This window comes from Roseateles sp. (assembly GCF_965229315.1).
In the GTDB taxonomy this organism is placed as follows: domain Bacteria; phylum Pseudomonadota; class Gammaproteobacteria; order Burkholderiales; family Burkholderiaceae_C; genus Pelomonas.
The window spans coordinates 338,427-393,657 of sequence record NZ_CBDDJA010000001.1; the positions used below are offsets into that span (position 1 = coordinate 338,427).

General features: G+C 70.2%; 53 protein-coding genes (2 of these 53 only partly in view). 31 read left to right on the forward strand and 22 right to left on the reverse strand.

Annotated features, from left to right (window positions below):
• Both ACO07H_RS01590 and apaG read right to left on the reverse strand, forming a co-directional pair.
• Positions 1 to 1,773, reverse strand: the 5' portion of a protein-coding gene (locus ACO07H_RS01590) for a site-specific recombinase (protein ID WP_422010422.1). 204 nt of this gene lie to the left of the window's left edge; only the first 1,773 of its 1,977 coding nucleotides appear in the window; its start codon is at positions 1,771 to 1,773; its stop codon lies beyond the left edge, outside the window.
• Positions 1,774 to 1,809: 36 nt separating this feature from the next.
• Positions 1,810 to 2,184 (reverse strand): Co2+/Mg2+ efflux protein ApaG, encoded by a 375-nt coding sequence (gene apaG / locus ACO07H_RS01595; RefSeq protein ID WP_422010424.1) that lies wholly within the window; start codon positions 2,182 to 2,184, stop codon positions 1,810 to 1,812.
• 101 nt (positions 2,185 to 2,285) lie between these two features.
• Here apaG and ACO07H_RS01600 point away from each other — a divergent pair, with 101 nt between their 5' ends.
• From ACO07H_RS01600 to ACO07H_RS01615, 4 genes are all read left to right on the forward strand, one after another.
• Positions 2,286 to 3,032 (forward strand): substrate-binding periplasmic protein, encoded by a 747-nt coding sequence (locus tag ACO07H_RS01600; RefSeq protein WP_422010426.1) that lies wholly within the window; start codon positions 2,286 to 2,288, stop codon positions 3,030 to 3,032.
• A gap of 79 nt (positions 3,033 to 3,111) precedes the next feature.
• Positions 3,112 to 3,738, forward strand: coding sequence for a DNA-3-methyladenine glycosylase I (locus ACO07H_RS01605; RefSeq protein ID WP_422010428.1), 627 nt, complete (start codon positions 3,112 to 3,114; stop codon positions 3,736 to 3,738).
• Between the two features lie 25 nt (positions 3,739 to 3,763).
• Positions 3,764 to 4,462, forward strand: coding sequence for a ribulose-phosphate 3-epimerase (gene rpe / locus ACO07H_RS01610; RefSeq protein ID WP_422010430.1), 699 nt, complete (start codon positions 3,764 to 3,766; stop codon positions 4,460 to 4,462).
• Between the two features lies 1 nt (position 4,463).
• A complete protein-coding gene (locus ACO07H_RS01615; RefSeq protein ID WP_422010432.1) occupies positions 4,464 to 4,937 on the forward strand; it encodes a low molecular weight protein-tyrosine-phosphatase in 474 nt (157 codons plus the stop codon).
• 38 nt (positions 4,938 to 4,975) lie between these two features.
• Here the strand turns inward: ACO07H_RS01615 and ACO07H_RS01620 are convergent, their stop codons facing one another.
• From ACO07H_RS01620 to ACO07H_RS01635, 4 genes are all read right to left on the reverse strand, one after another.
• On the reverse strand, positions 4,976 to 8,074 hold the full coding sequence (locus tag ACO07H_RS01620) for an efflux RND transporter permease subunit (RefSeq protein ID WP_422010434.1): 3,099 nt from the start codon (positions 8,072 to 8,074) through the stop codon (positions 4,976 to 4,978).
• A complete protein-coding gene (locus ACO07H_RS01625; RefSeq protein WP_422010436.1) occupies positions 8,071 to 9,312 on the reverse strand; it encodes an efflux RND transporter periplasmic adaptor subunit in 1,242 nt (413 codons plus the stop codon). Before ACO07H_RS01625 ends, ACO07H_RS01620 begins: the two co-directional genes overlap by 4 nt.
• A 76-nt stretch (positions 9,313 to 9,388) precedes the next feature.
• On the reverse strand, positions 9,389 to 10,303 hold the full coding sequence (locus tag ACO07H_RS01630; RefSeq protein WP_422010438.1) for a pseudouridine-5'-phosphate glycosidase: 915 nt from the start codon (positions 10,301 to 10,303) through the stop codon (positions 9,389 to 9,391).
• Positions 10,300 to 11,208, reverse strand: coding sequence for a carbohydrate kinase family protein (locus ACO07H_RS01635; protein WP_422010440.1), 909 nt, complete (start codon positions 11,206 to 11,208; stop codon positions 10,300 to 10,302). The genes ACO07H_RS01630 and ACO07H_RS01635 overlap by 4 nt, the downstream gene beginning before the upstream one ends.
• Positions 11,209 to 11,230: 22 nt before the next feature.
• Here ACO07H_RS01635 and gph point away from each other — a divergent pair, with 22 nt between their 5' ends.
• Positions 11,231 to 11,947: a phosphoglycolate phosphatase gene (gene gph / locus ACO07H_RS01640; protein ID WP_422010442.1), complete on the forward strand. Its 717-nt coding sequence runs from the start codon at positions 11,231 to 11,233 to the stop codon at positions 11,945 to 11,947.
• Here gph and ACO07H_RS01645 read toward each other — a convergent pair.
• Positions 11,928 to 12,527 carry a chalcone isomerase family protein gene (locus ACO07H_RS01645; protein WP_422010444.1) on the reverse strand — a complete coding sequence of 200 codons (600 nt, stop codon included), beginning with the start codon at positions 12,525 to 12,527 and terminating at the stop codon, positions 11,928 to 11,930. The two genes, gph and ACO07H_RS01645, sit on opposite strands and share 20 nt — an antisense overlap.
• Before the next feature lie 274 nt (positions 12,528 to 12,801).
• Here ACO07H_RS01645 and trpE point away from each other — a divergent pair, with 274 nt between their 5' ends.
• The 9 genes from trpE to ACO07H_RS01690 all read left to right on the forward strand — a co-directional run bounded on the left by trpE (position 12,802) and on the right by ACO07H_RS01690 (position 20,209).
• The gene (gene trpE, locus ACO07H_RS01650) at positions 12,802 to 14,289 is read left to right on the forward strand and encodes an anthranilate synthase component I (protein WP_422010446.1); all 1,488 of its coding nucleotides are present in this window, start codon (positions 12,802 to 12,804) and stop codon (positions 14,287 to 14,289) included.
• A 1-nt stretch (position 14,290) separates the two neighbouring features.
• A complete protein-coding gene (locus tag ACO07H_RS01655) occupies positions 14,291 to 14,872 on the forward strand; it encodes an anthranilate synthase component II (protein WP_422010448.1) in 582 nt (193 codons plus the stop codon).
• A 168-nt stretch (positions 14,873 to 15,040) separates the two neighbouring features.
• Complete coding sequence (gene ltaE / locus ACO07H_RS01660) at positions 15,041 to 16,093, forward strand: low-specificity L-threonine aldolase (RefSeq protein ID WP_422010450.1); 1,053 nt, start codon at positions 15,041 to 15,043, stop codon at positions 16,091 to 16,093.
• A gap of 2 nt (positions 16,094 to 16,095) precedes the next feature.
• On the forward strand, positions 16,096 to 16,608 hold the full coding sequence (locus tag ACO07H_RS01665; RefSeq protein ID WP_422010452.1) for a DinB family protein: 513 nt from the start codon (positions 16,096 to 16,098) through the stop codon (positions 16,606 to 16,608).
• Position 16,609: 1 nt separating this feature from the next.
• Positions 16,610 to 17,647, forward strand: coding sequence for an anthranilate phosphoribosyltransferase (gene trpD / locus ACO07H_RS01670; RefSeq protein WP_422010453.1), 1,038 nt, complete (start codon positions 16,610 to 16,612; stop codon positions 17,645 to 17,647).
• A complete protein-coding gene (trpC, locus tag ACO07H_RS01675) occupies positions 17,644 to 18,438 on the forward strand; it encodes an indole-3-glycerol phosphate synthase TrpC (protein ID WP_422010455.1) in 795 nt (264 codons plus the stop codon). The genes trpD and trpC overlap by 4 nt, the downstream gene beginning before the upstream one ends.
• Entirely contained in the window at positions 18,435 to 19,133 is a 699-nt protein-coding gene (locus ACO07H_RS01680) for a uracil-DNA glycosylase (protein WP_422010457.1), read from the forward strand. The genes trpC and ACO07H_RS01680 overlap by 4 nt, the downstream gene beginning before the upstream one ends.
• A gap of 174 nt (positions 19,134 to 19,307) precedes the next feature.
• Positions 19,308 to 19,838 (forward strand): PEP-CTERM sorting domain-containing protein, encoded by a 531-nt coding sequence (locus tag ACO07H_RS01685; protein ID WP_422010459.1) that lies wholly within the window; start codon positions 19,308 to 19,310, stop codon positions 19,836 to 19,838.
• 209 nt (positions 19,839 to 20,047) lie between these two features.
• Positions 20,048 to 20,209 (forward strand): hypothetical protein, encoded by a 162-nt coding sequence (locus tag ACO07H_RS01690; RefSeq protein WP_422010461.1) that lies wholly within the window; start codon positions 20,048 to 20,050, stop codon positions 20,207 to 20,209.
• A gap of 6 nt (positions 20,210 to 20,215) precedes the next feature.
• Here the strand turns inward: ACO07H_RS01690 and ACO07H_RS01695 are convergent, their stop codons facing one another.
• Positions 20,216 to 21,148, reverse strand: a complete 933-nt coding sequence (locus ACO07H_RS01695; protein ID WP_422010463.1) for a LysR substrate-binding domain-containing protein — start codon at positions 21,146 to 21,148, stop codon at positions 20,216 to 20,218.
• A 172-nt stretch (positions 21,149 to 21,320) separates the two neighbouring features.
• Between ACO07H_RS01695 and ACO07H_RS01700 the strand changes: the two genes are divergently transcribed.
• The 4 genes from ACO07H_RS01700 (at position 21,321) to ACO07H_RS01715 (ending at position 28,078) form a co-directional block, all read left to right on the forward strand.
• Positions 21,321 to 22,055, forward strand: coding sequence for an alpha/beta hydrolase (locus ACO07H_RS01700; RefSeq protein ID WP_422010465.1), 735 nt, complete (start codon positions 21,321 to 21,323; stop codon positions 22,053 to 22,055).
• A 22-nt stretch (positions 22,056 to 22,077) separates the two neighbouring features.
• The gene (locus tag ACO07H_RS01705) at positions 22,078 to 23,301 is read left to right on the forward strand and encodes an efflux RND transporter periplasmic adaptor subunit (RefSeq protein ID WP_422010467.1); all 1,224 of its coding nucleotides are present in this window, start codon (positions 22,078 to 22,080) and stop codon (positions 23,299 to 23,301) included.
• Between the two features lie 119 nt (positions 23,302 to 23,420).
• Positions 23,421 to 26,663, forward strand: coding sequence for an efflux RND transporter permease subunit (locus ACO07H_RS01710; RefSeq protein WP_422010469.1), 3,243 nt, complete (start codon positions 23,421 to 23,423; stop codon positions 26,661 to 26,663).
• Between the two features lie 5 nt (positions 26,664 to 26,668).
• The gene (locus ACO07H_RS01715) at positions 26,669 to 28,078 is read left to right on the forward strand and encodes an efflux transporter outer membrane subunit (protein ID WP_422010471.1); all 1,410 of its coding nucleotides are present in this window, start codon (positions 26,669 to 26,671) and stop codon (positions 28,076 to 28,078) included.
• A 12-nt stretch (positions 28,079 to 28,090) separates the two neighbouring features.
• Here the strand turns inward: ACO07H_RS01715 and ACO07H_RS01720 are convergent, their stop codons facing one another.
• Positions 28,091 to 28,324, reverse strand: a complete 234-nt coding sequence (locus ACO07H_RS01720) for a hypothetical protein (RefSeq protein ID WP_422010473.1) — start codon at positions 28,322 to 28,324, stop codon at positions 28,091 to 28,093.
• Positions 28,325 to 28,491: 167 nt separating this feature from the next.
• Between ACO07H_RS01720 and ACO07H_RS01725 the strand changes: the two genes are divergently transcribed.
• Positions 28,492 to 29,052: a thymidine kinase gene (locus tag ACO07H_RS01725; RefSeq protein WP_422010475.1), complete on the forward strand. Its 561-nt coding sequence runs from the start codon at positions 28,492 to 28,494 to the stop codon at positions 29,050 to 29,052.
• 103 nt (positions 29,053 to 29,155) lie between these two features.
• On the opposite strand, the gene ACO07H_RS01730 is transcribed toward ACO07H_RS01725, so the two are convergent.
• The 3 genes from ACO07H_RS01730 to ACO07H_RS01740 form a co-directional block, all read right to left on the reverse strand.
• Positions 29,156 to 29,392, reverse strand: coding sequence for a hypothetical protein (locus ACO07H_RS01730; protein ID WP_056266878.1), 237 nt, complete (start codon positions 29,390 to 29,392; stop codon positions 29,156 to 29,158).
• Positions 29,393 to 29,488: 96 nt separating this feature from the next.
• A complete protein-coding gene (locus ACO07H_RS01735; RefSeq protein WP_422010477.1) occupies positions 29,489 to 30,250 on the reverse strand; it encodes an enoyl-CoA hydratase/isomerase family protein in 762 nt (253 codons plus the stop codon).
• Positions 30,247 to 31,818, reverse strand: a complete 1,572-nt coding sequence (locus ACO07H_RS01740; protein ID WP_422010479.1) for a hypothetical protein — start codon at positions 31,816 to 31,818, stop codon at positions 30,247 to 30,249. The genes ACO07H_RS01735 and ACO07H_RS01740 overlap by 4 nt, the downstream gene beginning before the upstream one ends.
• A gap of 61 nt (positions 31,819 to 31,879) precedes the next feature.
• Between ACO07H_RS01740 and ACO07H_RS01745 the strand changes: the two genes are divergently transcribed.
• Positions 31,880 to 33,568: an alkaline phosphatase family protein gene (locus ACO07H_RS01745; protein ID WP_422010481.1), complete on the forward strand. Its 1,689-nt coding sequence runs from the start codon at positions 31,880 to 31,882 to the stop codon at positions 33,566 to 33,568.
• On the opposite strand, the gene ACO07H_RS01750 is transcribed toward ACO07H_RS01745, so the two are convergent.
• Complete coding sequence (locus tag ACO07H_RS01750) at positions 33,558 to 34,199, reverse strand: hypothetical protein (protein ID WP_422010483.1); 642 nt, start codon at positions 34,197 to 34,199, stop codon at positions 33,558 to 33,560. The genes ACO07H_RS01745 and ACO07H_RS01750 overlap by 11 nt on opposite strands.
• A gap of 66 nt (positions 34,200 to 34,265) precedes the next feature.
• Positions 34,266 to 35,063 (reverse strand): head GIN domain-containing protein, encoded by a 798-nt coding sequence (locus ACO07H_RS01755; protein ID WP_422010485.1) that lies wholly within the window; start codon positions 35,061 to 35,063, stop codon positions 34,266 to 34,268.
• A 128-nt stretch (positions 35,064 to 35,191) separates the two neighbouring features.
• Between ACO07H_RS01755 and ACO07H_RS01760 the strand changes: the two genes are divergently transcribed.
• The 6 genes from ACO07H_RS01760 to pssA all read left to right on the forward strand — a co-directional run bounded on the left by ACO07H_RS01760 (position 35,192) and on the right by pssA (position 39,941).
• Entirely contained in the window at positions 35,192 to 36,067 is an 876-nt protein-coding gene (locus ACO07H_RS01760) for a neutral zinc metallopeptidase (RefSeq protein WP_422010487.1), read from the forward strand.
• A 175-nt stretch (positions 36,068 to 36,242) separates the two neighbouring features.
• Positions 36,243 to 36,947, forward strand: a complete 705-nt coding sequence (locus tag ACO07H_RS01765; RefSeq protein ID WP_422010489.1) for a hypothetical protein — start codon at positions 36,243 to 36,245, stop codon at positions 36,945 to 36,947.
• Positions 36,948 to 37,015: 68 nt separating this feature from the next.
• On the forward strand, positions 37,016 to 37,312 hold the full coding sequence (locus tag ACO07H_RS01770) for an HPr-rel-A system PqqD family peptide chaperone (RefSeq protein WP_422010491.1): 297 nt from the start codon (positions 37,016 to 37,018) through the stop codon (positions 37,310 to 37,312).
• The gene (locus ACO07H_RS01775) at positions 37,309 to 38,220 is read left to right on the forward strand and encodes an HprK-related kinase A (protein WP_422010493.1); all 912 of its coding nucleotides are present in this window, start codon (positions 37,309 to 37,311) and stop codon (positions 38,218 to 38,220) included. Before ACO07H_RS01770 ends, ACO07H_RS01775 begins: the two co-directional genes overlap by 4 nt.
• Before the next feature lie 11 nt (positions 38,221 to 38,231).
• Complete coding sequence (locus ACO07H_RS01780) at positions 38,232 to 39,311, forward strand: nucleotidyltransferase domain-containing protein (protein WP_422010495.1); 1,080 nt, start codon at positions 38,232 to 38,234, stop codon at positions 39,309 to 39,311.
• 12 nt (positions 39,312 to 39,323) lie between these two features.
• The gene (gene pssA / locus ACO07H_RS01785) at positions 39,324 to 39,941 is read left to right on the forward strand and encodes a CDP-diacylglycerol--serine O-phosphatidyltransferase (RefSeq protein ID WP_422010497.1); all 618 of its coding nucleotides are present in this window, start codon (positions 39,324 to 39,326) and stop codon (positions 39,939 to 39,941) included.
• On the opposite strand, the gene ACO07H_RS01790 is transcribed toward pssA, so the two are convergent.
• Positions 39,938 to 40,156: a hypothetical protein gene (locus ACO07H_RS01790; RefSeq protein ID WP_422010499.1), complete on the reverse strand. Its 219-nt coding sequence runs from the start codon at positions 40,154 to 40,156 to the stop codon at positions 39,938 to 39,940. The two genes, pssA and ACO07H_RS01790, sit on opposite strands and share 4 nt — an antisense overlap.
• Positions 40,157 to 40,451: 295 nt before the next feature.
• Between ACO07H_RS01790 and ACO07H_RS01795 the strand changes: the two genes are divergently transcribed.
• On the forward strand, positions 40,452 to 40,628 hold the full coding sequence (locus tag ACO07H_RS01795; protein ID WP_422010501.1) for a hypothetical protein: 177 nt from the start codon (positions 40,452 to 40,454) through the stop codon (positions 40,626 to 40,628).
• Here the strand turns inward: ACO07H_RS01795 and ACO07H_RS01800 are convergent, their stop codons facing one another.
• Positions 40,629 to 41,549, reverse strand: a complete 921-nt coding sequence (locus ACO07H_RS01800; RefSeq protein ID WP_422010503.1) for a LysR family transcriptional regulator ArgP — start codon at positions 41,547 to 41,549, stop codon at positions 40,629 to 40,631.
• A 73-nt stretch (positions 41,550 to 41,622) separates the two neighbouring features.
• Between ACO07H_RS01800 and ACO07H_RS01805 the strand changes: the two genes are divergently transcribed.
• Together ACO07H_RS01805 and ACO07H_RS01810 are read left to right on the forward strand one after the other, a co-directional pair.
• Positions 41,623 to 42,261: a LysE/ArgO family amino acid transporter gene (locus ACO07H_RS01805; RefSeq protein ID WP_422010505.1), complete on the forward strand. Its 639-nt coding sequence runs from the start codon at positions 41,623 to 41,625 to the stop codon at positions 42,259 to 42,261.
• Between the two features lie 18 nt (positions 42,262 to 42,279).
• Positions 42,280 to 43,560, forward strand: a complete 1,281-nt coding sequence (locus ACO07H_RS01810) for a D-amino acid dehydrogenase (RefSeq protein ID WP_422010507.1) — start codon at positions 42,280 to 42,282, stop codon at positions 43,558 to 43,560.
• Here ACO07H_RS01810 and prsT read toward each other — a convergent pair whose 3' ends face one another.
• A complete protein-coding gene (gene prsT, locus ACO07H_RS01815; RefSeq protein ID WP_422010509.1) occupies positions 43,561 to 46,347 on the reverse strand; it encodes an XrtA/PEP-CTERM system TPR-repeat protein PrsT in 2,787 nt (928 codons plus the stop codon).
• Between the two features lie 104 nt (positions 46,348 to 46,451).
• Between prsT and ACO07H_RS01820 the strand changes: the two genes are divergently transcribed.
• Complete coding sequence (locus tag ACO07H_RS01820; RefSeq protein WP_422010511.1) at positions 46,452 to 47,744, forward strand: heat-shock protein; 1,293 nt, start codon at positions 46,452 to 46,454, stop codon at positions 47,742 to 47,744.
• On the opposite strand, the gene ACO07H_RS01825 is transcribed toward ACO07H_RS01820, so the two are convergent.
• The gene (locus ACO07H_RS01825) at positions 47,677 to 48,348 is read right to left on the reverse strand and encodes a YecA family protein (protein ID WP_422010513.1); all 672 of its coding nucleotides are present in this window, start codon (positions 48,346 to 48,348) and stop codon (positions 47,677 to 47,679) included. The two genes, ACO07H_RS01820 and ACO07H_RS01825, sit on opposite strands and share 68 nt — an antisense overlap.
• 222 nt (positions 48,349 to 48,570) lie before the next feature.
• On the opposite strand from ACO07H_RS01825, the gene ACO07H_RS01830 reads away from it, so the two are divergent.
• Positions 48,571 to 50,730, forward strand: a complete 2,160-nt coding sequence (locus ACO07H_RS01830) for a putative bifunctional diguanylate cyclase/phosphodiesterase (RefSeq protein WP_422010515.1) — start codon at positions 48,571 to 48,573, stop codon at positions 50,728 to 50,730.
• Positions 50,731 to 50,758: 28 nt separating this feature from the next.
• On the opposite strand, the gene ACO07H_RS01835 is transcribed toward ACO07H_RS01830, so the two are convergent.
• The 4 genes from ACO07H_RS01835 to ACO07H_RS01850 form a co-directional block, all read right to left on the reverse strand.
• Complete coding sequence (locus tag ACO07H_RS01835; protein WP_422010517.1) at positions 50,759 to 52,258, reverse strand: glutamate--cysteine ligase; 1,500 nt, start codon at positions 52,256 to 52,258, stop codon at positions 50,759 to 50,761.
• Positions 52,259 to 52,303: 45 nt separating this feature from the next.
• Positions 52,304 to 53,971, reverse strand: a complete 1,668-nt coding sequence (locus ACO07H_RS01840; RefSeq protein WP_422010519.1) for a SulP family inorganic anion transporter — start codon at positions 53,969 to 53,971, stop codon at positions 52,304 to 52,306.
• 90 nt (positions 53,972 to 54,061) lie between these two features.
• Positions 54,062 to 55,051 carry a Bug family tripartite tricarboxylate transporter substrate binding protein gene (locus ACO07H_RS01845; protein ID WP_422010521.1) on the reverse strand — a complete coding sequence of 330 codons (990 nt, stop codon included), beginning with the start codon at positions 55,049 to 55,051 and terminating at the stop codon, positions 54,062 to 54,064.
• A gap of 14 nt (positions 55,052 to 55,065) precedes the next feature.
• A protein-coding gene (locus ACO07H_RS01850) for a diguanylate cyclase (protein WP_422010523.1) crosses the window boundary here: on the reverse strand, positions 55,066 to 55,231 show its 3' end. 1,877 nt of this gene lie beyond the right edge of the window; 166 of the gene's 2,043 nt are visible here — the last part of the coding sequence; the start codon falls outside the window, past its right edge; it ends in the stop codon at positions 55,066 to 55,068.

The window sequence follows — 55,231 nt, forward strand, 5'->3', positions numbered from 1 at the left end:
GGTCGCCATGACGCCGAAGCCCAGCGCGCCCACGGCCGCGGCGAGCTGGCCGGTGGACAGCGTCACGTGGCGCACCTCCAGCGGCAGGCCCACGAAGCCCAGCAGCGGCGGCACCAGGCCGAGCATCAGGCCCAGGCTGGTGTTGGCGGCGAGGCCGGAGATGTTGTCGCGCCACCAGCGCGACCAGCGCTGCGCGCGCGACTGGCCCAGCGTCGCGACGATGCGCGGGTTCCAGGCGATGGCGCTGTCCAGGCGGTGGAACACGAACCAGTTCTCCACCCAGCCGGCGATCAGGCTGGACGCGAACAGCAGCGTGCCCGTGAAGGCCGCGAACAGCAGCGACGGGCCGAACAGGCTCAGCGAGTGCAGCACGTGGTGCGCGTCTTGCGCGCCCACCAGCGGCGCGCCGAATGCGGCCCAGCACAGCAGCTGCACCGCCAGCACCAGCGGCGCGGCGAGCGCGAGGTTGCCGATGATGCCGGCGGCCTGGGACCGCACGAGGTTCGCCACCTCGTCGACGAAATCGCGCAGGCCGTCGTCGCGCTCGATGTGGCGCAGCTTCTCGGCCATGGCCGGCGCCGTCATGGCGGGCTGCTTGGTGGCCACCGTCCAGTGCAGCAGGTGGATGAGCACGAAGCTGGCCGCGTAGTTCACGCCGGCCCAGAAGCCGCCCCAGAACGCGGTGAAGCCCACCAGCGCGATCATGAACTTGAGGAACGTGGTGCCCGCGATGACGGCGCCGCCACCGGCTGCGCGGCGCAACATGTCGCGGTATTCCTCGCGACTGCGGGTGATGTAGTGCTCGCCGGTCTCCGCGCTGCGCTCGGCCACCTTGCGCGCCAGCAGCGAGTAGTGGCGCGCGAACAGCGTGCGCAGGCTGCGCCGCTCGTGCACGACGCGCACCAGGCCGGCCACCAGGCGCAGCAGCTCGCGCTGCGGCTCGGGCGACAGCAGGCAGCCCATCAGCGTCTCGATGCGCTTGAGCCGCGCGGTGAGCTGCTCCACCGAGAACATCAGGTCCACCGACACGCCATGCGCCTCCAGGTGGTCGGGCACGGTCTGCGCGGCGGCGCGGCAGCGCTCCAGCAGCGCATGCAGGTACTGCGTGGCCGGCACCAGCGCCGCGCCGTCGCGGGCGGCCAGTGCACGCTCGACGGCCTCCCAGACCGTGGGCAACTGGTGGAAGGGCTTGCCCTGCAGCAGCGACTCGTCCATGCGCACGCGCAGCGGCCCGGCCAGCCCCGCGGCATGCACGCTGCTGACGAGGACGGTGATCGCGGCCTGCATCTCCACGCGCCAGCCCTCGTCGGGTGCCGCGGCGAACAGCAGCCGCAGGCGGCCCAGCAGCTCGTCGTCGATGGCGGCGATCCAGTCCTCGTCGTTCTCGTCGCCGAACAGCAGCTCGAACAGCGCGGCCAAGTCGCGGGTGTCGGCCGTGGCCGGCAGCAGGCGGCGGCGCAGGCGCCCGAGGAACTCATGCCACAGCGCCATGCGCGGCGCAAAGCCCACCTCGGCGAACAGCGCGACCGCATCGACGTCGTTCCACACGCCGGCGATGACGTCCGCGAAGGCGCGCGCATGATCCGGGTGGCGCTCCAGCACGTTGAGCAGGTGCTTGAGGCGCACGACCGGCAGCGGCCGGCTCGACGCCTCGTCGCGCGGCGCGTGGCGCAGCCATTCGAGCAGGCGCACCAGCCAGAGGTTGCGCTCCGCCAGCACCGCCTGCGGATCGGCCGCGTTCAGCAGCGCGGTGAGGTCCCAGCGTCGATTCATCAATTCAGGCGTCCGCCGTGGCTTGGACGAGGGGCTTCAATGCAGACTGGCGCTGTCCGCGAGCAGGAACTCGGCGACCTCGCTGTAGAAGACCTCGCACGCGTCGGTCGCGCACAGGAAGCGCCCGCGCATCGTGCCCTGCGGCGTGCCGATCTGGGCCCAGGAGCTGTACTGGAAGCTCTGGCCGGGCGCCAGCACGGGCTGGTGGCCCACGACGGCCAGGCCGTCCACGACCTGCGTCTGGCCGCGCGCGTCGGTGATCTCCCAGTGCCGGCCGATGAGCTGGGCCAGCACGTCGCCGGTGTTCTCGATGGTGATGGTGTAGCTGTAGGCATACAAGCCCTGCTCGAGGTGGGTCTGCTCGGGCAGGGTCTGCACCACGGCGCTGCAGGTGAAACGTGGGTTGGCCATGCCGCCATTGTCGGGCCAAGCGCCTGCATGACGGCCGGCACTTGCCCGGCGGCCGGCGGCGGCTATGCTGGCCGGATGATCGTCAGGTTGCGGGATTTCAAGTGCTGCGCTGGCTCTGCCTGCTGAGCGCGCTGCTGAGCCCGGCGGCGCCGGCCCAGGAGGTGCAACTGCGGACGGTCCAGCAGAGCGGATCGACGGTGAAGTACGACCCTGACGGCGGCACGCAGCGGCCGGGCCTGTGCATGGAGATCCTGCATGCCGTCGAACGCGCCGACCCGGGCGTGCACTTCACGGGGCTGGCACAGCACGTGCCGCTCAAGCGCGTCGAGCGGCTGCTGGCCGACGGCCTGGCGGACGCCGTCTTCTGCCTGCTGAAGTCGCCTGAACGCGAAAAACAGTGGCGTTATGTGCCGGTGCCGCTGTACCTGATCCGCCATGTCATCGTGCAGCGCGTCGACGACCCGCGCCAGTTCGACAGCCTGGGCGAGCTGACCGCGCTGAGCCGGCAACGCCCCGTGCTCGTCACGCGCGGCACGGCGCTGGCGCGGCAACTGCAGGGAGCGCAGGTGCACATCGCCGAGGTCAGCTCCGAACGCGAGGCGCTGCAGATGCTGGCGCTGGGACGCGCCGACGTGATCTACGGGCAGGACATCAACCTGCAGCGCCACATCACGGACAGCAAGATGGGCGACAAGGTGAAGCTGGGTCGCACCGTCTTCCAGGAGGAGGCGCAATACCTGGCGATACGCGCCGACCTGCCGGTCGCCCAGGAAGAACGCCTCACGCAGGCGCTGCGCAAGCTGGAGCGCGACGGCACGCTGCGCCAGCTGGCCGACAAATACCGCTGAACCCGCCCGCACCCCGCGCCTGCTGACACGACCGGGCGCGGACGCACCGACACTCGCCACCCTCGCACGCATCGCCACCATGTCGACAGGCCCACGACCTCTCTTCCTGCCGCCCGACGGCCGCCCCCGCTGCGCCTGGTGCGCGGCCGCGGCCGGTGACGACGCCTACCTGCGCTACCACGACGAGGAATGGGGCCGGCCAGTGGCCGACGACTTTCGCCTCTTCGAGAAGCTGTGCCTGGAAGGCTTCCAGAGCGGGCTGTCGTGGCGCACCATCCTGAACAAGCGCGAGGCTTTCCGCCAGGCCTTCGCGGGCTTTGACTACCACCAGGTCGCGCGCTTCGGCGAGGCCGACGTGCAGCGACTGCTGGCGGATGCCGGCATCGTGCGCCACCGCGGCAAGATCGAGGCGGCCATCCACAATGCGGGCCGCTGCGTGGAACTGGTGGCCGAGACGGGGTCGCTGGCCGCTTACCTGTGGCGCTTCGAGCCGCCAAAGAACTCGGTGGCGCACAACCTGGCCACGTCGCCGGCCTCCGAGGCGTTGTCCAAGGACCTGAAGCAGCGCGGCTGGAAGTTCGTCGGCCCGACCACGATGCATGCGCTGATCCAGGCCATGGGCCTCATCAACGACCACCAGCCCGGCTGCCACCACTGGGCTGTGGCGCAGCAGGCGCGCGACAGCTTCAAGCGGCCCGGTGGCTGACCCCCGGCTCCTAGAATCCCGGGCCATGGCCGCCCCTCACTACCGCATCGCCCCCAGCCTCCTGTCCGCCGATTTCGCCCGCCTGGGCGACGAGGTGAAGACCGTGCTGGCCGCTGGCGCCGACTGGATCCACTTCGACGTGATGGACAACCATTACGTGCCCAACCTGACCTTCGGGCCCATGGTCTGCGAGGCGCTGCGCAAGCACGCCGTGAAGCCCGACGGCACGCCGGCCGTCATCGACGTGCACCTGATGGTGCAGCCGGTGGATGCGCTGGCGCAGGCCTTCTGCCGCGCGGGCGCCGACCTGGTGAGCTTCCACCCCGAGGCCAGCGCGCACGTGGACCGCACGCTGCAGCTCATCAAGGCCGAGGGCAAGCAGGCCGGGCTGGTCTTCAACCCGGCCACGTCGCTGGACGTGCTGGAATGGGTCATCGACAAGGTGGACCTGGTGCTCGTGATGAGCGTGAACCCCGGCTTCGGCGGCCAGAGCTTCATCCCCAGCGCGCTGAGGAAGCTGCGCCAGGCGCGCGAGATCATCGACAGCCACCAGCGCGAGACGGGCCGCGCCATACGCCTGGAGATCGACGGCGGCGTGAAGGTCGACAACATCCGCCAGATCGCCGACGCGGGTGCGGACACCTTCGTGGCCGGCTCGGCCATCTTCGGCCAGCCCGACTATCGCCAGGTCATCGACGCCATGCGCCAGCAACTGGCGGCCTGACATGGCCGCCCTGCTCCTTGTCTGCACCGCCAACATCTGCCGCTCGCCGATGGCCGAGGCCATCTTCAAGGCCAGGCTCGGCGACGTGTTCAAGACCATCGCCTCCGCCGGCGTGCACGCCGACCCGCGCGGCGGACCGGTGGACGCGCGCGCCGCGGCGGCGCTGGCACGACACAAGTACAGCCTGGACCGCAAGTGGCGCTCGCGCCGCGTGGACCTCGAACAACTGGGGAAGTGGGACCTCGTGCTGGCCATGGAGTCCGAGCACGTGGAGGCGCTGCGCAGGAAGGCGGCGCCCGAACATCACGCGCGCATCCTGATGCTGACCGACTTCGTGCCCGAGCTGGCGGGCCAAGACATCCCCGACCCCTACTTCGGCCCGGCCGCCGGCTTCGACGCCGTCATCGGCATGATCGAGCGCGCCGCGGCCAGCCTACAGATGGCGGCCCGCGAAGGGCGGCTCAAGTTCGCCTGATCCGGGGCCTGTTGCCGCGGGAAGCCGACAGGCCCTAACTAGGCCTTGCTGGAGAACTCCGCCACTTCGCGCACATCCGGCCCCTGGCCGCTGAAGCGGTCCAGCGCCAGGTAGATGACCGGCGTGATGTAGAGCGTCACGGCCTGCGACAGGATCAGGCCACCCACCACGGCCAGGCCCAGTGGCTGGCGCAGTTCGGCGCCGGCGCCCAGGCCCAGCGCGATGGGCAGCGCGCCCATCAGCGCGGCCAGCGTGGTCATCAGGATGGGCCGGAAGCGCAGCTCGCAGGCCGAGCGGATGGCCTCGGCCGGCGTCAGACCCTGGCTGCGCTGCGCGTCCAGCGCGAAGTCGATCATCATGATCGCGTTCTTCTTGACGATGCCGATCAGCATGACGATGCCGATGGTGGCGATGATGGTCAGCTCCATGCCGAACAGCTGCAGCGTGATGAGCGCCCCCACCGCTGCCGACGGCAGGCCGGCCAGGATGGTGATGGGGTGGATGTAGCTCTCGTACAGCACGCCCAGCAGCACGTAGATGACCGCCAGCGCCAGGCCGATCAGCAGCAGCTGGCCGCCCTGCGAATCCTGGAACACCGCCGCGTCGCCGCCGTAGCTGGTGATGATGGTGGACGGCAGCTTGATCTCGCGGGCATAGCCTTCCAGCGCGCCCGTCGCGTCGCCCAGCGGCACGTTGGGGGCGAGGTTGAAGCTGATGGTGATGGCCTGCAGCTGCCCCTGGTGGTTGACCGCCGTGGGGCCCAGCGTGCGCTGCACCGTGGCGAAAGCCGTCAGCGGCACCTGCGTGCCGTTGCGGCCGCGCAGGTAGATGCGGTCGAACGCATCCTCGCTGGCACGGTCGCCATCGCTGGCCTCCATGATGACCTGGTAGGTGTTGCTCTCGGCATAGATGCTGGACACCTGCCGCTCGCCGAAGGCGTTGTACAGCGCGCTGCGCAGGTCCTGCATCTGCACGCCCAGGATGGAGGCGCGCTCGCGGTCGATGATGAGGCTAGCCTGCAGGCCGCGCAGCTGCGAGTCGCTGGTCACGTCGCGGAAGCGCTGGTCGGTGCGCAGCTTGTCCTGCAGCTTGACGGCCCAGGAGTTCAGCTCGCCGGCCGACACCGACTGCAGCGTGTACTGGTAGCGGCTCTTGCTCTGGCGGCCGCCGAGCTGCAGGTTCTGCACCGGGCGCAGGTAGACGGCGATGCCGGGCACCTGGCGGAACTGCTTGCGCAGGTTCTCCAGCACCTTGGCCATCTCGGGCCGTTCGCCGCGCGCCTTCAGGTTGATGAACATGCGGCCGGTGTTGGTCGCGCCGCCGCCACCGCCGCCGCCCACCGCCGAGCTGACGGCCGCGACCGACGGGTCGTTGCGCACGATCTCGGCCACGCGGTTCTGCAGCAGCGTCATCGCGGCGAAGGAGATGTCCTCCGACGCCTCGGTGCTGGCCTGGATCTGGCCGATGTCCTCTTCGGGGAAGAAGCCCTTGGGGATGGTCACGTAGAACCACACGGTGAGCGCGAAGCTGATGACGGCCACGCCCAGCACCCACACGCGGTGGCGCAGCGCGATGTCCAGCGTGCGCATGTACGTGCCCAGCACCGCGTTGAAACCACGCTCGAAGGTGCGGCCCAGCCAGCCTTCCTCGTGCGTGTCGTGGTGCTTGAGCAGGCGGCTGCACAGCATGGGCACCAGCGTCAGCGACACGCCAGCCGACACGAGGATGGACAGCGACACGACGACCGCGAACTCGTGGAACAGCAGGCCGATGACGCCCGGCATGAAGAAGATCGGGATCAGCACCGCGACCAGCGACACCGAGATCGACACGATGGTGAACGCCATCTCGCGCGCGCCGCGTATGGCCGCGTCGAACGGCGCCATGCCGTCCTCGATGTGGCGGTGGATGTTCTCCAGCATGACGATGGCGTCGTCCACCACCAGGCCCACGGCCAGCGTGATGCCCAGCAGCGAGATGTTGTCCAGGCTGTAGCCGAGCGCGAACAAGAGCGTCAGCGCACCGATCAGCGAGATGGGCAGCGACAGCGTCGGGATCAGCGTCGCCACCGCGCGGCGCAGGAACAGGAAGATGACCATCACGACCAGCACCGCCGTCAGCGCCAGCGTGAAGTAGACGTCGTGCAGCGACTCGCGGATGGACAGCGAGCGGTCGTTGAGCATGCGCATCTCTATGGACGCGGGCATCTGCGACGCATAGCGCGGCAGCATGGCCTTGACGGAGTCGACCACCCTGACGGTGTTGGCATCCGGCTGGCGCTGTATGGCCAGCACGATGGACGGCTCGCCCTGGAAGGTCGAGTAGGTCTTGCTCGTCTCGACGCTGTCCTGCACCTCGGCCACGTCGCTCAGGAACACCGGCGCGCCGTTGCGCGAGGCGACGACGACACGGCCGAACTCGGCCGCGGTCTTGAGCTGCTTGTTGGCCTGGATGGTCAGCGTCTGGCGCGCGCCGTCGAGCACGCCCACCGGCGTGTTGGCATTGGCCGCGCGCACGGCCGTCTGCAGCTCTTCCAGCGTGATGTTGCGCTGGTTCAGCAGCTCGTTCTTGACCTTGATGCGCACCGCGAAGCGCTTCTGCCCGAAGATGGACACCTGGGCCACGCCGTCGAGCGTGGACAGGCCCGGCGACAGCAGGTTCTCGGCGTAGTCGTTCAGCTCGGTCAGGTTGATGGAGGGCGACGTCAGCGCCACCAGCAGCACCGGCGCGTCGGCCGGGTTGACCTTGCGGTAGCTGGGCGGCGACGTCATCTCCGTCGGCAGCGCGCGCAAGCTGCGGAACAGCGCGGCCTGCACGTCCACGGCCGCCGCGTCGATGTTGCGGCTGGGGTCGAACTCCAGCGTCAGCGACGTGTTGCCCAGCGTGTTGGTGGACGAGATCGTCACCAGCCCGGCGATGGTGGAGAACTGCTTCTCCAGCGGCAGCGCGACGGACGAGGCCATCGTGTCCGGCGAGGCGCCGGGCAGCGAGGCCTGCACGTTGATGATGGGCGTGTTGTACGAGGGCAGCGCCGCCACGGGAATGCGGCTCCACGCCGCCAGGCCGGCGATGACCAGCGCCAGGTTCAGCAGCACGGTCATGACCGGCCGCCGGATGAACAGCTCCGTCAGCTTCATGGGGCGTTACCGGACGCAGCGGCAGAGGCGGCCGCGGCTGAGGAAGCCGGCGCACCCGCGGCGCGCACGACGGCGGCCTGCAGGCGCAGCGGCGTGCCCGGCCGCAGGTTCTGCTTGCCGTCCACGACGACCTGCTGGCCCGCTTCCAGCCCGTCCACGACGGCCTGCTCGCCCAGGGTCTGGCGCACCTGCACGGTCACCAGCTTGGCGGTGTTGTCCGGCGCGACGACGTAGACCGAGCGCTCCGTGGTGCCGCGCATGATGATGGCGGCCTGCGGCACGACGGTGGCGTCCTTCAGCGTGCGCAGCGTCACGCGCACCCGCACGTACTGGCCGGGCCACATGGTGTGCGCCTTGTTGTCGAACTCGGCCTTGACCTTGATGGTGCCGGTCGTCGAATCGACGAGGTTGTCCACCACCGTCACGCGGCCCTTGACCGGCGCAGCACCGCGAGCGGCGCCGGAGACCGGCAGCGCCTCGGCTTCCAGCGCGCCGCCGCGGGTGGCGGCCAGCAGATGCCCGAGCTGGCTCTCGGGCACGGTGAAGGCGATGCTGATCGGGTCGAGCTGGGCGATGTTGACCAGCGGCAGCGCGGTCGCGTTGGCCTGCACCAAGCTGCCGGGGAAGACGCTGACGATGCCCACGCGGCCGCTGATGGGCGCGCGCAGCTCGTTGTAGCTCGTCGTCACCTGCGCGGCCTGCACGGCGGCCTCGTCGCTCCTGACGAGCGCCTGGCCGGCTTCGAGGTTGGCCTGGGCGGTGTCCAGCGCGCTGCGCGACACGAAGTTCTGCGCCACCAGTTCCTGCGCACGCTTGAACTGCCGCTCCAGGTCGGCTTGTGCGGCGCGGTCGCGCGCGAGCTGGGCGCGAGCCTTCTCCAGCGACGCGCGGTCGGCGCGGTCGTCGAAGCGGAACAGCAGCTGGCCCTGCTTCACGTCCTGCCCGTCCTTCACGAGCACCTGGGCCACCGTGCTGGTGGTCTGCGCACGCAGGTCCACGCTCTGCAGCGCGGTGACGGTGCCGCTGGCCTCCAGGCTGACCGGCACGTCGGCCTGCACCACCTTCACCACGCCCACCATCTGCGGCGGCGGTGCGCTGGCGGCCTTGCCCGGCGCAGACGCGGCACCCGACGGCGCAGCGTTCGCGTCGGCATCGGACTTGCGCCCGCAACCAGCCAGGCCGAGGGCCACCAAGACGATCAGGAGGCCGGATAGGCGCAGCGGAAGAGTCGGACGCATGAAGCGGAGCCTGCCAAAAGTAATGGGGATTGACGACAAAAACGGATCAGCTTAACCGCTGAGTTTTCCTCGTCGATCAAGCGCCGGTCAGGAGCGCCCGTGCCAGGCGCGCGCCGGCCACGGCGTTGTGCTTCACGAGCGCGATGTTGGTCGCCAGGCTGCGCCCGCCCGTCAGCGCCTTGATGCGCGCCAGCAGGAAGGGCGTGATCGCCTTGCCCTGGATGCCCTGCACGTCCGCCTGCGCCAGCGCGGCGGCCGTGATCGCATCGATCTCTTCCAGCGGCATCGCATCGGCAGCCGGCACCGGGTTGCTCACGACGACGCCACCCGACAGCCCCAGCGCCCACTTGGCGCGGATGAAGCGCGCCTGCGCGTCCGCGCCGTCCATGCGGAAGTCGGCCTTCAGGCCGCTGTCCGGCGTGAAAAAGGCGGCGAAGTTGTCCTGCCCGATGGACAGCACCGGCACGCCGTGCGTCTCCAGGTACTCCAGCGTCAGCGACAGGTCCAGGATGGACTTGGCACCGGCGCAGACCACCGCCACCGGCGTGCGCGCCAGCTCCTGCAGGTCGGCCGAGATGTCGAAGCTGTCGGCGCCGCCACGGTGCACGCCGCCGATGCCGCCGGTCACGAAGACCTCGATGCCGGCCAGGTGCGCGCAGATCATCGTCGCGGCCACCGTCGTGGCGCCCAGGCGGCCCGTGGCGATGGCATAGGGCAGGTCGCGGCGGCTGAGCTTCATCGCATCGGGCGCCTGGGCGAGCTGCGTCAGCTCGTCATTCGTGAGCCCCACGCGGATGCGCCCGCCGATGACGGCGATGGTGGCCGGCACGGCGCCTTCGGCGCGGATGATGTCCTCCACCTCGCGCGCGGTCTCGAGGTTCTGCGGCCACGGCATGCCATGGGCAATGATGGTGGATTCGAGCGCCACGACCGGGCGCCCTTCGGCGCGCGCGGCAGCGACTTCGGGAGAGAGCTGGATCAGGTCGTTCATCGGGTCGTCAGGAAATCGGGGTTGAGGTCGCCGTGCACGCTGTCCTCGGTCTGCAGCGTCAGCGCAGCCAGATCCAGGCCCAGGCGGGCCGCGGCGTCGAAGTCGTCGGGGTCGTTCAGCAGCGAGGCGCACACGCCGGCCGACAGCGCATCGCCGGCACCGGTCACGTCCATCACCTCCACCTGCGGCGCGGGCCAGTGGCGCGGCGCGCGCCCGGGCGTGCTGAGCAGCAGCCCGGCCGCGCCCTTGGACACGAGCACGCAGCCCACGCCGCGCGCATGCAGCGCGTCGAAGGCCTCGTTCGGGTCCGCGGCCACGGTGGCCAGCTCGCCGGCGTTCATGACCAGCAGGTGCAGGCCTTGCAGGTCGTGCGGCAGCCGCTCCATCTTGGCCTCGGACACGGCCACGCCCACCAGCGGGATGCCGCTGGCGCGCGCCTCGCCCAGCAGCAGCGGCCAGGCGTCGGTCGGCAGGTTGCCGTCGGCCACGACCAGCGCGGCGCTGGCCCGCAGCGCCTGGCTGGCCGCCAGCGCCCAGGGGTTCAGGCTTTCCACCAGCGGCATCGCCGCCAGGCCCAGCTCCAGGCTGCCGTCGGGCGCGAGCACGGCGGTGTAGCTGTCGCTGGCGTGGCGGCGCAGCCGGATCACGGCGCGCATGTCGATGCCGACGGTGGCGGCCTGCTCCAGCAGCATGCGGCCGCCGGCGTCGTCACCGACGGCGGCCACGAGCGACACGGGCAGGCCCAGGCGCGCCAGGTTCTCGGCCACGTTGCGCACGACGCCGCCGGGCGTCTCGTGCGACTCGCAGGGGTTGGACGATCCATGCAACGACCGCGCGAACAGCTTGAGCTTGCGATCGATGTTGAGGCCGCCAATGCAGACAATGGGGGCGGCGGGTGAAGTCATGGCCCGATTCTAGAAAGGCACCTTGTCATCTCGAAAACCCCTGGCCTGCCTGCTGGACCTGGACGGCACGCTGGTCGACACGCTGGGCGACTTCGTCGCGGTGCTCAACCTCGTGCTGGCCGAGTTGGGCCAGCCACCGGTGGCGCGGGAGTTCGTCGCGCGCACCATCGGCCGCGGCAGCGAGCACCTGATCCGCCAGACGCTGGCCCATGTGGGCGCCAGCGCGGCGCTGTACGACGACGCCTGGGCGCGGTACCAACGCCACTACGCGGCCGTGAACGGCGAGCACGCGGCGGTCTACCCCGGCGTGGTCGAAGGGCTGGCGCTGCTGCGCGCGGCCGGCCTGCCGCTGGTCGTGCTGACCAACAAGCCCGGCGAACCGGCGCGCGAGCTGCTGCGGCGCAAGGGGCTGAGCGGCTACTTCGTGCACGTCTTCGGCGGCGACGACTTCGCGCGCAAGAAGCCCGACCCGCTGCCGCTCGTGAAGACCTGCGAGGCGCTGGGCACCCCGCCGGCCGCAACGTGGATGGTGGGCGATTCGCGCAACGATGCCGAGGCCGCCAACGCGGCGGGCTGCCCGCTGATCCTCGTGACCTACGGCTACAACCACGGCGAGGACATCCGCGCCGTGCCGGCGCTGCAGCACCTCGACCAGCTGGACCAGCTCCGACTCGATGGACCGCCGCCCATCGCCTGCGGGCCGGGCGACGGGCCTCGGTTCAGCGGCGCGCCTTCTTGATGCCCAGCAGCGCGTCCTTCAGGCCGTCGTCCGCGGGCTTCTCGCCCAGCCAGATGCGCAGCAGGGCCCCATAGAACTCGGGCTCCTTGATGGGATCGCTGATCAGCGGCTTGCCGTTGAGCTGCAGCGTGGAGCCGACGCCCGGCACGTAGTCCACCGAGAAGTTGTCGCCGCTGTTGAGCTGCTTGCGGCTGGCGAACACCTCGCTGAGCTTGAGCACGCCGTTGATGCACTTGACGAACTCCTCGCGCGGCGCATTGGCTTCCATGCCCTTGGTGAACAGCTTGCCGAGTTCGTTGCCGTCGATGTCGCGCAGCATCTGGATGTGGATGCGCTTGGGGCCGGGGGCGGCCAGCACCTCGGCCGTGGTGTTGACCTTCGTGGTCAGGTACAGGCCGGCGGTGTAGACCTTGACGACGAACTTGTAGCGGATGCCCGCACCATTGAGCTGCAGCTTCTGGCCGGCCAGATCGAGGGCGGTGTCGTACTTCACGTTGGCCACGTCGACCGTCTCGGCCCAGGTGGTGGTGGCAGCCAGGCTTCCCAGGGCCAGGCACGCCGTGACAAGGAATGCGCGCATGTTTTGTCTCCGTTTCGTGCCGCGACAACGGCGGCTTCGCGGGCGGGAGTATGGCGTGGCCGCGTGAAGCCCACTGATACACTGGACCGATCATGTTCATGGCGCGCAAGCACAACGTCACAGGGTCGAGCGACCGGGGAGCCTGGCCCTGGCGTCCCTGGGCCATCGTCGATTGATGCTGCTTGGCGCGCCCTGACGCGCACACCTTCGCGTTGCCCGTGCACCAACGGGCGGCACGCCAAGCCCTGAGACTTGTCTTTCAAGGTTTGACGTCGTGATCACCGAACTCGAATTCCAGAGCCTCGCCAGCGAAGGCTACAACCGCATCCCGCTCATCAGCGAGGCGTTCGCGGACCTCGAAACACCGCTCTCCCTGTACCTCAAGCTGTGCGCGGGTGCCGGCCAGGGGCGCAACAGCTTCCTGCTCGAATCCGTCGTCGGCGGCGAGCGCTTCGGGCGCTACTCCTTCATCGGCCTGCCGGCGCGCACGCTGATCCGCGCGACGGGCAGCCTCAGCGAGGTGGTCACCGACGGCCAGGTCGTCGAGAGCCACGAGGGCAACCCGCTGGACTTCATCGCGGCCTACCAGGAGCGCATCAAGCCCAAGATCCCGAGCGGTCTGCCGCGCTTCTGCGGCGGCCTGGCCGGCTACTTCGGCTACGAGGCCGTGCGCGCCATCGAGAAGCGCCTGGCCGCCACGCACAAGGACGGCGGCCTGGGCACGCCCGACATCCTGCTGCTGCTGTCCGAAGAGATCGCCGTCATCGACAACCTGTCGGGGCGGCTGTACCTCATCGTCTGGGCCGACCCGCGCCAGCCCGAGGCCTTCTTCCGTGCGACCAAGCGCCTGACCGCGCTGCGCGACAAGCTGGGCTACTCGGTCAGCGTGCCGCGCGTGAGCCGCAGCGAGGCCCACCCGGTCACGCGCGGCTTCGCCAAGGCCGACTACCTGGCCGCCGTCGCGAAGGCCAAGGACTACATCGCCGCAGGCGACCTGATGCAGGTGCAGGTGGGCCAGCGCATCTCCAAGCCCTACAAGGCCGAGCCCATCGCGCTGTACCGGGCGCTGCGGGCGCTGAACCCCAGCCCCTACATGTACTTCTACGACCTGGGCGACTTCCAGATCGTCGGCGCCAGCCCCGAGATCCTGGTGCGTGAAGAGCATGCCGCGGACGGCGCCCGCAAGGTGACGATCCGCCCGCTCGCCGGCACCCGCCCGCGCGGGTCGACACCCGAGCGCGACCTGGCCCTCGAAGCCGAGCTGCAGGCCGACCCCAAGGAGCGCGCCGAGCACCTGATGCTGATCGACCTGGCCCGCAATGACATCGGCCGCATCGCGCGCACCGGCAGCGTGAAGGTCACGCAGAGCTTCAGCGTGGAGCGCTACTCGCACGTGATGCACATCGTCTCCAACGTCGAAGGCGTGCTGCGGCCCGAGGTGGGCCAGCTCGATGTGCTCAAGGCCACCTTCCCCGCCGGCACGCTGACCGGCGCGCCCAAGGTGCGGGCGATGGAGCTGATCGACGAGCTGGAGCCGGTGCAGCGCGGCATCTACGGCGGCGCCTGCGGCTATCTCAGCTTTGCCGGCGACATGGACCTGGCGATCGCGATCCGCACCGGCATCATCAAGGACGGCACGCTGTACGTGCAGGCCGCGGCGGGTGTCGTGGCGGATTCAGTGCCCGAGCTGGAGTGGCAAGAGACCGAAGCGAAAGCGCGCGCCTTGCTGCGCGCCGCCGAACTCGTGGAAGAGGGGTTCTGACATGTTGCTCATGATCGACAACTACGACAGCTTCACGTTCAACCTCGTGCAGTACTTCGGCGAACTGGGCGCCGAAGTGAAGGTGGTGCGCAACGACGAGATCACGGTCGCCGAGATGGCCGCACTGGACCCCGACCACATCGTCTTCTCGCCCGGCCCCTGCACGCCCAACGAGGCGGGCGTGTGCGTGGAAGCCATCCGGCATTTCATCGGCAAGAAGCCGTTGCTGGGCGTGTGCCTGGGCCACCAGGCGATGGGCCAGGCGCTGGGCGGACGCATCATCCGCGCCCAGCGCCAGATGCACGGCAAGGCCAGCACGATCACGACTGACCAGCGCGGCGTCTACAGCGGCCTGCCCAAGGATTTTTCGGTGATCCGCTACCACTCGCTGGTCATCGAGGAAGCCACCTGCCCTGCGGTGCTCGAGATCACCTCGCGCAGCGAGGACGGCGAGATCATGGGCGTGCGCCACCGCGAACTGGCCGGCACGGCCACGCCGCTGGAGGGCGTGCAGTTCCACCCCGAATCCATCCTCAGCGAGCATGGCCACGCGATGCTGCGCAACTTCCTGGAGATGAAATGACAGCCCCTCGCCCGGTCTTGCGCCGGCTGGACGCCGGCAAGCCCAGTCGGTCCCCCGAGGGGACGGCGATGCACGCAGCCTCAAGCTGCGTGCACATCGCCCGCGGGCCGGCTGGGGGCGGCCCGGCGCTCGTCCCGCGCGCCTGCTTGCACGATCAGAGGCCTTGCCATGACTGACTACGCGACTTTCGCGAACACAGCATCGAATGCTCCGACAGTCGTCGACCTGCGCAGCGACACGGTCACCAAACCCACCGCTGCCATGCGCGAGGCCGTGGCCCGTGCGGTCGTTGGCGACGACGTCTTCGGCGACGACCCCACCGTCAACGCGCTGCAGGAGCGCGTGGCCGCGCTGCTGGGCAAGGAGGCTGCGCTCTTCATGCCCAGCGGCACGCAGAGCAACCTGTGCGCGCTGCTGGCGCATTGCGGGCGCGGCGACGAGTACATCGTCGGCCAGATGGCCCACACCTACCGCTACGAAGGCGGGGGCGCGGCCGTGCTGGGCAGCATCCAGCCCCAGCCGCTGCCCAACCAGCCGGACGGCACGATACGGCTGGAGGACATCGCCGCCGCCATCAAGCCCGACGACCCGCACTTCGCGCGCACACGGCTGCTGGCGTTGGAGAACACCTGGGGCGGCAACGTGCTGTCCACGCAGTACACCAACGCGGCCTGCGACCTGGCCCATGCGCGCGGCCTTGCCACGCACCTGGACGGCGCACGGCTCTTCAACGCCGCGGTGGCGTCGGGCCGCAGCGTGTCGGACCTGGCGCGGCCGTTCGACTCGGTGTCGATCTGCTTCAGCAAGGGCCTGGGCGCGCCCATCGGCTCGATGCTGGTCGGCTCGCGTGAGCTGATCCAGCGCGCCCACCGCGTGCGCAAGATGGTGGGCGGCGGCCTGCGCCAGGTCGGCCTGCTGGCGGCGGCGGCGGACCATGCGCTGACGCACCACGTCGCGCGCCTGGCCGATGACCACGCGCTGGCCAGGCGGCTGGCCGACGGCCTGGCCGCGCTGCCGGGCATCAGCCTCACACCACCGCAGACGAACATCGTCTTCGCGCAGGTCAGCGACGGCCGCGGCCCGGCGCTGATCGAGCACCTGAAGTCCCGCGGCGTGCTGGCGACCGGGCTGATCGGCCTGCGCTTCGTGACGCACCTGGACGTCGACGCGGCCGGCATCGACCATGCGATCAGCGTGACCCGCGAATTCCTGGCGGCCTGACCATGTCTTCATCCTCACTGCTGAGCTCGCTGTTCGAGCACAAGGCCTGGATAGACCCGCAGTTCTTCGACCAGCTCGCCAAGGTGGACGGCGCGGCCCACGCCGACGCCCACCACCAGGCACTGCGCATCCTGAACCACATCCACACGGTGGACCGCATCTGGGCCGGCCACCTGCGTGGCGAGCCGCACGGCCTCACCGGCACCAACACCGACGACACGCCCACGCCGGACGCGCTGCGCGCCGCGTTCGCGCAACTGGATGCCTGGTACCTGGACCATGTGCGTTCGCTGAGCGACGCGCAGTTCGACGAGGTCATCACCTTCCGCTTCACCGACGGCGACGCGGGCCGCATGACGCGCGGCGAGATGCTGGCCCATGTCATCACGCACGGCAGCAACCACCGCGGCGCCGTGGGCGCCTGGCTGCGCCAGGCCGACGTGCCGCCGCCACGCGACCTGTTGACCCGCTACCTGCACCAACACGAGCCCGAGCGCCGTTCGTCCGAGGTCTGACATGCCCATCACCGACACCGAAGCCCTCACCCGCGTCATCGAGCACCGCGAGATCTTCCACGACGAGATGCTGACGCTGATGCGCCGCATCATGGCCGGCGAGATGTCGCCCGTCATCGCGTCCGCGCTGCTGACCGGGTTGCGCGTGAAGAAGGAAACCATTGGCGAGATCACCGCCGCCGCGCAGGTGATGCGTGAGCTGTCCAACAAGGTGCCGCTAGGACCTCTGCCCCATCTCGTCGACGTCGTCGGCACCGGCGGCGACGGCGCGCACAGCTTCAACATCTCGACCTGCTCGATGTTCGTCGCGGCGGCAGCCGGCGCGCAGGTGGCCAAGCACGGCAACCGCAGTGTCAGCAGCAAGACCGGCAGCGCCGACGTGCTGGAGGCGCTGGGCGCCGACATCCAGCTGACGCCGCGCGCCGTGGCCGCGAGCATCGCGGCGTGCGGCATCGGCTTCATGTTCGCGCCCAACCACCACCCGGCGATGAAGAACATCGCGCCGGTGCGCCGCGAGCTGGGCGTGCGCACCATCTTCAACATCCTGGGCCCGCTGACCAACCCGGCCGGCGCGCCCAACATCCTGATGGGCGTGTTCCACCCCGACCTCGTGGGCATCCAGGTGCGCGTGCTGCAGCGGCTGGGCGCGGAGCATGCGCTGGTGGTCTACGGCAAGGACGGCATGGACGAGATCTCGCTCGGCGCGACCACGCTGGTGGGCGAGCTCAAGGACGGCGCGGTGCGCGAGTACGAGGTCCACCCCGAAGACTTCGGCATGGCCATGGCCAGCAACCGCAGCCTGAAGGTGGATGGCCCGGAGCAGTCGCGCGTGATGCTGATCGGCGTGCTGGACGGCCAGCCCGGGCCCGCGCGCGACATCGTGCTGCTGAACGCCGGCGCGACGCTGTACGCGGCCAACGTGGCCTCTACCCTCGCCGATGGCATCGAGCGGGCGCGCCAGGCGCTGGACAGCGGCGCGGCACGCGCCAAGCTGGATGCGTTCGTGAAGGCCACACAGGGGCTGGGAGGCAAGCAGTGAGCAGCGACATCCTGAACCGCATCGTCGAGGTCAAGTGGGAAGAAATCTCGGCGGCGAAGCTGAAGCGTTCGCTCGCCTCTCAGCGTGAAGAGGCCGAGGCGCGCAAGGCCGAGCGCCTGGGCTTCGAGCGCTCGCTGCGCGCCAGCATCGCGGCCGGCCACGCGGCCGTCATCGCGGAGATCAAGAAGGCCAGCCCCAGCAAGGGCGTGCTGCGCGAGGACTTCCAGCCCGCCGTGATCGCCGAGACCTACGCCCGCAACGGTGCGGCTGCCTTGAGCGTGCTGACCGACGAGCGCTTCTTCCAGGGCTCCGTCGCCTACCTGCAGCAGGCCCGCCTGGCCTGCGAACTGCCGGTGCTGCGCAAGGACTTCATGGTCGACGAGTACCAGGTCATGGAGGCCGGCGCGATGGGCGCGGACTGCATCCTGCTGATCGCCGCCTGCCTGGACGACGCGCAGCTGGCCGACCTGGAAGCCGCCGCGCATGCGCTGAAGCTCGACGTGCTCGTCGAGGTGCACGACGGCGCCGAGCTGGACCGTGCGCTGAAGCTGAAAACGCCGCTGGTGGGCATCAACAACCGCAACCTGCGCACCTTCGACGTGACGCTGGACACCACGCTGTCTCTGCTGCCCCGCGTGCCGGCCGACCGGCTGCTGGTGACCGAGTCCGGCATCCTGGGCGCTGCCGACGTGAAGCGCATGCGCGACGCCAACGTGCACGCCTTCCTCGTCGGCGAGGCGTTCATGCGCGCGCCCGACCCCGGTCAAGCGCTGGCAAACTTGTTCGGATGAAGCTGCCTCTGGACCTGCCTGACACCGACTGGCGCCCTGTCGTCGACGCCTGGGCCGCGTCGCCTGCGGGCCAGCGGCTGGAAGCCTTCCTCGAAGAACGCGCCGCGGCCGGCGCCACGGTCTACCCGCCCGAGCCGCTGCGGGCGCTGACACTCACGCCGCTGTCGCAGACCCGCGTCGTCATCCTCGGCCAGGACCCGTACCACGGCCCCGGGCAGGCCGAGGGGCTGTCCTTCAGCGTGCCGCCCGGCGTGCCGCTGCCGCCCAGCCTGCGCAACATCTTCAAGGAGATCCAGCGCGACCTGGGCAAACCGTTCCCCGCGAACGGCAGCCTGGTGCGCTGGGCCGAAGGCGGCACGTTGCTGCTGAACGCGGTGCTGACCGTGGAAGACGGCCAGCCCGCCAGCCACGCCAACCGCGGCTGGGAGGCGCTGACCGACGCGCTCATCCAGGCGGCCGCGGAAGACGCCGCGCCCAAGGTCTTCATGCTGTGGGGCAGCTACGCGCAGGCCAAGGCGCCACTGATCGAGGCCGCTCACCAGGGCCACCTCGTGCTGAAGGCCAACCATCCGTCGCCGCTGTCCGCGCTGAAGCCGCCGCGCCCCTTCATCGGCTGCGGCCATTTCTCGACGGCCAAGGCCTGGCTGGAAGCCCGGGGCCGTGGCGCGCCGCGCGCCAGGGTCAACGCGGGCTGACCCGGGCTGGCCGCGATATGCGCTTCCTGCGACCTGCATAAATGGTTCCCGTGGGTTGCCTGTCCCCCACGCAGGGGACTAACACGCCTATCCGTTGACCCCGGTGCGGGCACGCCTGTAAGGTCGGGCGTGATCGATCGATTTGGCGGTCGGCAACCTTTGAAGGAGTGAGGAATGAACAGATTTCTGATGAAACGCATGGGCTCGCTGCTGCTGGCCGGCGCCGCGCTGCTGGCGGCCGGTGTGGCGCGCGCCGACACGCTGTGGAACTGGTCGTACAGCGGCGACGGCGTCACGGCGTCCGGCACCTTCACGACCGCCGGCAACGCGCTGGTGCCGGAAGACATCCTGAGCTTCACCGGCACGCGCAACGGCACCACCATCCTGGGCCTGGTGCCGCTGGACAGCGACAGCAACTTCGTCTACGACAACCAGTTCACCCGCATCGCGCCCTACTTCAGCGAACCCGGCATCCTGTATGACATCGGCGGCGGCACGGCGGACTCCCACATCAACATCTACTGGGACTCCGCCGACGGCCTGATCCATGACCTGCAGGTCGATCCGACCGAGTCGTTCGTCATCGACACCGTCGTCACCTTCTCGGTGAGCGCCGTGCCCGAGCCGGCCACCTACGCCTTCATGGCGCTGGGCTTGGTCGCCGTCGGTGCGGTGGCACGCCGCCGTCGCGCCCCTGACGCCTGACGCCTGCGCCGCTTCGATCACTGCGGGCCGGGTCACCGGCGCCGCAGTTTTTTCATGCCGCGGCACGTTGCATGAGCGCCGATTGTTCCGCCGGCAGCAACTCGCCGTTCTGTTTCACCGTCTTTTTCATCGGCCCGCGAATACCTAAAGTGACAACCTGTCGGCACACCCCATCGCCTACCGAGCGGGTGCCGACCAGGAGCCGTCACATGAACAACAACACACGATCCCTTTTCACGATGATCACCGCCGCGACCGCCGTCACGGCGCTGGCGGCGGGCATGGTGCTGGCGATCAGCGCACCGGCGCCTGCGGCCGAGGACTTCGGCCAGGCCGCCGTCATCGTCACCGCCAGCAACGACGGCGCCTGAGCCCGTTCAGGCCGTACAGCGCATCTTCACGCCGCCCAGCGCCTCGCGGCCGATCAGCTCCACCACCCAGTCGACGAACACCCGCAGCTTGCTGCTGAGGTGCCGGTTGGGCGGGTAGACCACATACACGGGCACCGGGTCGGTGTCCCAGTCCTCCAGCACACGCACCAGCTCGCCGCTCTTGAGCAGCGGCCCGGCCATGAAGCAGGTCACCTGCACGGCGCCCAGATGGGCCAGGCCGGCATTCAGGTAGGCGTTCGCATCGTTGACGGCCAGCACGTGGTTGCCGATCACCTCCACCACCTCGTCGCCACGGCGGAACGTGTCGCCGACGACCTTGCCCGTGCGCGCCGAGAAATAGCCCACCATGCGGTGCGGCGCCTCGCCCAGCTCGCGCGGGTGCGACAGCGGCCCGTGGCGGCGCAGGTACTCCGGCGTCGCGCAGGTGATGAAGCGGAACTCGCCGATGCGCCGCGCCACCAAGCTCTGGTCGGTCAGCTCCCCGCCGCGGATGACGCAGTCGACGTTGTCGCCGAGCAGGTCCACCGGGCGGTCGCTGACCCCCATCTCGATCTGGATGTCCGGGTACTTGGCGTAGAAGTCCGGCAGGTGCGGAATGATCATCTCGCGGCCCACGACGCCCGGCACGTCGATGCGGATGCGCCCGCGCGGCGTCACGCGCGCCTGGTTCATGCTGCCTTCCAGCTCCTCCAGGTCGCCCAGCAGCCGCATCGCGCGTTCGTAGTAGGCGGCGCCGTCGGGCGTCACCGTCACGCGGCGCGTGGTGCGGTTCAGCAGCTTGGTGCGCAGGTGCGTTTCCAGCGTCTGGATCAGGCGCGTGACGGTGGCCTTGGGCAGGTCCAGCGAGTCGGCGGCCTTGGTGAAGGTGCCGGCCTCGACGACCCGCACGAAGGCTTGCATGGCTTGGAGTCGGTCCATCGTCGTCAGCGGAGTTGAACGTGGCCACCAAAGGCCGCGGGAATTCGATTGTTCCACGCACAAGAAAAGTGAGTCCCTTTCAGGGCCGTTTATCTGCGAGCAACCAATGTTTATCTTTCGGGTCATGGACAACATGGCCCCATCGCCTTTGCGCCTCGGCCCCAACCCGGGATTGAACGCCTGCCTCTACCCCGCCCGCCAGCCACTGGCTGGCGGCGGCCACGCGTTGCTGCTGTTCCTGCACGCCGGCACCTTCACCGCAGGCTCCTGCGAGGCGGCCGCGGCGCGTTGCGCATTGCTGGCCGACGCGGGCGCCACCGTCGTCGCGCTGGACTACCCGCTCGCCCCCGAGCACCCCTTCCCCGCCAGCCTGGTGGCAGCGTTCGAGGCGCTGCAGGCGCTGGCCGCCAAGCCGGCCCGGTTCACCGGCAGTGCGCAGACGGCGCTGTTTGTGGCCGGCGAAGAAGCCGGCGGCAACATCGCCGCGGCGCTGGCGCTGATGGCCCGCGACCAGCGCGCGCCCAAGCTGGCGGGCCAGTTGCTGATCTCGCCCATGCTGGACCCGCAACTCGGCAGCGCCTCCATGCGCGAGGGCGAATGCGGCGACAGCCAGTGCATCTATGCCAAGGGCTGGCAGGCCTACCTGGGCGACTGCACCCGCGCCGACCACCCCTACGCCGCGCCGCTGAACGCCAGCCGCCTCGCGGGCCTGGCGCCGGCCCTGGTGCTCAGCGTCGCCGGCCACCCGCTCAATGACGAATCGCGCCGCTATGCGGATGCGCTGCGCGAACACGGCGGCGCCGCCCGCGACCTCACGCTGGCCGCCATCGCGGCGGACCAGGTGCTGGCGCCCGTCCACGACTTCCTCAGCGAGGCCACCGGCCGCGCGCTCTCGAATCTTGCCTGACCCCTGCTCGGAGAAACAACAAATGCAGTCATCCCCTCGATTCAACCGCCGCCTGGGCCTGCTGGCCGGCGCCGTCGCCCTCATCGCGCTCGGCGCCGTGGGCATCGCCCAGTTCGGCCAGCCCGCGCACGCCAGCCCGGCAGCGGCCGCACCGCCCGCCACCCCCGTGTCCGTGGCCCAGGTCGTCAGCCGCGAGATCTCGGCATGGAACGAGTTCTCGGGCCGGCTGGAGGCCGTGGACCGCGTGGACGTGCGCGCCCGCGTGTCGGGCGCCGTGCAGTCGGTCCACTTCCGCGAGGGCAGCCTGGTCAAGGCGGGCGACCTGCTCGTCACCATCGACCCCGCGCCCTATCAGGCCGAGGTGGCGCGCCTGGAGGCGCAGGTGGCCGCCGCGCAGGCCCGCGTGACCTACACCGCGAGCGAGGCGCAGCGCGCCAGGTCGCTGCTGGAGGAGCGCGCCGTGGCCCGCCGCGAGTTCGACGAGAAGGACAACGCCGCCCGTGAAGGTGCGGCCAACCTGCGCGCCGCGCAGGCCGCGCTGCAGTCGGCCCAGCTCAACCTCGGCTACACGCAGGTGCGGGCGCCGGTGGCCGGCCGCGTCGGCCGCATCGAGGTGACGGCCGGCAACCTGGTCGCCGCGGGCGCCGGCGCGCCGGTGCTGACGACGCTGGTGTCCGTCAGCCCCATCTATGCCAGCTTCGACGCCGACGAGAAGGTGGTGCGCGACGTGCTGGCCTCGCTGCCCGGTGCCGACGGCAACGCCCGCGGCGAACGCCGCGGCCTGGAGCGCGTGCCGGTCGAGATGCTGAACAATGACCGCACCACGACCGGCCGCATCCAGCTCGTCGACAACCAGGTGGACGCCAGGAGCGGCACGCTGCGCGTGCGCGCCGTGTTCGACAACAAGGACGGCGCCCTGATGCCGGGCCAGTTCGCCAAGCTGCGCATGGGCCAGGCCAGGAACGAACCGGCGCTGCTGGTCAACGAGCGGGCCGTGGGCACCGACCAGGACAAGCGCTACGTCATCGTCGTCGGCACCGGCAACCAGGCCGAATGGCGGCCGGTGACGCTGGGCGCCAACGTGAACGGGCTGCGCGTCGTGACCAGCGGCCTGAAGGGCGGCGAGCGCATCGTCGTCGGCGGCCTGCAGCGCGTGCGGCCGGGGTCGGTCCTCGCGCCCAAGGACGTCGCGATGGACGTCAAGCCGGAGCTGGCGGCGCAGCAGGCCAGCGCCAAAACGTCCTGATCGCTCTCCTGATCTAAGAAGCCCAACCCCACCCGCGAGCGCTGTCTGCGGGCCGGTCCAGCCGGCCCGCGGGGGGCGTGCTGTCGCCTGAAAACGCGTCGCTCGCACCAGGAGTACCCATGAACTTTTCCAAATTCTTCATCGACCGCCCCATCTTCGCGGGCGTGCTGTCGCTGCTGATCTTCATCGGCGGCCTGCTGTCGATACGCGCGCTGCCGATCTCGGAATACCCCGACGTCGTGCCGCCGTCGGTCGTCGTGCGCGCCCAATACCCGGGCGCCAACCCCAAGGTCATCGCCGAGACGGTGGCCACGCCGCTGGAGGAGGCCATCAACGGCGTCGAGGACATGCTCTACATGAGCAGCCAGGCGACCACCGACGGCCTGATGACGCTGACCGTCAGCTTCAAGCTGGGCACCGACCCGGACAAGGCGCAGCAGATGGTGCAGAACCGCGTCGCGCAGGCCGAGGCCCGGCTGCCCGAGGAGGTCAAGCGCCTGGGCGTGACGACCGTCAAGAGCAGCCCCGACCTGACCATGGTCGTGCACCTGACCTCGCCCAACGCGCGCTACGACATGACCTACCTGCGCAACTACGCGCTGCTGAACGTCAAGGATCGCCTCGCGCGCATCCCGGGCGTGGGCCAGGTGCAGTTGTTCGGCTCGGGCGACTACTCGATGCGCATCTGGCTGGACCCGCAGAAGGTCGCCGAGCACGGCCTGTCGGCCAGCGACGTGGTGGCGGCCATCCGCAGCCAGAACGTGCAGGCCGCCGCTGGCGTGGTGGGCGCGTCGCCGGGCCTGCAGGGCATCGACCTGCAACTCTCGGTCAACGCGCAGGGCCGCCTGCAATCGGTCGAGGAGTTCGGCGACATCATCGTGAAGAGCGGCGAGGGCCGGAACTCGGGCGCCGTGACGCGCCTGCGCGATCTCGGCCGCCTCGAACTCGGCGCGTCGGAGTACGCGCTGCGCTCGCTGCTGGACAACAAGTCCGCCGTGGCCGTGCCCATCTTCCAGGCCCCGGGTGGCAACGCGCTGGACATCTCCAAGAACGTGCGCGAGACCATGGCCGAGCTGAAGGCCGGCATGCCCGAGGGTGTGGACTACACCATCGTCTACGACCCGACGCAGTTCGTGCGCGCGTCCATCGAGTCCGTCATCCACACGTTGCTGGAGGCCGTCGCGCTGGTGGTGCTGGTCGTCATCCTGTTCCTGCAGACCTGGCGCGCGTCCATCATCCCGCTGCTGGCCGTGCCGGTGTCCATCGTCGGCACGTTCGCGGTCATGCACGGCTTCGGCTTCTCGATCAACGCGCTGAGCCTGTTCGGCCTGGTGCTGGCCATCGGCATCGTCGTGGACGACGCCATCGTCGTGGTGGAGAACGTGGAGCGCAACATCGCGTCGGGCCTGAGCCCGCGCGACGCGACCTACCGCGCGATGCGCGAAGTCTCCGGCCCCATCATCGCGATCGCGCTGACGCTGATCTCGGTGTTCGTGCCGCTGGCCTTCATCACGGGCCTCACGGGCCAGTTCTACAAGCAGTTCGCGCTGACCATCGCCATCTCGACGGTGATCTCGGCGATCAACTCGCTGACCCTCTCGCCGGCACTCGCCGCGCTGCTGCTGAAGGATCACCACGCGCCCAAGGACGCGCTGACGCGGGGCATGGACCGCGTGCTGGGCGGCTTCTTCGGTCGCTTCAACCGGCTGTTCGCCCGCAGCTCCGAGAAGTACGGCAGTGGCGTGAAGACGCTGATGTCGCGCAAGGCCGTGATGATGGTCGTCTACCTGGCGCTGGTGGCGGCCACGGCCGGGCTGTTCAAGGCCGTGCCCGGCGGCTTCGTGCCCGGACAGGACAAGCAGTACCTGATCGGCTTCGCGCAGCTGCCCGACGGCGCCACGCTGGACCGCACCGAAGACGTGATCCGCCGCATGACCGACATCACGTTGAAGACGCCGGGCGTGGAGCATGCGGTCGCGTTCCCGGGCCTGTCGATCAACGGCTTCACCAACAGTGCCAGCTCGGGCATCGTGTTCGCGACGCTCAAGCCCTTCGAGGAGCGCAAGACCAAGGACCTGTCCGCGGGCGCCATCGCGGGCTCGCTGAACGCGCAGTACGGCGCCATCGAAGACGCCTTCATCGTCATGTTCCCGCCGCCGCCCGTGCAGGGGCTGGGCACCACCGGCGGCTTCAAGCTGCAGCTGGAAGACCGTGGCGGCGTGGGCTACGAGGCCATGGACGCAGCGGTCAAGGCCTTCATGGCCAAGGCCGGCACGGCGCCGGAGCTGGCGGGCCTGTTCTCCAGCTACCAGGTCAACGTGCCGCAGCTGTTCGCCGACCTGGACCGCACCAAGGCACGCCAACTCGGCGTGGCCGTGACGGATGTGTTCGACACGATGCAGATCTACCTCGGCAGCCTGTACGTGAACGACTTCAACAAGTTCGGCCGCACCTACTCCGTGCGTGTGCAGGCGGACGCCGCCTACCGCGCCCGCGCCGAGGACATCGGCGCGCTGAAGGTGCGATCGTCCTCGGGCGAGATGGTGCCGCTGGCCGCGCTGATGAAGGTCACGCCCAGCTTCGGCCCCGAGCGCGCGCTGCGCTACAACGGCTTCCTGGCCGCCGACATCAACGGCGGCGCCGCACCGGGCTTCTCGTCGGGCCAGGCGCAGGCCGCCGTGGAGCGCATTGCCGCCGAGACGCTGCCCCCGGGCATCGGCTACGAGTGGACCGACCTGACCTACCAGGAAAAGATCGCCGGCAACTCCGGCGCCTGGGTGTTCCCGCTGGCCATCCTGCTGGTGTTCCTGGTGCTCGCGGCCCAGTACGAGAGCCTGACGCTGCCGATCGCCATCCTGCTGATCGTGCCCATGGGCCTGCTGGCGGCGATGACCGGCGTGTGGCTCAGCCATGGCGACAACAACGTGTTCACGCAGATCGGCCTCATCGTGCTGGTCGGTCTGAGCGCGAAGAACGCGATCCTGATCGTCGAGTTCGCCCGCGAGCTGGAGTTCGCCGGCCGCACGCCCATGCAGGCGGCATTGGAAGCGGCGCGCCTGAGGCTGCGTCCCATCCTGATGACGTCGATGGCCTTCGTCATGGGTGTGCTGCCGCTGGTGCTGTCCACCGGTGCCGGCGCCGAGATGCGCCAGGCCATGGGCGTGGCGGTGTTCGCCGGAATGATCGGCGTGACCGTCTTCGGCCTGTTCCTGACGCCGCTGTTCTACGTCATCGTGCGCCGCCTGACCGGCAATGCGCCGCTGCGCCACCATGGTGGCCAGGTCGCGGTGCCAGCCGCTGCCGCGCAGGCCGTCGTGCCCGTCTCTCCTGTCGTTGACGCCCTCCCGCAACGAGGCAAGTGATCATCATGAAATCGACTCTGACCCCACTTTTCGCAGCCCTGCTGCTGGCCGGCTGCGCGTCGGTCGGCTCCGTGGCCCCGGCCCAGTTGCCGCAGGCACCCGTGGCCTACAAGGCCGTGACCGCCAGCGACGCGCCGGCCCTGACCGCGAGCTGGTGGCAGCCCTTCGCCGACCCGGTGCTGGACGACCTCGTCACCCGCGCGATGGCAGCCAACACCAGCGTGCAGGCGGCCGCCAACCGGCTGGCGCTGGCCCGCGCCGCGCTGGGTTCGGCCCAGTCGGCCCGCCTGCCGCAGCTCGGTGTGTCGGCCGGCGCCGGCCGCTCGTCCACGCCCGGGCAAACCATCCCGCAACCCGCGACGCAGTACAGCGCCGGCCTGAATCTGGCCTACGAGCTGGACCTGGGCGGCCGCCTGCTGCACGAGCGCAATGCCGCCGCGCTGGACGTGCAGGCCCGCGAGCAGTTGTTGGCCGACGCCCGCTTGCTGGTGCAGGCCAACGTGGCGCGCGGCTACCTGGCGCTGCGCGCGCTGGACACCGAGCGCGACATCGTGCGCGACACCGTCGCCGCCTACGGCGAGACGCTGTCGCTGACCGAGAAGCGCGCCCGCGCCGGCGACGTGGCCGACCTGGACCTGGCCCGCGTGCGCGCCGAGCTGGCCGCCAACGAGGCCGAGGCGCTGGCGCTGGACCGCCGCCGTCTGGAGCTGGAGACGGCGCTGGCCGTGCTCGTCGGCGAGCCCGCGTCCGACTTCAGCCTGAAGCCGACGGCCTGGACGACGGCGCTGCCCGCCGTCCCCGCCGGCCTGCCCAGCGAACTGCTGCAGCGCCGCCCCGACCTGGCCGCCGCACGCAGCCAGCTGCAGGCGGCGCAGGCGCGCGTGGGCGTGGCGCAGGCCGCCTGGTGGCCCAGCCTGTCGCTGACGGCGCAGGGCGGCGGCATTTCCAACGAGCTGTCCAACCTGCTCAAGAGCGGCGCCGGCACCTGGGGCATCGGCCTGCTGGGCGCGCTGCCCATCTTCGACGGCGGCCGGCGCGAGGCCGGCGTCAACACCGCCAAAGCCCAGCTCGACGGCTCGGCCATCGCCTTCCGCGAGCAGTTCCTGCTGGCGCTGAAGGATGTGGAAGATCAGCTCGGCTCGCTGACGCTGCTGCAGGCCCAGGATGCCGCCAGTGCGCGTGCGGTCAGCGCGGCCGGGCAGGCGCTGCGGCTGTCGGACACGCGCTACCGCAACGGCCTCGTCAGCCAGCTGGAGTTGCTGGACGCGCGCCGCAGCGAGCTCGCCAACAAGCGCGCCGCGCTGCAGGTGCGCTCGGCACAGTACCAGGCGACCGTCGGGCTGATCCGCGCGCTGGGCGGCGGCTGGTCGGGCAGCGTCGCGACGACGCTCGCGGCGAACCGCGAGGGGCGCTAGGCGCGCAGGCGCCTAGATCGCCGGCACGCCGACGCCGGGGCCTTCGGGCTCGGCCTTGCAGTTGGGCTTGCAGACCACTTCGTTGCGGCCCAGCAGCCGGATCGACTGCAAGCTGGCCGGCGCGCGGTGCTTGCCGCATTTGAAGCAGGAGCGGGTGTGGCCACTGCCCAGGAAGGGCGATCCGCCCACCTTGGACGCGTAACGCAGCCCATCTTGTCGGACCGCGGTGACGGTGTCTTTACTCATTGCTTCGTACGGGTCGGAACGAAGCAATGATTGACGCACACGCCACATGACAGCGCCATCTCGCTAGCCCGGGGTTTCACCGCAAACGCGACGAAACCGCGGGTTGTCCCGACCTCGACCTGAGGGGTCGGCCTGCGGGGACAATGCGAGCCCGCTCCGAACGACCCATGGCCAAGCTTTTCTTCCGTTATGCCGCGATGAACGCCGGCAAATCCACTGCCCTGCTGCAGGTGGCGCACAACTACGAGGAGCGCGGCCACCATGTGCGCATCTTCACGGCCCGGCTGGACGACCGCTACGGCAAAGGCTTCGTGACCTCGCGCCTGGGGCCGCAGCGCGAAGTGGAGCAGTTCGACGCCGACACGGACTTCATCGCACTGATGGGTGAGAACCCCGGCATCGCCTGCATCCTCATCGACGAGGCGCAATTCCTCAGCAAGCACCAGGTGCAGCAGTTGCACGAGATGGCGCACCTGCGCAACCTGCCGGCCATCTGCTACGGGCTGCGCACGGATTTCCAGGGCGAACTCTTCCCCGGTTCGGCCACGCTGCTGGCGCTGGCCGACGAGATGGACGAGATGAAGACGATCTGCGACTGCGGCCGCAAGGCGACCATGAACATGCGCGTGGATGCCCATAACCGCAAGGTCACCGAGGGCGCCCAGGTCGAGATCGGCGGCAACGCGCGCTACCGGTCAGTCTGCGGGCGGTGCTTTCGCCAAGGCTGACAAGCCGCAGCGTCACGCCCTCGATTCATTGAAGGGCCAGGGAGCCCGTCAATGAATCGCCCCCCAGGGGGCTCAGCCAGCGCATCCGCTGGCCGGGGGCCAACTATTTGGCGGCGATCTGTGCGTCCAGCTCCTTGCAGGACGGCGAGCACACGGGCTGTGACTTGCCCAGCAGCTTCTTTGACTTGAGCATGGCGCGCGGGCGGTGCTTGCCACAGAGGAAGCAAGACATCGTTGCGGCGCCAAAGGAAGAGGTCGCCGCGAAAGGCGAGCCGGGAGCTTTGGAGCGGTAGCGCAGACCATCCGCTTCGATGGTGGTCTTGGTGGTTTCTTTGGCCACACTGGTCCTGTCGAAGAGTGTTGTAAGAGGTGACGCGTGGGCAGACGCGCGGGCCCCCTATTTTCCACGATGTGCGAAACCAGCGGACTAGGGCTTTCAACACCCTTTGAAAACCGCCGGCCTCTTGCCGGCCCAGGCGGCCTGGCCTTCGGCCAGATCGACCGAATCGCGCGCTTTCAGGATGTCCGCAGCCAGCCTGTCGGCATCCAGCCGGCCGGCGGCCAGCGCGTTCAGGTGCTGCTTCATCGGCAACAGGGCCAGTGGTGCCATGCCCAGCAGTTCGGCCGTCAGCGCGGCCAGCGCAGCATCCAGCGTCTGCACGTCGGGCAGCAACTGGTCCAGGTAGCCGCAATCCAGCAGCGCCGCCGCGTCCAGCGTGCGGCCGGCCAGCAGCACCTGCTTGGCGGTCGCCAGGCCCAGCCGCTCGACGAACCGCCGCAGCCCGCCGGCATAGAAGTGCAGGCCGATGCGCGCGGCCGGCACGAACATCTCGACGGCCGGCGCCCCGAGGCGGAAGTCGCAGGCCAGCGCCAGGTCCGCCGCGCCGCCGTAGACGCCGCCATGCAGCCGCGCCACCGTGATGGGCCGCGCGGCCTCCAGCGCATCGGCCATCTCGCCGAAGCGCGCGCCCGCGTCGATGGCGCCCAGAGCGCCCAGATCGAAGCCGCTGCAGAAGTGCCGGCCTTCGCCGGCCAGCACCAGCACGCGCACCGCCTCCTCGGCGTTCACGTCCTCGATGAGTCGCTGCAGCATGCCCAGGTCTTCGGCGGCGAGGCGGTTGGCCTGTCGCGGCCGGCGCAGCGTGATGCGCGCGACGCGTCCATCGACTTCAAGCAGCGGCGCGTGCCCGCTGCTCACGTGCGCCGCCTCGCGACGCCGCCCTGTAGGGCGTAGCCGTCGCGCAGCCGCGCGGTCATCGCCTGGCGCTCGGCTTCGGCAAGCTGGCGCAGCACCTGGGTCTGAGTCGGGCGCAGACCAGCGTCCTGTTGCAGCACGAGGTCGGCCACCAGGCCCCAGTCCGCCTCCAGGTCGGCCTGCCACATCGCCGCCTCGGGCTGCAGTTCCACCAGCAGCGACCGCAGCGCCTGCGTCGCGCCCTCCGCGGTCACGAGGGCAGCCCGCTCGGGCCAGCGCCCCAGCATCGGCGCGCCGGGCGGCTGCGGCGGCCACAGTGCGCACAACCACTGCGGCGCATGCTGGGCAACATGCATCCCGTCCGGTGCCTGCACCACTTCCGCGCTGGCGCCCGCGATGCAGCGGGCCAGCGCCGTCCAGGCATGCGGCTGCCAATGCGCCAGCAGCCGGGGATCGTGCTCGGTGGGCGGCGCCGGGATATCGATCACAGGCACCTGGGCCAAGGCCGCAGGCGGCGGACTGCCCGGCAGTTCGATGCTCCTGAGAATCTGGCGCAAATCCGTCTCGGCAGAGGGCCGCGGGGTGTGCGGCAGGCCGATGTTCCTGAGCATCTGCTGCAGGTCGGGCGCGGCGGGCGGCGGGGGCACGTGGAAATCAAGCGCCGACATTGCGGCGTCAGCTCGCGGGCACTCGACTTCAGGCTGCGCGACGCCCTCACCGCTCGGGTCAGGCACTTCTTCGGTGACAGCCGAAGCGGCAACGCCAGCCGGCGCCTCGGCCAGGTCAACGGCATCGACAGGCGCTGCTTCGGACATGGTGGGCGTGTTCGAGGGATCGGCCGCCTCTACAAGGGCAGGCACGGTCAGTGCCGGTTCCAGCGACTCGATGTCATGGGCGGGCGGATGAAGAAACGGCGCCGCCACCCCGGCATCCTCGACCAGCGGCTGAACGACCACCGGCGGGGATTCAGCCACCGGTGCCGGCTCCATCACGGCGGGCGCGGGCGACGCGGGCGGTGCTGCCTGCGGGCCCGAGTCCAGCAAGGCAAGCTCCGCCTCGTCCGCCTCGGCACTCGATGCATCAGGTGACGCAAGCCCATCATCAGGCGCTTGCCGTTCTGTCGACACCCCCGGCTGTTGAACGTCGACGACCGGTTCCGGCTCATGGACGACATCCGACGGCAGCGGCACTTCGGGCGCTTCGGGCACCTCGGCGCGCATGACACGGGCCGAAGCGGGCCGAACGTCGACCACGTCGATGTCTTCCACATCCACCATCTCGTAGCCGCGGGCTTTCAGCCGCGTCATCTTGGCGTCGTCCAGCCCGACGGGCCGCGGCACACGCAGCCGCAGGTCCGGCGGTTCGGGCGCGGGTGCACGCCAGCCGTCCAACGCCTGCGTCGGGTCGAAGCCGGCAGGCTCGGCGACCCGCTTGACCAACCCGATCACCGTCCCGGCCGGCTGCGGGTCGGCCACCCGAGGCGAGCGCAGCTGCAAGTCGATGGGCGCAGGCGTCGGCGCGCGCCAGCCGTCCAGCGCTTGGGTGGGGTCGAAGGCGTCGGACTCGGCCATGGCTTTACAAGCGCGACATTGTCAGGGCTTAAGCTTGTCACCCCGCCGTCACAAAAAAGTCATGTTGCACAACCGTCGCCATCTGCTGGGGCTGGCCCTCGCCGCCGCCCTGACCGCCTGCACGACAACGCCGCCCATGCCGGCTGCCGCACCTCAGCGGCCCAAGCTGCTGGTGCTCGTCGTCATCGACGGCCTGCCCATGCGGCAGGTGACCGGCTACCGCGACCAGCTCGCCCCCGACGGCTTTGCCCGCTTCCTGGACCAGGGCCGCTGGTTTGCCGATGCGCACTACGCGCACGGCCACACCGTCACCGCCGCGGGCCACTCGGTCATGCTCAGCGGCGCCTACCCGCAGCGCAGCGGCATCATCAGCAACGAATGGCGCGACCCGGCCAGCGGCGATCCGGTCTACAACACCGGCGACGCGGCCTACGTCTACCTCGACAACCCGACGGCACCGCTGGCCGGCACCAGCCCGCGCAACCTCAAGGTCGAGACGCTGGGCGACGTGCTGCGCACGCGCTCGCCGGCCTCCAAGGTGATCGGCATCTCGGGCAAGGACCGCGGCGCCATCCTGCCGGCGGGCCACAAGGGCACCGCCTACATGTACATGGGCGAGACCGGACAGTTCACATCCAGCACCTACTACATGGCCGCGCTGCCGCAGTGGGTCAAGGACTTCAACGCCGCCAAGCCGGCCGACGCCTTCTTCAAGAAGACCTGGGCGCCGATGCTGCCAGGCTATGACTGCCCCCAGGCCGCTGCGCTCCCGTCCCCCTGCGCCTACGCCCGCTCAGTGCCGGACGGCCAGACCTGGCAGGTCGCCAGCGGCAACGGCAACCGCCTGCCGGCCATCGTCGGCGACAAGATGGACGCGCCCGGCCCGCGCTTCTACGGCAACATCCTGCCGTCGCCGTTCGGCGACGAGTTGACGCTGGCCTTCGCCCGTGCCGCCGTGAAGAACGAGCAGCTCGGCCAGCGCGACGTGCAGGACATCCTGTCCGTCAGCCTGTCCAGCCACGACTACATCAACCATGCCTTCGGCCCCGAATCGCGCCTGTCGCACGACCACCTGCTGCACCTGGACCGCTATCTCCAGGGCTTCTTCCAGTTCCTGGACAAGGAAGTGGGCGCCGGCAACTACGTGCTCGCGCTGACGGCCGATCACGGCTTCACCGACACGCCGGAGTGGGCCGCCACGCAGGGCCGCGACGCCGGCCGCTTCACCTCGGCGCCATCGCTGGCCGCCGTGAACGGCGCGCTGGCTGCGAAGTTCGGCGTCGACAAGCTCGCGCGCGCCTTCTCCGCGGCCGGCCTGCTGCTGAACGACAAGCTGGCTGCCGAACGCGGCCTGAACTTCGCCGACGTGCAGGCCGCCGCGCGCGAGGAACTGCTGAAGCTGCCCGGCGTGGCCGAGGTCTTCACGCGCGAGCAACTGCTGGGCAACGACACGACGACGCCCTACCTGGAAGCCATGCGCAAGTCCTTCGACCCGACGCGCGCCGCCCAGCTGCAGATCGTGCTCAAGCCCCACTGGATCCAGAGCTACCGGGCGGGCGGCAGCTCCCACGGCAGCCCCTACCGCTACGACACCCATGTGCCGCTGCTGTTCTGGGGGCCTGGCTACGTGGGCCAGGGCGAGATGAAGGCCCGTGTCGAGATCGCCGACCTGGCGCCGACGCTGGCGGCCATTGCCGGCCTGCCCGCGCCCGCGCAGGCGCAGGGCCACGACCTCCAGCTCAAACCCTAGCCAGCAGCACGGGGGCCGATTCACCCCAGACGGCCTCGGTCAGCTCGACCGCGCCCAGCCGCCGGCCCAGGGCCACGGCCTGGGCCGGGCCGGTGGACGGCAGCATGACGAGCAGGCGACCGTCCTGCAGCCGCATGCAGCCGTCCTCGCCGCGGATGCGGGCCAGCACGGCCGCCGGGTCCGCTCCGACGGCCAGCGTCGCCACGGACAACGGCCACGCGCGCGGGTCGGCCAGCAAGGCCTGCAACAGCTCAAGCCCGGCCTGTGGCGGCAGCAGCCGGCCGGTCAGCGGGCGCGGCCGGGCCAGCGCGCTGATGTCCACGCCCGTGACGGCCAGGCCGCCGTCCGGCGTGCGCTGCTCCACCCACCAGAGCCGCCGGCCGTCGCGCCAGGCCTGCTCGTAGCTGCGCTGGCCGATGCGGCTGCGCCGTTCGGGCAGGTCGACCGGCCCGACGCCGGCCTGCTGCGCCGCTGCCACCATGCCGGCCCAGTCAGGCGCATCACCCGCGCCCAGACCCCAGGCGAGGCGATAGGCGGCGTTGGCCTGCTGCAGGCGGTCGCCGGCGTCGAAAAGGGCCAGCAGCAGCGGGCCGTCGGCCAGCGTCTGCCACCAGAGATCGTTTGCGTTCACAGGTGCGGATTCTGGCGCTTCCCGCGCGCTTCACTGCACACCGCATGCGTCTCGCCCGCCCTGCCGCTAGCGGCGGTGGATCTCTCCCGAGCCGCTGACGCTCTGACGCACTTGCGGCCGGCCCCCATAGCTCAGGTCACCGGACCCACTGAGCTCCGCATCCAGCTGCTCGACCACGCCCAGCGACACATCGCCCGAGCCGTTGATGCCAACCTTGGCCGTGCGGCCTGCCAGCGAGCGGGCGTCCACGTCGCCCGAGCCGCTGATGCGCCAGGTCTGCTGTTCGGCCCGGCCTGCCATGCGCACGTCGCCCGAGCCGCTGATGCTGACGCCCAGGTCCTTCACCTCGACGAGGCCGAACTGCACGTCGCCGGAGCCTGAGACGTCCAGCTTCAGGCCATCGGCCTTGAAACGCTCGGCCTCCAGGTCGCCCGAGCCGCTCACCGAGACGGCCTGCAGCGCGCGTGCCTCGACGCGCACCACCGGCGAGCGCCTCGTCGTGAACCCGGCGTCGGGTTTCATGCGGATCACCAGACTGTCGCCCTCGATGACCGTCTCGACCAGCGGTTCGACGTTGTCGTCGGCGACGACCGTGGCCTGGTCGCTGCCCGCCTGGACCAGCTTCACATCGAAAGGGCCGTCGATGCGCAGCCGGGTGAAGGCGCCCAAGGCGCGCACCTTCTCGACCTTGACCCCCGAGCCGCGGACGCGGTTCCTGCCGCTGCCGTAGTCCATGGGGCCGTTGAAGGTCGCCGACCAGCCGTCCGCCTCCTTCTTGATGCGCAAGCGCCAGTCGTTGTCGCCGGCCAAGGCGCCGCCGGCCGCAAAGGCGGCCGCAAGGGTCAAGAGGACGAGGCGTTTCATTCAAGGTCTCCCGGTTCTGCAACGCGGCGCAGTGTGGCGAGCCGCCTGCGCTAGCGCGCGCGCCGGGCGACGAACTGCGCTTTGGCCGCGATGGGCCGTAGGATGGGCCGACCAGCAGGAGAGTCGTCATGAAGTGGGAAGGCCAGCGAGAGAGCGACAACGTGGAGGACGTGCGCGGCAGCAGCGGCGGTGGCGCAGGCCTGCCCATCGGCGGGCGAGGCGTCGGCCTGGGCGGCATCGTCATCGCGCTGCTGGCGTCCTGGGCGTTCGGCATCAACCCGCTGACCGTGCTGGGCCTGCTGGACGGCAGCGGCGCCGGCGCGCCCGTGCAGGCGCCGGCACCCGCCCAGACCCACCCCCAGGACGCAGCCGCCCGCTTCGTCAGTGTCGTGCTGGCCGACACGGAGGACGTCTGGGGCGCCTACTTCAAGCGCTCGGGGGAGCAGTACCCCGCACCCAAGCTCGTCATTTTCCGCGGCCGCTACCCTACGGCCTGCGGCACCGGGGAGGCAGCCATGGGCCCCTTTTACTGCCCGGGCGACCGCAAGGTGTACATCGACCTGGGCTTCTACGACACGCTGCGTGACCGGCTCGGCGCGCCGGGCGACTTCGCCCAGGCCTACGTGATCGCCCATGAAGTGGGACACCACCTGCAGAACCTGATGGGGACGACGGAGAAGCTGGACCGCAGCCGCGGCCGCGTATCGGCGCGAGAGGCCAATGCGATGAGTGTGCGGCTGGAGCTGCAAGCCGATTGCTACGCCGGCGTCTGGGCCAATTTGTCGCAGCGCAGCAAAGGTTGGCTGGAGCAGGGCGACGTCGAGGAAGCGCTCAACGCCGCCGCACAGATCGGCGACGACACCTTGCAAAAGCGTTCGCAGGGCAGCGTCGTGCCGGAGAGTTTCACCCATGGCAGCAGCGCTCAGCGCGTGCGCTGGTTCAAGCGCGGCGCGGACGCCGGCGACCTCAAGGCGTGTGACACCTTCTCGTCAGCCGCCCTCTGACCCCCCAGTTTTCGCCCACCCACTCGGGGGGGAAACGGGCGCCCCCATTCGGGCTTTGTGTGAAACACTTCCATTCAATTCACCGAGCCCTCCAGTAGCATCGGTGCGCTCTGCAACCCAGAGCAAGTTGCCCCGAGTTGGTGCAACACCTAGAAGTTTCACGAGGCCCACTGCCATGAGCGACCGCCAGATCAACGACCCGCAGCCGACGCGGCAAGCGCCGGCCTGCGTCGACGCGTCCGCCAGCGAACTCGCCTCCGCGCGCCGCCGCCGCTTCATCAAGGCGGGCGCAGGCGTCATTCCGGTGGCGTTGACCCTGAGCAGCAAGCCGGTGCTGGCCACGACCGCGGGCAAATGCTTTTCCGCGTCGGCATGGGGCTCCGTTCAGGCGCTGATCAACACGACCGCGAGCACCTACACACGCAAGGCGAACAGCGCACCCACGGTCACCTGCTACACCAAGAGCGAATGGTGTGGGTACACGGGCACCAAGTCGACCTGCAACGGCTGGCAGGCCAATTCCATCAGCTGCTCCAGCCTGAACCTGACCACCGTCAAGGCTTACACCGTGGGCAAAGCCTGCGGCAACACCGCCACCAGCACGGCAGGCATGTCTCCCAGCCTGTCCTGCTGGACGGTGCTCACCAGCAGCAGCTACTCCTCGCCCCAGAAGGCCGTGTTGATTGCCTGGTTGAACTACCGCATCAGCGGCACGACCAACACGGATGTCTGCGTGATCGACACGTTCTCGTCCAACCAGCTTGTCACATTGAGCGCGGTGGTCGCGAACAACGGCGGCAAAGGCCCCGACGGCAAGACCTGGACCCCCACCGACGTCCAGACTTACCTGCACAACAATTTCATTGGCCGCCTGACTTGAGCCCCATGCCCCGGCCGGTCGGAACGCAGCGGCGTCAAGCCCGGACCTGACGGGCCGCCTGCGCGCAGATGCAAGAGTCCCTGTGGATGATCGGCCGACCGGCCGACATCACGTGGCGCGACTGGGACGGGCTGGGCGCCGTCTACGATGACGGCTCTGGCGACACCCATCTGGTCGACGTGCTGGCGATCGAAATCCTGGATTTGCTGGCGCGGCAACCGCGCTCTGTCGTGCAGTTGGTCGAGCAACTGGCGGATGCCATCCCCGATCTCATGGACAGGGAAACCGCATTCGCGTTGCTAGAGCGCCACGTGCGGTCGCTGAAGGACTTTGGACTGGTGGACCAAGTCCTGGCGCCGGCATGAAAGTCCGTGACCTGGCCTTGGGCGATGTGCGCCGGCGGCTGATCCGCGGCGACCTGGTCTTGAAAGCTCCGCCATTTGTGGCCCGGCTGCGCTCCGATGTCGAACGCGTGGCCGAAGACCTGCGGCTCCTTTACGCGGACTTCGACCTCGGCGCAACGGACGACTTCTGCGACTTTCACCTGGAAGTGCTGCGCGAAGGCGGGCTGCGCCGCTGGGTCAAGCCGATGGCGCGCTTCTATGCGGACGGCGAAGCGGCATTCAGCCAACTGCCGGCGGAGCAGGGCTTTCACATGGTCGAGTGGGGCTTGAATTGGGCCGTCAGCACGATGGCCCACCCCTATCTGTCCTACCACGCCGCGGCGCTGGAGAAGGACGGGCGGGCGCTGGTCATGCCGGCGCCTCCCGGATCGGGCAAGAGCACGCTGAGTGCTGCGCTGGCTCATCGAGGCTGGCGGCTGATGTCCGACGAGATCACCCTCTATGACTTGGTGAACCGGCAGGTGGCCGGCATGGGGCGCCCGGTCAATCTGAAGAACGTGTCCATCGACCTGATCCGGCGCTTCGCCCCGCAGGCTGAGCTCACACGCCCGGTGCCGGACACGACCAAGGGAACGCTCGCGCTGATGAAGGCCCCCGGTGACAGCGTCGCACGTGTCCGGGAGCCCGCCCGACCGGCCTGGATCGTGATGCCACGCTACGCCGCCGGTGCATCGCCGACACTGACGGACATGCCCAAGGCCCGCATGCTGCTGCTGCTGGCAGAGCAGGCCTTCAACTACGACATCCACGGTCGAGCCGGTTTCGAGGCCACCGCCGATCTGGTCGACACCTGCACCTGCCTGGAATTCGAGTATTCGGATTTGCACGAGGCGGTGCTGAGCATCGATCGCCTGGTGGCCCAAACGTGATGCCCCGTCACGTGCCCCTGCTGCTGCAAGTGCTGCGCGACCCCGCTGTGGCGATGGATCTACGCCCGCTGGAATGGGACCTGCTGCTGCGACAGGCGCGACGCGGCGTGTTGCTGGCCAAGCTGGCCGTCCTGCTGGAGCCGTGGCTAGACAGCATCCCGCCCGGCCCGAGGCACCACCTCCACGCCGCCCTGCTCACCGCAGCGCGTCAGTCCAAGCTCGCCCATTGGGAAGTGGACCGCATCCGGGCGGCGCTGCAGCCCCTGGGGGTCGAACCCATCCTGCTCAAGGGTACCGCGTACCTGATGGCGGGCCTGCCGGCCAGCCAGGGGCGCGTGTTCGGCGATGTGGACATCCTCGTTCCCAAGGCCCGGATCGCCGAGATCGAAGCCTCGCTGCTCGCCCATGGCTGGAATTTCCAGGAGGAACTGGACGCCTACGACGAGCGCTACTACCGCGAGTGGATGCACGAGATCCCGCCGTTGACCCATGAGGACCGTGGCAGCAGCCTCGACGTGCATCACACCATCCTGCCGCCATCGGCCCGCATCCAGGTCAATACCGCGGCGCTTTTCGAGGACACGCGCGAATTGCCGACACAGCGAGGCGTCCGGGTGCTGGCCCCGGTCACCATGGTGCTGCACAGCGCCGCCCACCTGTTCCACGAAGGCGAGCTTGAAAAAGGGCTGCGAGACCTGTTTGACCTGGACGCACTGCTGCGTGATTTCGGCAACGATCCGGCGTTCTGGGCCGCGCTCGTGCCGCGCGCCGGCGTGCTGGGCCTGACCCGGCCGCTTTTCTATGCCTTGCACTACGCCACGCGCTGGCTCGACACCCCCGTGCCCGCGGACGTCATGCGCGCCGCATCCGCAAATGCGCCGGCCTGGCCATCGCTGATGGATGCCTGCTATGACCGGGCGCTGATGCCCGATCATCCCAGCTGCGACCGTGCGTTCACCCACAGCGCCCGCATGGCGCTGTATGTGCGCTCCCACTGGCTGCGCATGCCGTTCGGACTGCTGGCGCAGCACCTCGGCCGCAAGGCCTGGATGCGATGCCAACCTACACCTGAGGCGACCGGGCAGGCCTGAAAATCGGTTCGCATGGACCGACCCAAGCCGTTCTCGATGATCCGCGAGTTCCACCTCGCCGACTGGTTCACGCTGGGCAACGCCTGTGCCGGCATGGGCGCGCTGTTCGCGGTGATGACCTTCCTGCAGAGCGGCGACCTGCGTCACCTGCAATACGCCTGCGCCCTGATCCCGCTGGCGCTGGCCTTCGACGTGCTGGATGGGCGCATCGCACGCTGGCGGCGCAAGAGCTCGGCGCTGGGTCGTGAGTTGGACTCGCTGGCCGACATCATTTCCTTCGGCGTCGCGCCGGCCGCCATCGCCTATGGCTGCGGCATGCAGGGTCTCTTTGACCGCGTCGTGCTGGTGTTCTTCGTCGCCTGCGGCGTCAGCCGGCTCGCGCGCTACAACGTCACCGCCGAAAAGCTCAGCGCGGGCTCGGACAAGGTGGCCCATTTCGAGGGCACGCCCATCCCGACATCCATGGTGCTCGTCGCGGTGTTGTGGGTGGCGGCGGCCCAGGGCGCCGTGGGCGACACGCTGTGGGGCGGCGTCTGGTGGATCGCGGGGTTCAGGCTGCACCCGCTGGTGCTGCTGTTCGTGCTGTCGGGCTCGCTGATGGTGAGCCGGATCCGGATTCCCAAACTTTAGGCGGTACGTCGCGACAGCCAGCTCAGTGGCGAATCCTGCGGCGAACGGCCAGACTGGCTTTCGAGCACATCGCTGGCCGGCTGGCTGCGGTACTCGCTGACGCTGCCGTCCAGGCAGGCGTCCAGCCCGAAGGCCGTGCCCAGGTCGGCCGGATCGGGTTCGTTGCGCACGGCGGTGTCACGGCGGAAAAAACGCAGCGCTGGGACGAATCGCATGGCAGACCTCTCTGGCTAGGCTGACGCGACAACCACATCAGTGCGCAGCCAGTGTGCGGGATTCATGTGACAGTCGAACCCTTCAAGTGTGAGTAAATATTGCCTCAGCAGGCATTACCACACGGGCGCAACACCTGCTTTCCCCAGTGTCGGAGAGGTCTCCAGGGGCGCTGCCCCCGATTCGAGGGGGCGTTGCGTGTTTGCAATTTATTGCCCCTCCCCCCTAGGGTTGACGCTAGGGTTCGGCCCGACACGCTTAAGCTGCGCCACCTTACCCGCCCCCCCGGCCCCCCCAATGACTTTCGAACTGTTGAAGTGGATCGCCAGCGGCATGATCGCCCTGGTGCTCACCAGCACGCTGTGGATGGCCCACACCGTGCGTCCCGCTCATGAAGGGCCGGCGGTGCTGATGGCCCAGGTCGCGCCCGTGGCAGCGGCCGCGGCATCGGCGCCCGTCACCACCGCGCGCTGATCAGCCGCCCAGTGCGCGCTGCGCCCCCTGCGCCAACGCCTGGCCGATCTGGTCCAGCAGCGCGCCGCGGCCCTGCAGCTGCCATTGGTGCCAATACAGCGCCACCTCGACGCCAATGTCGGGCCTGAGCACGACGAGTTGGCCGGCGTCGACCCGCGGCCGCACCTGGATCTCCGGCGCAACGCCGACGCCCCAGCCCATGGCGACCGCCCGCACATAAGCCTCGCTGGAAGGCACGAAGCGCTCACGCAGCCGCGGTGATCGCACGCCGAAGGCCTGCGACACCCACTGGACCTGGGTGTCGTCCTTGCGGTTGAAGACGAGAAAGGGCGTGTCGGCGAAATTGCCCGCATGCAGGCCCTGGATGGGGTCGCCCTGCAGGTGCTCGACCATGAAAACGGGGCTGGCGACCGCCACGTAGCGCATGACGCCCAACGGGTGCACGCGGCAGCCCTGCAGCGCCTCGGCGACCGTCGACACACAGCCCAGCACCGCGCCCTGGCGCAGGCTGTCGTGCGTGAAGTCCTGGTCGTCGACGACCAGCTCCAGCCCGTAGCCCTCGCGCAGGCCTTGTTGCACGACGCCGTCCAGCGCCGGCAGCACCCAGGTCGCCAGGCTGTCGGCATTGACGGCAATGGCCAGTCGCGACTGCGGCGCGACACGCTCGCCGAGCTCCCGCGCGACGTCCACCCGAAGCGCCTGCAACTGGCGTGCAAAGCGCAGCAACACCTTGCCCGCCTCCGTCAGGCGCAGTGGCCGCGAGCGCACGACCAACGGCTGACCGACCTGCGCCTCCAGCGCCCGCAGCCGCTGCGACACGGCGCTCTGCGTGATCGCCAGCCGCTGCGCGGCTCGCTCGAAGCCCTGCTCGTCGGCCAGAGCGGCGAGACAGTCCAGCGCGGCGGGATCGAACTCGTTCATAAGACTCGCTAATGTAGGGCGAATAATATGAATGACGCTTCTTCATTCACGGGCGGCTGCCGAGAATCCGCCGATGCCCGCTGCCGATCTGGCCCACCCTGCCGCGCCCGCCGTTTTTGCGCAGGGCTGGGCCATGGGCGCCGGCCTCATCCTGGCCATCGGCGCACAGAACGCACTCGTGCTGCGCCAGGGCCTCAGGCGTGAACACGTGCCCGCGGTCGTCGCCTTCTGCACGGTGTCCGACTGGCTGCTGATCCTGTTGGGCGTGTTCGGCCTCGGTGCGTTGATCCAGCACCAGCCCGGGCTGCTGGAGGTGTTCCGCTTCGGCGGCGCCGCCTTCCTGCTGGGCTACGCCGCAATGGCCGCCAAGCGTGCCTGGCACCCCACCGGGGCACTCGATGGTGCCGGCATCCCCGCCAGCCTGGGCGCGACGCTGTCGGCCGCCTTCGCCTTCACCTACCTGAACCCACACGTCTACCTCGACACCGTCGTGCTGCTGGGCGGCCTGGGCGCGCGCCACCCGGCCGACCTGCGCGCCGCGTTCGCGGCCGGCGCGGGTCTTGCATCGGCGATGTGGTTCAGCCTGCTGGGCTTCGGCGCCGCGGCGGCAGCGCCGAAGCTGCAAAGCCCCCGCACCTGGCGGATCATCGATGCGCTCGTCGCGGCGCTGATGGCCGGCCTGGGTCTGCAACTCCTCCTCCAACCGCTCTAACCACCCCAAGGAACCGCCATGAAGATCGTCGTTCTCGGCGCCGGCATCATCGGCATCGCCACCGCCTGGTACCTGCTCGACGAGGGGCACGAGGTCATCGTCGTGGACCGCCAGAAAGATGCTGCGCTGGAGACCAGCTTCGCCAACGGCGCGCAGATTTCGGTCAGCTTCTGCGAGCCCTGGGCCAATGCCGGGGCGCCGTTCAAGGTGGCCAAGTGGCTGCTGCGCGACGACTCGCCGCTGCTGTTCCGCCCGCGGCTGGACCCGAACCAGTGGCGCTGGGGCCTGTCCTTCCTGACGCAATGCACGACCGCGGCGTTCGAGCGCAACGTCGAGGCGTTGGTGCAGCTGGGCCGCTACTCGCACGAGTCGCTGAAGGAACTGGTCACGCACACCGGCATCGAGTACGACCGGCTGGAGCGCGGCATCCTGCATTTCTTCTCCAGCCAGGCCGATTTCGACAACGGCGCGGCGGGTGCGGAGATCATGCGCCACCACGGCGTGGACCGCCGCGTGCTGAACCGCGAGGAGGTGCTCAAGGTCGAGCCTGCGCTGGCCACGTTCGGCAGCCGCATCTTCGGCGGCACCTTCACGCCCAGCGACGAGAGCGGAGACGCGCGCGTCTTCACGCAGAAGCTCGCGGCGCGATGCGCGGAGCGCGGCGCGCAGTTCCTGTACGAGCACGACATCCTGGGCTTGCAGAAGAGCGGCGACGGCATCGAGGCCGTGCAGGTCGCCGACATGCGCAGCGGCGAGCGCAAGATGCTCAAGGCCGACGCCTTCGTGGCCGCAATGGGCTCTTACACGCCGGCCCTGGTGCGGCCGCTCGGCGAGTTCCTGAACATCTATCCCGCCAAGGGCTATTCGGCCACGCTGCGGCTGAAGAAGCCCGAGGCCGCCAGCGTCGTCAGCCTGCTGGACGACACGCGCAAGATCGCGATCTCGCGCCTGGGCGACCACATCCGCATTGCCGGCACGGCGGAGCTGTCGGGCTTCGACCTGAACCTGGACTCGCCGACGGCGCGGGTGCGCTGCGCGGCGCTGGTGAAGCGCTACGAGGAGCTGTTCCCCGGCGTGGCCGACACCCGCGAGCCCAACTACTGGGCCGGCCTGCGTCCCAGCACGCCCAACAACGTCCCCTACATCGGCCGCAGCACGCGGGCGCGCAACCTTTGGGTCAACGCCGGTCACGGCACGCTGGGTTGGACGCACGGCGCCGGCTCGGGCCGCGCCATGGCCGAGCTCATCGCCGGCCGGCGCCCGGACATGGCGTTCGGCTTCTACGGCGCCAGCGCCTGATCAGAGCGTCTTCAGCAGCGCCTGCACCTGGGCCTGCTGCGGGAACTTGTTCCCGAGCTTGGCCAGGTTCTCCAGCTCGGTCTTGCCACCGGTCTTGTCACCCGACTGGATGAGGATCTGCGCGAGGTTGAGGCGGTAGGCCGCCTGCTCGGGCTGGTCGCTGACGAGTTGCCGCTGCAGGCTGAGCGCCTTGTCGAACGCCTTCTCATTGGCCAGCACGGTCGAATAGGTGTCTCGCAGCGCCGCGTAGTCGGGACTGATCTTCAGGCCGCGCTCGGCCAGCTCGCGCGCCCCCGGCTTGCCGGTCCGGCTGCGCAGCCAGGCGACGTTGTTGATGACCGCCACCGCGTCGGGACTGCGCTTGAGCAGCGCTTCGTAGCGGCTCAGGGCCGGCTCCAGTTCGCCCCGGGCCAGCAACACGTCCGCCGTCGCCGCGGCGAAGGGTACGTCCTGCGGGTGGGCTGCCAGCCACTGCGCCTCGAAAGCGAGCGCCTCGTCGCGCTTCTTCGCGGCCAGCAGCATCGCGAACAGGCGCGGCGGCGCGTCGCCCGGGTCGCGCAGCGCCACAGCCTTGCGCAGGGCCACGATGGCCACGTCGAGGTGCTGGCGGCTGGCCTCCACGTCGGCCTCGGCGACCAGCGCATAGGCTTCCTGCGGGTTCGTCTTCTGGCGCTCACGCAGCGCGGCCAGCGCCTCGTCGGTGCGGCCCTGGTGGATGGCCAGCTGGATCAGCAGGCGCTGCGCCGCGACCGACGCCGGCTCGGCCTGCAGCGCGCGCTTGACCTCGCGCTCGGCACCGGTGAAGTCCTTGTCCACGAAGCGCAGCTGGGCCAGGCCCAGCCAGCCCTGCGCACGCGCCGGCGCCAGCACGGTGAGCTGCGTGTAGGTCTTGGCGGACTGGGCCTTGTCGCCCGCGAGCAGCTGCGTGCGCGCCAGGCGCTCCAGCAGGTCGGGGTTCTGCGGCAGCGCGGCCGAGGCCTCCTGCGCGGCCTGCGCCGCCTTCGCTGCGTCGCCCAGGCGCAGGTGCTGGTCGATCAGCGCCAGCCTCAGCTCCGCCTCGGTCGGCTCCTCCCGCACGCCGGCGGCGAGCACCTCGGTGACACGCTCGGGCGCGGCGCGGGTCTGCGCGAGCAGGTCGGCCAGCGCCAGGCGGGCCTGCGGCGAACGCGGCTGCGCCGTGATGAAGCCTTCCAGCCGTTTCACGGCGGCCTCGGTGCGGCCGCCCTGCACATCCAGGGCCACCAGGCCCAATGCCGCCGGCAGATAGCTCGGATCAGTCTTCAGGGACGCCTCGAAGGCGGCCTGGGCGCCGGCCGCGTCCTTGCGCACCAGCAGCACACGCCCGCGCAGCGACTCGGGCACGGGGCTGCCCTTCATCTTGGGCGCGAGCTTGTCGATCGCTGCCAGCGCGGCGGGCAGGTCGCCACGGCGCGTCAGCGCGTTGATCACGAGCAGGTCGTAGTTGCTGCCGGCGTCCTTGGCCGCGATGTCGCGCAACTGGGCCAGCGCGGCATCGGCCTTGGCGCGGGTCGGGCCGACCGTCGCCATGCCGTCCCGCGCAATGGCCGTCAACGCCAGTGCGGCGCCGGTCTTGGGGTCCTCGGGGTTCAGCCTGGAGGCCGCGGCGAACGCCTGGTCCGCGGCGTCGAAGTTGCCCTGCATGAGCTGCGCCTTGCCGGCCAGCAGCAGCGTGTCGACATCCGCCTTCCCGCTGTCCAGCACGGGGCGCAGCGTTTCCAATGCCTTGGCCGGCGCGCGGCGCTGCAGCTGCAGGCCGGCGAACTGGCGGCGCAGCCCGAGGTCGTCCGGCGCCAGCTTGAGCGCCTGGTTCATCAGGTTCTCGGCATCGGCCAGCTCGCCGAGCTGCTGGTGGGCGCCGGCTGCCAGCCGCAGCAGCGGCAGGTAGTTGGGCAGCAGCTTGAGCAGCGGCAGCGCCAGTTCGCGCGTCTTGGCGGCATCGCCCTGGGCCAGTGCCAGCTGGGCCTGCAGGAAGCGGCCCTGCGGCTTCCTGGCCAGCCCCGGCGGCATGTCGCCCACGAGCTTGGCTGCGGCGTCGATCTGCTGGCGGCCGAAGGCCAGGCGCACGAGCAGCGCGCGGGCGTCGTAATTGGCGGGCTCCAACGCCAGCACGCTGGTCAACAGCGGCTCGGCCTCGTCCACCTTGCCGCGCGACAGCAGCACCTCGCCCTTGAGCATCAGCGCCTTGGCAGACTTGGGATGGCTGAGCAGCAACTCGTCCAGCGCGGCCAGCGCCTCGTCGGCGAAGCCGCCGGCCAGCTTGGTCCGCGCGCTGACGACAACGGCGGCCTCGTCGTTGGGCATCATCTGCAGCGCACGCACGGCCGACGCCTTGGCCTCGACCAGGTTGCCCTGGGCCAGATAGGCCATCGCCAGATGCTGCTGCAGCACGGAGGTTGCCTTGGGATCGGCCAAGCTCTGGTCGGCGAATTCGCTGATGAGCTTGCGCGACTGGCCCGAACTCAGCAGCACCTGCGCCAGCAGCGGGGCCAGCTCGTCGCGTGGCGCGCCCAGCTCCCACGCACGGCGCAGTTCGATCTCGGCGCCGGCCAGGTCGCCCCCCTCCAGCAGCGCCTTGCCGAGCTGGTAGCGGCCCACGGCGTTGTCGGGGTTCTTCTGGAGCAGGTTCTTCAGCTCGATGACGGCACCCGCCGCATCCTTTTGATCCATCCGCTGCTGGGCGGCGGCGAGCAGCTCCTGCTCGGAACGCTGGCCGCAGGCAGCCAGCGCGGCCAGCAGGATCAGGGCGAAAGCGGGGCGCGATTTCATGCAGTCTCCTTGTCGGCGCGGATTGTGTTCCTAGAATCCGCGCCCTTCCTCAGGTCTGGCCCGAGGCCCGGCCCACCGGGATGACACATGACACGAAACGCGCGATGAATGCCTCCCCCACCTTCTGTGCCATCGACTTTGGCACCTCGAATTCGGCAGTCGCCGTGCCCGACGGCGACCTCATGCCACTGATCGAGCTGGAACCCGGCCAGCGCACGATGCCGACGGCCGTCTTCTATTTCTCCGAGGGCGCGCACGACGCCGACGGCCCGCCGCGCGCCTTCGGCCGTGCCGCCGTGGCGGCCTACGTCGAAGGGCACGACGGCCGGCTGATGCGCTCGATGAAGAGCATCCTGGGCTCCAGCCTCATCGAGCAGACCACCGACGTGGGCGGCGGCCGCGGCGCCAAATATGCCGACATCGTGGCCGGCTACCTGAAGCGGCTGCGTCGCCTGGCTGGCGAACCCGAGCGCGTGGTGCTGGGGCGGCCGGTGTTCTTCGTCGACGGCGAGCCCGAGCGCGACGCGGCCGCGCAGGCGCAGCTGGAGGCCTGCGCCCGCGCTGTCGGCTTCACCGACGTGCAATTCCAGTACGAACCCATCGCTGCGGCGTTCGACTTCGAGCAGCAGGCCATCCGCGAGGGCAAGGGCGAGCAGATCGTGCTGGTGGCCGACATCGGCGGCGGCACCAGCGACTTCTCCGTCGTGCGCGTGGGCCCCGAGCGCGTGACGCGGCTGGCCCGCCGCGATGACATCCTGGCCAGCCACGGCGTGCACATCGCCGGCACCGATTTCGACCGCCACATCGAGCTGGCCGGCCTGCTGCAGGCGTTCGGCTACCGGTCAACCGGCCCCGCGAAACCCGGCCAACCGGGCCGCGAGCTGCCCAGCGGCATCTACTTCGACCTGGCGACCTGGCACCTGATCAACACCTGCTACGCGCCGCTGCGCGTGGCCGAGTGGCGCGGCATGAAAAGCTGGTTCAGCGACCTGCGCCAGCACGCGCGGCTGATGACGGTGCTGGAGGAAGGCCTGGGCCACGAGCTGGCTGCGCGCGCCGAGGGCGCCAAGATCGCCGTCTCCGGCGGCGCCGACACGACGGTGGACCTGAGCCTGGTCGAGCCCGGCCTGGTGCTGCCGCTGAGCGAGAAGACCGCGGTGGACGCGCTGCGTGCCGACCTGGACCGCATCATCGCCACGGCGCACGAGACGGTGGCGCAGGCGGGCCTCACCGCCGGGCAGATCGACGCGCTCTACTTCACCGGCGGCTCCACCGGGCTGCGCCTGCTGGTGGACGGCATGGCGGCCGGCTTCCCGCAGGCCGCGCGGGTCACCGGCGACCGGTTTGCTTCGGTCGCGACCGGCCTGGGCCTGCACGCCCGCCGGCTGTTTGCCTGACCGGCGGCGCCTTCTGCGGCCGCGACACGTCGGCCAGCATCAGCACCGCGCTGACCAGGCCTTCGACGGCGGCCTCCAGGTCGGCCGGCGGCTCCAGCGCCTCGATCTCCTCCAGCAGCGTGTCGGCGTCCTCCAGGTCGTCCGGGTCCAGGTGCAGGTACAGCGCGGCCAGCGGCTCCAGCATCGGCTCCTCGGGCAGGCGCATCAGCGCCGGGTGGGCGTCCAGCGCGTGCGCGAAGCCCGCCACCCAGGGCAGCACGGTCTCGCTCGGCGACGCCTCGTCGTCGAGTTCGAAGATCCACGGGTCGAACCACTGCCGGCCGGCGATGGCGACGTTGAGCTCCTTGTGCCGGCGGCGCAGCAGCGCGATGAGCTCGTCGTTGATCCGCCCCGGGGGCGGCCGGCCCTCGCTGTCCAGCAGCGGCGGCAGCCAGGCCTCCAGCGGCACCGCGACGGGCTGCAGCAGCACGCCACACAGGTACCCGTCCAGCATGCTCACGTCCAGCGGCTCCAGCGGTGCCGGCAGCGCGTCCAGCAAGTCCTGCAGGCGCGCCAGATCGGCTTCGGACAGGGCGGAGGCGGTGGCTTGTAACGGAGCGGTCATGGGCCGATTATCGGCAGGGTGCGGGTGAATATTGCCTGCCCCGGAAGCGGCCGGCACCCTAAAGTTCAGCTTCCCAACGACGCCCTCACCTGAGGGCTTCACGACCCGGCAGTCCATTGGCCGGGTCTTTTTTTGCGGGCAAACGTCGTTGCCGTGAAGGCTGCCGCAAGCGCGGCCAGCGGCCGTGCGCGCCGCCCGGGGCAAGCTTGCATACTCGGGTTCATGCCCGTTGCAGCCCTCGCGCTGCGCTTCGATCCCGCCGTCGTCGCGCTGTCCTACCTGACCGCCGCCTTCGCCTCCTTCGTGGCGCTGGACCTGGCCCAGCGCGTACGCAACCCCGGCGCGCTGAGTGTGCGCATCTGGTGGATCGCAGGGTCGCTGTCCCTGGGCAGCGGCATCTGGGCGATGCATTTCGTCGGCATGCTGGCGCTGCGCCTGCCGTTCGCCGTCGGCTACGACACCGTCACGACGCTGGTGAGCTGGCTGGCCGCCGTGGGCGTGTCGGCAATCGCGCTGCGCGTGGCCAGCCAGGACCGGTTGTCCGCGAAACGCCTGACGCTGGGCGCCGTGAGCATGGGCGCGGGCATCTGCGGCATGCACTACACCGGCATGGCCGCGCTGGTGCTGTCGCCCGGCATCCGCTGGAACTGGTCGCTGGTGGCCGCCTCCGCGGCCGTGGCCACCGGCGCGGCGGCGGCGGCGCTGGTGATCTTCTTCTGGCTGCGCCGCCTGACCACGGCAAGGCAGGCCCGCTGGGGCCAGGTCGTGGCCGCGCTCGTGATGGGCGCCGCCGTGGCGGGCATGCACTACACCGGCATGGCGGCAGCCGGCTTCGCCGAGGGCACCGTCTGCCTCAGCACCGACGGGCTGCGCGGCGACAACCTCGAAACGCTGGTGGCCGGCGCCACGTTCGCACTGCTGCTGCTGACCCTGTGCACCTCCGCGCTCGACGCCCGGGTGCAGCGCCGCACGAGCGGGCTGCAACGTTCACTGCACGCCGCCACCACCGAGCTCGCCGAGCAGGCGTTCCGCGACCCGCTGACGGGCCTGGCGAACCGCCTGCTGCTGGACGATCGCATCAGCCACGCCCTGGCACGCAGCCGGCGCGATGGTGCCGACGTGGCGCTGCTGATGGTGAACCTGGACGGCTTCAAGCCGATCAACGACTCCTTCGGCCACGCCGCAGGCGACGCGGTGCTGCGCGAGGTGGCCACGCGGCTGCAGGCGCAGGCCCGCAACCACGACACGCTGGCCCGCCTCGGGGCCGACGAATTCGTGCTGCTGCTGGAGGGTGAGGCGAGCGAAGCCGTGCTCGCCCAGGTGGCCCAGCGGCTGCTGGACATGCTGGCCGGGCCGATGTCCATCGGCGAGGGCAGCCCGCCGTTGCGGCTGTCGGCATCGGTCGGCATCGCGCTGCACGGCGGCAACCGCGAGCCCGACCGCACGCTGATCGCCCAGGCCGAATCGGCGGCCCAGGCCGTCAAGCGCGGCGGCGGCAATGGCTTCGCGTTCTTCGAGGCGCACATGCAGGACGGCGTGCGCGAGCAGCTCGAACTCGCCCGCGACCTGCGCGCCGTGCTGGACCAGGCCGGTGCCGGCCAGCTGAGCCTGCACTACCAACCCAAGGTGGCCGGCGACACCGAGCAGGTACACGGCGTGGAGGCGCTGCTGCGCTGGCAGCATCCGCAGCGCGGCCCTGTCGGCCCCGGCACGTTCATTCCCGTGGCCGAACGCTTCGGCCTCATCATCCCGCTGGGCGACTGGGTCATCGACGAGGCCTGCCGCCAGCTCGCCGACTGGCGCGAGCAAGGCTTGACGCTGCGTGTCGCGATCAACCTGTCCCTGCAGCAGCTGCGCCAGCCGGAAGCACTGCTGCAGCGCCTGCAGCAGGCACTGGCCCGCCACGGCCTGGACGCGTCGCTGCTGAGCTGCGAGATCACCGAGTCCGCCGCGATGGAGGACGCTGCCGCCACCGAGCGCACGCTGCAGCGCCTGGGCGACCTGGGCGTGAGCCTGTCCATCGACGACTTCGGCACCGGCTATTCGAGCCTGGCCTACCTGCGCCGGCTGCCGGTGTCGCAGCTCAAGATCGACCGCAGTTTCATCCAGGACCTGGAGACCAGCGCCGACGCGCGGGCGATCGTCAAGGCCGTCATCGAACTGGCGCATGCGCTGGGCCTGGAGGTGGTGGCCGAGGGCGTCGAGACCGCAGGCCAGGCCGCCGAGCTGCGCGCCAGGCGCTGCGACAAGCTGCAGGGCTTCCTGTTCGCGCGGCCCATGCCGGCCGACGACCTCACCCGCTGGGCCCTGCGGTCCGAGCACAGGGGCCAGGCGACGTCGCCGGGCTTCAGCGACTCGGTCTTCGCGTCGCCGGCGGGCTGAGCTGAGCTGAGTTGAGCGGTGCCCGTCCTCAGACGGCCACCACCATGCGCTCAGGCGAGACGTAGAAGCGCCGGAACTCCTCGAACGGCATCGTGTCCGCCGCCTCGATGCGCGCCTGCTCCGCCAGCGACTGCGCGGCCTGCTGCGCAAACCGCTGTTGCAAAGCGTCGGGGAACGGCAGCGTCAGCAACTGCGTGCGCGTGACGTCGCTCTGGTGGCGGATGAAGCCGACGTAGCTGTCGCCGAAGTCCTGCGCCATCGCGGCCAGCACGCGGGCCGACGGGCACAGCTCGGGTCGCTGCAGCCGCTCGGCGACGCGCTCCAGCGCCGCCTGATAGGCCCTGCCGCCGTGCGCCGCATCCAGCGCCCGGGCATGCACCGCGCAGTGCGCCAGGATCTGCGCCGCCCAGTCCACCAGGCGGCGTTCGCCGCCCTGCCAATGCGTCAGCATCAGCCCCGGCTCCCGGCCGCGCGCGGCCACGCTGTGCTGGTTGCGCGCGTTGATGGCGATCTCGTCCGGCGTGTCGTGGGGGCTGTCGCTCGCCAGGCAGTGCAGCAGGAAGGCGTCGAGCACCCGCATCGTGTCGGCACCGATGCCCACGGGCTCGAAGGGATCGAGGTCCATCAACCGCACCTCGATGTACTCGACGCCGCGCTCGCGCAGGGCATGCAGCGGGCGCTCGCCGGTGCGGATGACGCGCTTGGCGCGGATGGTGCTGTAGAACTCGTTCTCGATCTGCAGCAGGTGCGTGCTGAGCTGGTTGTAGTCGCCGCCGGGCGTCTGCACGCCGATGGCCTCGTACGGGGGGTACGGCGTCGTCAGCGCGCCCTGCAGCGAGGCGGCGTAGCTTTCCAGGCAGTTGTAGCTGACGGCGATGCTGGACTGCGCATCGCTCTGGTAGCCCAGCCGCCCCATGCGCAGCGATGTCGCGTGCGGCAGGTATTGCGTGTGGCTGGACAGGCGCTGCAGCCCGTGGTCGCGGCCGGCCACGAAGCTCTCGCACAGCGCCGGGCTCGCGCCGAACAGGTACAGCAGCAGCCAGCCTTCGCGGCGGAAGTTGCGGATCGCGCCCAGGTAGCCGTCCGTGCCGACGCCCGGGACGGACCAGTTGTAGTGGATGCCCGAGATCGTCTGCATGCGCCGGCCGTAGCGCTGGCCCAGCCCCATGCGGTAGACGCTCTTGGCGCGGCCCACGTTGCTGCTGCCGTAGCGGCCGATGGGAATGGTCTCGTCGGTCGGCAACTCGCAGGGCATGGAGCCCACCCACAGCCGCTCGTCGGCCAGCGCGCGGTACACGGCCTGGTGCACCTCGGTCAGCTCGCGCAGGCAGTCGTCCACGCCGGCATGCACGCCGGTGATCAGTTCGAGCTGGGATTCGCTGTAGTCCGTCGTGATGTGCGGGTGCGTCAGCGCGGCACCGAGCGCCATCGGGTGCGGCGTGAGCGCGAGGCTCCCGTTGGGCAGCGCGCGCAGGCTTTCTTTTTCGATGCCGCGGCGGATGCCGAGCAAGGTCTTTTTGTCGTCCATGGCGTCTCAGACGGCTGCAGGGCGCGACACGGTAGCAGATACGGGCTACAGCTGCCCGGGAGCGTCCATGTCTGCCAGGCTGGGCCTCAGGGCATGTTCACCCGCCTGGATGCCCTCGTGATGACTGAGGTAGAGCGACACGTCGTAACGCTCCAGCCAGCCCACGCTGCGCAGGCGGTCCAGCACCGGGCCCTTGACCTCGGAGAGTTCCAGCCTCAACCCCTCGGCGGCCAGCGCCGCGTGCAGCTCCTGCAGCGCGACGAGCGCGGACACGTCGATGTGGTTGACCGGCGCCATCAGCAGCAGCACGCGCTGCGGCTCCCCGACGCGCTCGCGGTGCTCGCGCACCAGCGCCAGCACCACGTCGGTCAGCCCGCGCGCATTCGTGAACACCAGGCTCTCGTCGATGCGCAGGCCCACGACCTCGGGCCGGCATTCCACCGCGTAGCGCTCCACGTTGCGGTAGTGCTGCGTGCCGGGCACGCGGCCGATGCGCGCCACGTGCGGGCGCGACGTGCGCTGGATCAGCAACGCGACGGAGCCCACCACGCCGATGGCCAGCGCGGCCGCGATGCTCCAACACAGCACGGTCACCGTCACCGCCGCCATCAGCAGGCCTTCGGCGCGCGCATAGGCCCAGGCCTCGCGGTAATGCCGCAGCGAGAAGCCGCCCAGCACCGCGACCAGGATGGTGGCCGCCAGCACCGGCTTGGGCAGGTGGGCCAGCGGCTCGGCCAGCATCAGCATCGCCAGGCACATGAAGCCGGCGACGAACACCAGGCTCCAGCGCGACACGCTGCCGGCCTCGTGCAGCAGGATGCTGCGCGAGAAGCTGCCCGCCACCGGCATGCCACCCGTCACCGACGCCACCAGGTTGGCCGCCGCCAGGCCGCGCATCTCGGCCGCCGGCAGCAGCTTCTCGCCGCGCCGCTGCGCCAGCGACTCCGACACCGCCAGGCTGGACACGAAGCCCATCAGCGCCACCAGCGCCGCGCTCGGCAGCAGCTGCAGCCACAGCGCCGCCTCCAGCCGCGGCAGCCCGAACGGCACCGCCAGCGACGGCAGCGCGCCGACCTGCGCGACGCCAGCGGCCGCCGGCGTCAGCGCGGACAGCAGCATCGCCGCCACCAGCAGCAGCAGCGGGGCCAGACGCGCCAGCAGCGCGGAACGGGCGCGGCGTGACAGCAGCAGCAACACCACCCCGCCAGCGCCCCAGGCCGCACTCCGCGCGCCCCAGCCGCCGTGCGCGGCGGATGCCAGCAGGCTCGGCAGCGTGAAGCCGGCCGCCGCACTGCCCAGCAGCACCGGCAGCTGACCCGCGGCGATCATCAGCGTCGCGCCGTTCTCGAAGCCGCGCAGCGCCGGTACCGACAGCAGCGAGGCCAGCGCATCCAGCCTGAGCAGCGCCGCCGCCGCGAGCACCAGACCCACCTCCGCGGCCAGGATCAGCGCGCCCTCGGTCGCGCTCACCCCGGCCGGCAGCGCACCCAGCGCCTGCGCGATCATCAGCGCCAGCACCGCCACCGGCCCCAGGCCCAGCACGGGGCTGGAGCCGAGCGCCGCATAGGCCACCAGCGGCAGCAGGCTGGCATACAGCCCCACCTGCGGCGGCAGCCCGGCCAGCATCGCGTAGGCCAGGCTCTGCGGGATCAGCAGCACGGCGACGACGGCGCCGGCCATCAGGTCGGCGCGCCAGGAGCCGGGCCGTGTCATGTCAGCGTCGCATCCGGCAGCCGGGCCGGCGGGCATCGCCACCCCACACGGGGCGCTGCCAGGGCGCGTCTTGGACGAGAGACGCCATGCTCAGCGATCCACCTTGACGCCCGACACCCGCACCACCCGCGCCCACTTGGCGGTCTCGGCGGCGATGAGCGCGGCGAAGTCGGCGCTGCTGGTGGGTTGTGCCTGCAGTCCCTGCGCGCGGAAGCGCTCCCGCAGCGCGGGGCTGTTCAGCGCCGCGGCGATGTCGCGCTGCAGGCGGGCGACCTGGTCGGCCGGCTGGCTGGCGGGCGCCAGCAGGCCCGCCCAGGCGCTGGCCTCGTAGCCCTTGAGTGCGGGGCCGCCGGCCTCTTCGACGGTGGGCAGGTCCGGCAGGCTGGGGCTGCGGTGCGCGCTGCCGATGGCCAGCGGGAGCAGCTTGCCGGCGCGGATCTGCGGCAGCGCGGCCGGCAGCACGTCGAACATCAGGTCCATGTTGCCGGCGATGACGTCCTGCTGCGCCGAGGCCGCGTTGCGGTACGGGAAATGCAGCATGTAGGTCTGCGTCAGCCGCTTGAAGAGCTCGCCGGCCAGGTGCGTCGGGTTGCCGTTGCCGCCCGACGCGATGTGCAGCCGGCCGGGCTGCGTCGTCGCGACGCGCAGCAGGTCGGTGACGTTGCGGATGCCCAGCGACTGCGCAATGGCCGGGTTGACGACCAGCACCAGCGGCAGCGCCGACAGCAGGCTGATGGGCGAGAAGTCCTTGACGGGGTCGTAGGGCAGGCGACGCGACAGCACCGGGTTGATCGCGTGCGTGACGACCGTGCCCAGCAGCAGGGTGTGGCCGTCGCTCGCGCCGGCGACCTCGGCGCTGCCGATGTTGCCGTCGGCACCGGGCTTGTTCTCGACGTTGACCGGCTGGCCCAGGCTGCGCTGCAGCTCGGGCGCCAGCAGCCGCGCGACGAGGTCGGTGGAGCCGCCGGCCGGGTACGGCACGACGATGCGCAGCGGCCGGGTCGGCCAGGGGTGGGCGCTGCCCGGCTGGGCAGCGGCCCCGGTGGCGGCCAGCCACAGCAGCAGGCCACGGCGTTGCATCGGAAAAGAACCCCTCATGGCGGACCTGAAAGCAGCTTGAGCCGGACTTGCCCGTTCAGGCAGGCGGCGTCGAAGTCCTGCAGTATCGCGGCCAGCGTGTTGGCATCGGGCGCATCGACCGCCGTGATGCCCACGCCGCGGTTGCGGCCTTCGGCCTTGGCCTTGTACAGCACCATGTCG

What these genes read in the sequence shown, in the direction of transcription:
- ACO07H_RS01665 (WP_422010452.1), top strand. Translation starts at nt 16,096, where the DNA reads ATGTCTTCATCCTCACTGCTGAGCTCGCTGTTCGAGCACAAGGCCTGG.
- ACO07H_RS01725 (WP_422010475.1), top strand. Translation starts at nt 28,492, where the DNA reads ATGGCCAAGCTTTTCTTCCGTTATGCCGCGATGAACGCCGGCAAATCC.
- apaG (WP_422010424.1), bottom strand. Translation starts at nt 2,184, where the DNA reads ATGGCCAACCCACGTTTCACCTGCAGCGCCGTGGTGCAGACCCTGCCC.
- ACO07H_RS01620 (WP_422010434.1), bottom strand. Translation starts at nt 8,074, where the DNA reads ATGAAGCTGACGGAGCTGTTCATCCGGCGGCCGGTCATGACCGTGCTG.
- ACO07H_RS01835 (WP_422010517.1), bottom strand. Translation starts at nt 52,258, where the DNA reads ATGGACGACAAAAAGACCTTGCTCGGCATCCGCCGCGGCATCGAAAAA.
- ACO07H_RS01755 (WP_422010485.1), bottom strand. Translation starts at nt 35,063, where the DNA reads ATGAAACGCCTCGTCCTCTTGACCCTTGCGGCCGCCTTTGCGGCCGGC.
- ACO07H_RS01770 (WP_422010491.1), top strand. Translation starts at nt 37,016, where the DNA reads ATGCAAGAGTCCCTGTGGATGATCGGCCGACCGGCCGACATCACGTGG.
- ACO07H_RS01840 (WP_422010519.1), bottom strand. Translation starts at nt 53,971, where the DNA reads ATGACACGGCCCGGCTCCTGGCGCGCCGACCTGATGGCCGGCGCCGTC.
- ACO07H_RS01615 (WP_422010432.1), top strand. Translation starts at nt 4,464, where the DNA reads ATGGCCGCCCTGCTCCTTGTCTGCACCGCCAACATCTGCCGCTCGCCG.
- ACO07H_RS01630 (WP_422010438.1), bottom strand. Translation starts at nt 10,303, where the DNA reads ATGAACGACCTGATCCAGCTCTCTCCCGAAGTCGCTGCCGCGCGCGCC.
- ACO07H_RS01690 (WP_422010461.1), top strand. Translation starts at nt 20,048, where the DNA reads ATGAACAACAACACACGATCCCTTTTCACGATGATCACCGCCGCGACC.
- ACO07H_RS01685 (WP_422010459.1), top strand. Translation starts at nt 19,308, where the DNA reads ATGAACAGATTTCTGATGAAACGCATGGGCTCGCTGCTGCTGGCCGGC.
- ACO07H_RS01795 (WP_422010501.1), top strand. Translation starts at nt 40,452, where the DNA reads ATGACTTTCGAACTGTTGAAGTGGATCGCCAGCGGCATGATCGCCCTG.
- ACO07H_RS01775 (WP_422010493.1), top strand. Translation starts at nt 37,309, where the DNA reads ATGAAAGTCCGTGACCTGGCCTTGGGCGATGTGCGCCGGCGGCTGATC.
- ACO07H_RS01635 (WP_422010440.1), bottom strand. Translation starts at nt 11,208, where the DNA reads ATGACTTCACCCGCCGCCCCCATTGTCTGCATTGGCGGCCTCAACATC.
- ACO07H_RS01710 (WP_422010469.1), top strand. Translation starts at nt 23,421, where the DNA reads ATGAACTTTTCCAAATTCTTCATCGACCGCCCCATCTTCGCGGGCGTG.
- pssA (WP_422010497.1), top strand. Translation starts at nt 39,324, where the DNA reads ATGGACCGACCCAAGCCGTTCTCGATGATCCGCGAGTTCCACCTCGCC.
- ACO07H_RS01740 (WP_422010479.1), bottom strand. Translation starts at nt 31,818, where the DNA reads ATGGCCGAGTCCGACGCCTTCGACCCCACCCAAGCGCTGGACGGCTGG.
- ACO07H_RS01810 (WP_422010507.1), top strand. Translation starts at nt 42,280, where the DNA reads ATGAAGATCGTCGTTCTCGGCGCCGGCATCATCGGCATCGCCACCGCC.
- ACO07H_RS01845 (WP_422010521.1), bottom strand. Translation starts at nt 55,051, where the DNA reads ATGCAACGCCGTGGCCTGCTGCTGTGGCTGGCCGCCACCGGGGCCGCT.
- ACO07H_RS01800 (WP_422010503.1), bottom strand. Translation starts at nt 41,549, where the DNA reads ATGAACGAGTTCGATCCCGCCGCGCTGGACTGTCTCGCCGCTCTGGCC.
- ACO07H_RS01720 (WP_422010473.1), bottom strand. Translation starts at nt 28,324, where the DNA reads ATGAGTAAAGACACCGTCACCGCGGTCCGACAAGATGGGCTGCGTTAC.
- ACO07H_RS01805 (WP_422010505.1), top strand. Translation starts at nt 41,623, where the DNA reads ATGCCCGCTGCCGATCTGGCCCACCCTGCCGCGCCCGCCGTTTTTGCG.
- ACO07H_RS01830 (WP_422010515.1), top strand. Translation starts at nt 48,571, where the DNA reads ATGCCCGTTGCAGCCCTCGCGCTGCGCTTCGATCCCGCCGTCGTCGCG.
- ACO07H_RS01790 (WP_422010499.1), bottom strand. Translation starts at nt 40,156, where the DNA reads ATGCGATTCGTCCCAGCGCTGCGTTTTTTCCGCCGTGACACCGCCGTG.
- ACO07H_RS01625 (WP_422010436.1), bottom strand. Translation starts at nt 9,312, where the DNA reads ATGCGTCCGACTCTTCCGCTGCGCCTATCCGGCCTCCTGATCGTCTTG.
- rpe (WP_422010430.1), top strand. Translation starts at nt 3,764, where the DNA reads ATGGCCGCCCCTCACTACCGCATCGCCCCCAGCCTCCTGTCCGCCGAT.
- ACO07H_RS01655 (WP_422010448.1), top strand. Translation starts at nt 14,291, where the DNA reads ATGTTGCTCATGATCGACAACTACGACAGCTTCACGTTCAACCTCGTG.
- trpD (WP_422010453.1), top strand. Translation starts at nt 16,610, where the DNA reads ATGCCCATCACCGACACCGAAGCCCTCACCCGCGTCATCGAGCACCGC.
- ACO07H_RS01605 (WP_422010428.1), top strand. Translation starts at nt 3,112, where the DNA reads ATGTCGACAGGCCCACGACCTCTCTTCCTGCCGCCCGACGGCCGCCCC.
- ACO07H_RS01820 (WP_422010511.1), top strand. Translation starts at nt 46,452, where the DNA reads ATGAATGCCTCCCCCACCTTCTGTGCCATCGACTTTGGCACCTCGAAT.
- ACO07H_RS01765 (WP_422010489.1), top strand. Translation starts at nt 36,243, where the DNA reads ATGAGCGACCGCCAGATCAACGACCCGCAGCCGACGCGGCAAGCGCCG.
- ACO07H_RS01695 (WP_422010463.1), bottom strand. Translation starts at nt 21,148, where the DNA reads ATGGACCGACTCCAAGCCATGCAAGCCTTCGTGCGGGTCGTCGAGGCC.
- ACO07H_RS01715 (WP_422010471.1), top strand. Translation starts at nt 26,669, where the DNA reads ATGAAATCGACTCTGACCCCACTTTTCGCAGCCCTGCTGCTGGCCGGC.
- ACO07H_RS01705 (WP_422010467.1), top strand. Translation starts at nt 22,078, where the DNA reads ATGCAGTCATCCCCTCGATTCAACCGCCGCCTGGGCCTGCTGGCCGGC.
- prsT (WP_422010509.1), bottom strand. Translation starts at nt 46,347, where the DNA reads ATGAAATCGCGCCCCGCTTTCGCCCTGATCCTGCTGGCCGCGCTGGCT.
- ACO07H_RS01680 (WP_422010457.1), top strand. Translation starts at nt 18,435, where the DNA reads ATGAAGCTGCCTCTGGACCTGCCTGACACCGACTGGCGCCCTGTCGTC.
- ACO07H_RS01745 (WP_422010481.1), top strand. Translation starts at nt 31,880, where the DNA reads ATGTTGCACAACCGTCGCCATCTGCTGGGGCTGGCCCTCGCCGCCGCC.
- ACO07H_RS01760 (WP_422010487.1), top strand. Translation starts at nt 35,192, where the DNA reads ATGAAGTGGGAAGGCCAGCGAGAGAGCGACAACGTGGAGGACGTGCGC.
- ltaE (WP_422010450.1), top strand. Translation starts at nt 15,041, where the DNA reads ATGACTGACTACGCGACTTTCGCGAACACAGCATCGAATGCTCCGACA.
- ACO07H_RS01825 (WP_422010513.1), bottom strand. Translation starts at nt 48,348, where the DNA reads ATGACCGCTCCGTTACAAGCCACCGCCTCCGCCCTGTCCGAAGCCGAT.
- ACO07H_RS01645 (WP_422010444.1), bottom strand. Translation starts at nt 12,527, where the DNA reads ATGCGCGCATTCCTTGTCACGGCGTGCCTGGCCCTGGGAAGCCTGGCT.